58 protein-coding genes (2 of these 58 only partly in view) are annotated in these 57,671 nt (G+C 42.1%); 8 read left to right on the top strand and 50 right to left on the bottom strand.

The features are described 5' to 3' along the window. From ACZYRN_RS02165 to ACZYRN_RS02115, 11 genes are all read right to left on the bottom strand, one after another. Positions 1–1,166 carry the 5' portion of an ATP-binding protein gene (locus ACZYRN_RS02165; RefSeq protein WP_488909852.1) on the bottom strand. It extends 613 nt beyond the left edge of the window, so only the first 1,166 of its 1,779 coding nucleotides appear in the window; its start codon is at positions 1,164–1,166; its stop codon lies beyond the left edge, outside the window. Continuing rightward, entirely contained in the window at positions 1,163–1,879 is a 717-nt protein-coding gene (locus tag ACZYRN_RS02160; RefSeq protein ID WP_488909851.1) for a response regulator transcription factor, read from the bottom strand. The genes ACZYRN_RS02165 and ACZYRN_RS02160 overlap by 4 nt, the downstream gene beginning before the upstream one ends. Before the next feature lie 80 nt (positions 1,880–1,959). Continuing rightward, entirely contained in the window at positions 1,960–3,147 is a 1,188-nt protein-coding gene (ccsB, locus tag ACZYRN_RS02155; protein WP_488909850.1) for a c-type cytochrome biogenesis protein CcsB, read from the bottom strand. An 18-nt stretch (positions 3,148–3,165) separates the two neighbouring features. Continuing rightward, on the bottom strand, positions 3,166–4,782 hold the full coding sequence (locus ACZYRN_RS02150) for a cytochrome c biogenesis ResB family protein (RefSeq protein ID WP_488909849.1): 1,617 nt from the start codon (positions 4,780–4,782) through the stop codon (positions 3,166–3,168). A 13-nt stretch (positions 4,783–4,795) separates the two neighbouring features. Further along, a complete protein-coding gene (resA, locus tag ACZYRN_RS02145; RefSeq protein ID WP_488909848.1) occupies positions 4,796–5,332 on the bottom strand; it encodes a thiol-disulfide oxidoreductase ResA in 537 nt (178 codons plus the stop codon). A 126-nt stretch (positions 5,333–5,458) separates the two neighbouring features. Continuing rightward, positions 5,459–6,190 carry a pseudouridine synthase gene (locus ACZYRN_RS02140; RefSeq protein WP_488909847.1) on the bottom strand — a complete coding sequence of 244 codons (732 nt, stop codon included), beginning with the start codon at positions 6,188–6,190 and terminating at the stop codon, positions 5,459–5,461. Positions 6,191–6,282: 92 nt separating this feature from the next. Beyond that, entirely contained in the window at positions 6,283–6,792 is a 510-nt protein-coding gene (locus ACZYRN_RS02135; RefSeq protein ID WP_488909846.1) for a spore maturation protein, read from the bottom strand. Beyond that, positions 6,792–7,373, bottom strand: coding sequence for a nucleoside recognition domain-containing protein (locus ACZYRN_RS02130; protein WP_488910525.1), 582 nt, complete (start codon positions 7,371–7,373; stop codon positions 6,792–6,794). Before ACZYRN_RS02130 ends, ACZYRN_RS02135 begins: the two co-directional genes overlap by 1 nt. Next, the gene (locus ACZYRN_RS02125) at positions 7,373–8,431 is read right to left on the bottom strand and encodes a D-alanyl-D-alanine carboxypeptidase family protein (protein WP_488909845.1); all 1,059 of its coding nucleotides are present in this window, start codon (positions 8,429–8,431) and stop codon (positions 7,373–7,375) included. Before ACZYRN_RS02125 ends, ACZYRN_RS02130 begins: the two co-directional genes overlap by 1 nt. Before the next feature lie 54 nt (positions 8,432–8,485). Then, entirely contained in the window at positions 8,486–9,070 is a 585-nt protein-coding gene (scpB, locus tag ACZYRN_RS02120) for an SMC-Scp complex subunit ScpB (RefSeq protein ID WP_488909844.1), read from the bottom strand. Then, entirely contained in the window at positions 9,060–9,794 is a 735-nt protein-coding gene (locus tag ACZYRN_RS02115) for a segregation/condensation protein A (protein ID WP_488909843.1), read from the bottom strand. Before ACZYRN_RS02115 ends, scpB begins: the two co-directional genes overlap by 11 nt. Before the next feature lie 233 nt (positions 9,795–10,027). Here ACZYRN_RS02115 and ACZYRN_RS02110 point away from each other — a divergent pair, with 233 nt between their 5' ends. Beyond that, positions 10,028–10,543 (top strand): DUF309 domain-containing protein, encoded by a 516-nt coding sequence (locus ACZYRN_RS02110; RefSeq protein ID WP_488909842.1) that lies wholly within the window; start codon positions 10,028–10,030, stop codon positions 10,541–10,543. On the opposite strand, the gene ACZYRN_RS02105 is transcribed toward ACZYRN_RS02110, so the two are convergent. The 15 genes from ACZYRN_RS02105 to ACZYRN_RS02035 form a co-directional block, all read right to left on the bottom strand. Continuing rightward, positions 10,538–10,906 (bottom strand): GNAT family N-acetyltransferase, encoded by a 369-nt coding sequence (locus ACZYRN_RS02105; RefSeq protein ID WP_488909841.1) that lies wholly within the window; start codon positions 10,904–10,906, stop codon positions 10,538–10,540. The genes ACZYRN_RS02110 and ACZYRN_RS02105 overlap by 6 nt on opposite strands. A 197-nt stretch (positions 10,907–11,103) precedes the next feature. After that, positions 11,104–12,423 (bottom strand): diaminopimelate decarboxylase, encoded by a 1,320-nt coding sequence (lysA, locus tag ACZYRN_RS02100; protein ID WP_488910524.1) that lies wholly within the window; start codon positions 12,421–12,423, stop codon positions 11,104–11,106. A 105-nt stretch (positions 12,424–12,528) separates the two neighbouring features. After that, entirely contained in the window at positions 12,529–14,001 is a 1,473-nt protein-coding gene (locus ACZYRN_RS02095; RefSeq protein WP_488909840.1) for a spore germination protein, read from the bottom strand. Positions 14,002–14,015: 14 nt separating this feature from the next. Further along, positions 14,016–14,432 carry a stage V sporulation protein AB gene (locus ACZYRN_RS02090; RefSeq protein ID WP_488909839.1) on the bottom strand — a complete coding sequence of 139 codons (417 nt, stop codon included), beginning with the start codon at positions 14,430–14,432 and terminating at the stop codon, positions 14,016–14,018. 2 nt (positions 14,433–14,434) lie between these two features. Next, positions 14,435–15,031, bottom strand: coding sequence for a stage V sporulation protein AA (locus ACZYRN_RS02085; protein WP_488909838.1), 597 nt, complete (start codon positions 15,029–15,031; stop codon positions 14,435–14,437). A 40-nt stretch (positions 15,032–15,071) separates the two neighbouring features. After that, complete coding sequence (gene sigF, locus ACZYRN_RS02080) at positions 15,072–15,809, bottom strand: RNA polymerase sporulation sigma factor SigF (protein WP_488909837.1); 738 nt, start codon at positions 15,807–15,809, stop codon at positions 15,072–15,074. 15 nt (positions 15,810–15,824) lie between these two features. Continuing rightward, complete coding sequence (gene spoIIAB, locus ACZYRN_RS02075; protein ID WP_488909836.1) at positions 15,825–16,268, bottom strand: anti-sigma F factor; 444 nt, start codon at positions 16,266–16,268, stop codon at positions 15,825–15,827. Further along, on the bottom strand, positions 16,253–16,606 hold the full coding sequence (gene spoIIAA / locus ACZYRN_RS02070; protein WP_488910523.1) for an anti-sigma F factor antagonist: 354 nt from the start codon (positions 16,604–16,606) through the stop codon (positions 16,253–16,255). The genes spoIIAB and spoIIAA overlap by 16 nt, the downstream gene beginning before the upstream one ends. Before the next feature lie 132 nt (positions 16,607–16,738). Then, on the bottom strand, positions 16,739–18,043 hold the full coding sequence (locus ACZYRN_RS02065) for a pyrimidine-nucleoside phosphorylase (protein ID WP_488909835.1): 1,305 nt from the start codon (positions 18,041–18,043) through the stop codon (positions 16,739–16,741). A gap of 13 nt (positions 18,044–18,056) precedes the next feature. Beyond that, a complete protein-coding gene (locus tag ACZYRN_RS02060; RefSeq protein WP_488909834.1) occupies positions 18,057–18,872 on the bottom strand; it encodes a purine-nucleoside phosphorylase in 816 nt (271 codons plus the stop codon). Further along, positions 18,869–20,062, bottom strand: coding sequence for a phosphopentomutase (gene deoB / locus ACZYRN_RS02055; protein ID WP_488909833.1), 1,194 nt, complete (start codon positions 20,060–20,062; stop codon positions 18,869–18,871). The genes ACZYRN_RS02060 and deoB overlap by 4 nt, the downstream gene beginning before the upstream one ends. Positions 20,063–20,190: 128 nt before the next feature. After that, positions 20,191–21,081, bottom strand: a complete 891-nt coding sequence (gene xerD, locus ACZYRN_RS02050; protein WP_488909832.1) for a site-specific tyrosine recombinase XerD — start codon at positions 21,079–21,081, stop codon at positions 20,191–20,193. Between the two features lie 48 nt (positions 21,082–21,129). Continuing rightward, positions 21,130–21,612, bottom strand: coding sequence for a ferric iron uptake transcriptional regulator (gene fur, locus ACZYRN_RS02045; protein WP_488909831.1), 483 nt, complete (start codon positions 21,610–21,612; stop codon positions 21,130–21,132). A gap of 55 nt (positions 21,613–21,667) precedes the next feature. Beyond that, complete coding sequence (gene spoIIM / locus ACZYRN_RS02040; RefSeq protein ID WP_488909830.1) at positions 21,668–22,297, bottom strand: stage II sporulation protein M; 630 nt, start codon at positions 22,295–22,297, stop codon at positions 21,668–21,670. A 51-nt stretch (positions 22,298–22,348) separates the two neighbouring features. Continuing rightward, positions 22,349–22,894: an NUDIX hydrolase gene (locus ACZYRN_RS02035; protein ID WP_488909829.1), complete on the bottom strand. Its 546-nt coding sequence runs from the start codon at positions 22,892–22,894 to the stop codon at positions 22,349–22,351. 64 nt (positions 22,895–22,958) lie between these two features. Here ACZYRN_RS02035 and ACZYRN_RS02030 point away from each other — a divergent pair, with 64 nt between their 5' ends. Both ACZYRN_RS02030 and ACZYRN_RS02025 read left to right on the top strand, forming a co-directional pair. Beyond that, complete coding sequence (locus ACZYRN_RS02030) at positions 22,959–23,882, top strand: aldo/keto reductase (RefSeq protein ID WP_488909828.1); 924 nt, start codon at positions 22,959–22,961, stop codon at positions 23,880–23,882. Further along, positions 23,831–24,799, top strand: a complete 969-nt coding sequence (locus tag ACZYRN_RS02025; protein ID WP_488909827.1) for an alpha/beta hydrolase — start codon at positions 23,831–23,833, stop codon at positions 24,797–24,799. Before ACZYRN_RS02030 ends, ACZYRN_RS02025 begins: the two co-directional genes overlap by 52 nt. 30 nt (positions 24,800–24,829) lie before the next feature. Here ACZYRN_RS02025 and ACZYRN_RS02020 read toward each other — a convergent pair whose 3' ends face one another. Next, complete coding sequence (locus ACZYRN_RS02020) at positions 24,830–25,597, bottom strand: SDR family NAD(P)-dependent oxidoreductase (RefSeq protein WP_488909826.1); 768 nt, start codon at positions 25,595–25,597, stop codon at positions 24,830–24,832. Beyond that, a complete protein-coding gene (locus ACZYRN_RS02015; RefSeq protein WP_488909825.1) occupies positions 25,594–26,565 on the bottom strand; it encodes an MBL fold metallo-hydrolase in 972 nt (323 codons plus the stop codon). Before ACZYRN_RS02015 ends, ACZYRN_RS02020 begins: the two co-directional genes overlap by 4 nt. A gap of 163 nt (positions 26,566–26,728) precedes the next feature. Here ACZYRN_RS02015 and proC point away from each other — a divergent pair, with 163 nt between their 5' ends. Beyond that, a complete protein-coding gene (proC, locus tag ACZYRN_RS02010) occupies positions 26,729–27,550 on the top strand; it encodes a pyrroline-5-carboxylate reductase (RefSeq protein WP_488909824.1) in 822 nt (273 codons plus the stop codon). Here the strand turns inward: proC and rnz are convergent. Then, positions 27,547–28,464 (bottom strand): ribonuclease Z, encoded by a 918-nt coding sequence (gene rnz / locus ACZYRN_RS02005; RefSeq protein ID WP_488910522.1) that lies wholly within the window; start codon positions 28,462–28,464, stop codon positions 27,547–27,549. The genes proC and rnz overlap by 4 nt on opposite strands. A gap of 122 nt (positions 28,465–28,586) precedes the next feature. On the opposite strand from rnz, the gene zwf reads away from it, so the two are divergent. Beyond that, complete coding sequence (gene zwf, locus ACZYRN_RS02000; protein WP_488909823.1) at positions 28,587–30,089, top strand: glucose-6-phosphate dehydrogenase; 1,503 nt, start codon at positions 28,587–28,589, stop codon at positions 30,087–30,089. Between the two features lie 197 nt (positions 30,090–30,286). Here the strand turns inward: zwf and gndA are convergent, their stop codons facing one another. The 4 genes from gndA to mce all read right to left on the bottom strand — a co-directional run bounded on the left by gndA (position 30,287) and on the right by mce (position 34,901). Continuing rightward, entirely contained in the window at positions 30,287–31,699 is a 1,413-nt protein-coding gene (gndA, locus tag ACZYRN_RS01995; RefSeq protein ID WP_488909822.1) for an NADP-dependent phosphogluconate dehydrogenase, read from the bottom strand. Between the two features lie 31 nt (positions 31,700–31,730). Next, positions 31,731–32,849 (bottom strand): M20/M25/M40 family metallo-hydrolase, encoded by a 1,119-nt coding sequence (locus ACZYRN_RS01990; protein ID WP_488909821.1) that lies wholly within the window; start codon positions 32,847–32,849, stop codon positions 31,731–31,733. A 91-nt stretch (positions 32,850–32,940) separates the two neighbouring features. Next, positions 32,941–34,494: an acyl-CoA carboxylase subunit beta gene (locus ACZYRN_RS01985; RefSeq protein WP_488909820.1), complete on the bottom strand. Its 1,554-nt coding sequence runs from the start codon at positions 34,492–34,494 to the stop codon at positions 32,941–32,943. Further along, the gene (mce, locus tag ACZYRN_RS01980) at positions 34,494–34,901 is read right to left on the bottom strand and encodes a methylmalonyl-CoA epimerase (protein WP_488909819.1); all 408 of its coding nucleotides are present in this window, start codon (positions 34,899–34,901) and stop codon (positions 34,494–34,496) included. Before mce ends, ACZYRN_RS01985 begins: the two co-directional genes overlap by 1 nt. Positions 34,902–35,057: 156 nt before the next feature. Between mce and prli42 the strand changes: the two genes are divergently transcribed. Beyond that, a complete protein-coding gene (gene prli42 / locus ACZYRN_RS01975; protein WP_488909818.1) occupies positions 35,058–35,153 on the top strand; it encodes a stressosome-associated protein Prli42 in 96 nt (31 codons plus the stop codon). On the opposite strand, the gene ACZYRN_RS01970 is transcribed toward prli42, so the two are convergent. From ACZYRN_RS01970 to ACZYRN_RS01950, 5 genes are all read right to left on the bottom strand, one after another. After that, positions 35,146–36,132, bottom strand: a complete 987-nt coding sequence (locus tag ACZYRN_RS01970; RefSeq protein ID WP_488909817.1) for an aromatic acid exporter family protein — start codon at positions 36,130–36,132, stop codon at positions 35,146–35,148. The two genes, prli42 and ACZYRN_RS01970, sit on opposite strands and share 8 nt — an antisense overlap. Positions 36,133–36,189: 57 nt before the next feature. Then, entirely contained in the window at positions 36,190–36,627 is a 438-nt protein-coding gene (locus tag ACZYRN_RS01965; RefSeq protein ID WP_488909816.1) for a BrxA/BrxB family bacilliredoxin, read from the bottom strand. Positions 36,628–36,952: 325 nt separating this feature from the next. Further along, positions 36,953–37,978, bottom strand: a complete 1,026-nt coding sequence (gene meaB / locus ACZYRN_RS01960) for a methylmalonyl Co-A mutase-associated GTPase MeaB (RefSeq protein ID WP_488910521.1) — start codon at positions 37,976–37,978, stop codon at positions 36,953–36,955. Positions 37,979–38,028: 50 nt separating this feature from the next. Then, the gene (scpA, locus tag ACZYRN_RS01955; RefSeq protein WP_488909815.1) at positions 38,029–40,212 is read right to left on the bottom strand and encodes a methylmalonyl-CoA mutase; all 2,184 of its coding nucleotides are present in this window, start codon (positions 40,210–40,212) and stop codon (positions 38,029–38,031) included. Further along, the gene (locus ACZYRN_RS01950; protein ID WP_488909814.1) at positions 40,209–41,798 is read right to left on the bottom strand and encodes a methylmalonyl-CoA mutase family protein; all 1,590 of its coding nucleotides are present in this window, start codon (positions 41,796–41,798) and stop codon (positions 40,209–40,211) included. The genes scpA and ACZYRN_RS01950 overlap by 4 nt, the downstream gene beginning before the upstream one ends. Positions 41,799–41,939: 141 nt before the next feature. Between ACZYRN_RS01950 and ACZYRN_RS01945 the strand changes: the two genes are divergently transcribed. Next, positions 41,940–42,800 (top strand): DUF1002 domain-containing protein, encoded by an 861-nt coding sequence (locus tag ACZYRN_RS01945; protein WP_488909813.1) that lies wholly within the window; start codon positions 41,940–41,942, stop codon positions 42,798–42,800. Between the two features lie 40 nt (positions 42,801–42,840). Here ACZYRN_RS01945 and ACZYRN_RS01940 read toward each other — a convergent pair whose 3' ends face one another. The 4 genes from ACZYRN_RS01940 to lpdA are packed head-to-tail and all read right to left on the bottom strand — an operon-like array spanning position 42,841 to position 47,520. Continuing rightward, positions 42,841–44,061, bottom strand: coding sequence for a dihydrolipoamide acetyltransferase family protein (locus ACZYRN_RS01940; protein ID WP_488909812.1), 1,221 nt, complete (start codon positions 44,059–44,061; stop codon positions 42,841–42,843). 27 nt (positions 44,062–44,088) lie between these two features. Then, the gene (locus tag ACZYRN_RS01935) at positions 44,089–45,072 is read right to left on the bottom strand and encodes an alpha-ketoacid dehydrogenase subunit beta (protein ID WP_488909811.1); all 984 of its coding nucleotides are present in this window, start codon (positions 45,070–45,072) and stop codon (positions 44,089–44,091) included. Continuing rightward, positions 45,072–46,082: a thiamine pyrophosphate-dependent dehydrogenase E1 component subunit alpha gene (locus tag ACZYRN_RS01930; RefSeq protein ID WP_488909810.1), complete on the bottom strand. Its 1,011-nt coding sequence runs from the start codon at positions 46,080–46,082 to the stop codon at positions 45,072–45,074. The genes ACZYRN_RS01935 and ACZYRN_RS01930 overlap by 1 nt, the downstream gene beginning before the upstream one ends. Before the next feature lie 13 nt (positions 46,083–46,095). Beyond that, positions 46,096–47,520 carry a dihydrolipoyl dehydrogenase gene (gene lpdA / locus ACZYRN_RS01925; protein ID WP_488909809.1) on the bottom strand — a complete coding sequence of 475 codons (1,425 nt, stop codon included), beginning with the start codon at positions 47,518–47,520 and terminating at the stop codon, positions 46,096–46,098. A 167-nt stretch (positions 47,521–47,687) separates the two neighbouring features. On the opposite strand from lpdA, the gene ACZYRN_RS01920 reads away from it, so the two are divergent. Further along, positions 47,688–47,927, top strand: coding sequence for a DUF2627 domain-containing protein (locus ACZYRN_RS01920; RefSeq protein WP_488909808.1), 240 nt, complete (start codon positions 47,688–47,690; stop codon positions 47,925–47,927). A gap of 713 nt (positions 47,928–48,640) precedes the next feature. Here the strand turns inward: ACZYRN_RS01920 and ACZYRN_RS01915 are convergent. The 8 genes from ACZYRN_RS01915 to ACZYRN_RS01880 form a co-directional block, all read right to left on the bottom strand. After that, positions 48,641–49,081, bottom strand: coding sequence for a hypothetical protein (locus ACZYRN_RS01915; RefSeq protein ID WP_488909807.1), 441 nt, complete (start codon positions 49,079–49,081; stop codon positions 48,641–48,643). A gap of 746 nt (positions 49,082–49,827) precedes the next feature. Beyond that, entirely contained in the window at positions 49,828–50,607 is a 780-nt protein-coding gene (spo0A, locus tag ACZYRN_RS01910) for a sporulation transcription factor Spo0A (RefSeq protein WP_488909806.1), read from the bottom strand. A gap of 173 nt (positions 50,608–50,780) precedes the next feature. Next, entirely contained in the window at positions 50,781–51,872 is a 1,092-nt protein-coding gene (gene spoIVB / locus ACZYRN_RS01905; protein ID WP_488909805.1) for a SpoIVB peptidase, read from the bottom strand. A gap of 89 nt (positions 51,873–51,961) precedes the next feature. Then, a complete protein-coding gene (gene recN, locus ACZYRN_RS01900) occupies positions 51,962–53,653 on the bottom strand; it encodes a DNA repair protein RecN (protein WP_488909804.1) in 1,692 nt (563 codons plus the stop codon). 16 nt (positions 53,654–53,669) lie between these two features. After that, a complete protein-coding gene (gene ahrC / locus ACZYRN_RS01895; RefSeq protein ID WP_488909803.1) occupies positions 53,670–54,119 on the bottom strand; it encodes a transcriptional regulator AhrC/ArgR in 450 nt (149 codons plus the stop codon). Positions 54,120–54,254: 135 nt separating this feature from the next. Further along, the gene (locus ACZYRN_RS01890; protein WP_488909802.1) at positions 54,255–55,082 is read right to left on the bottom strand and encodes a TlyA family RNA methyltransferase; all 828 of its coding nucleotides are present in this window, start codon (positions 55,080–55,082) and stop codon (positions 54,255–54,257) included. Positions 55,083–55,084: 2 nt separating this feature from the next. Beyond that, positions 55,085–56,980 (bottom strand): 1-deoxy-D-xylulose-5-phosphate synthase, encoded by a 1,896-nt coding sequence (dxs, locus tag ACZYRN_RS01885; RefSeq protein WP_488909801.1) that lies wholly within the window; start codon positions 56,978–56,980, stop codon positions 55,085–55,087. A 93-nt stretch (positions 56,981–57,073) separates the two neighbouring features. Then, positions 57,074–57,671: the 3' portion of a polyprenyl synthetase family protein gene (locus tag ACZYRN_RS01880; protein WP_488909800.1), read on the bottom strand. The gene runs 284 nt beyond the window's last position; 598 of the gene's 882 nt are visible here — the last part of the coding sequence; its start codon lies off the right edge, out of view; the stop codon is at positions 57,074–57,076.

Below are 57,671 nucleotides of genomic sequence, written 5' to 3'. Positions count from 1 at the left end.
TAACCCTGCATCATCGAAATCGGCGTACGCAATTCATGGGATACATTGGCAATAAAGTCTTCACGTAATTTATCAAGACGCCGCTCTTCTGTCATATCTCGGACGACCGTGACAGCACCGCGCACAGTTTCGTCATTGTAAAGCGGGCTGACAATAATGACATACGTACGGCCTTGCATTGTCAATTCGCCTTCCTGCTCTGTTTCTGTTTTCACCGCTTCTTCAAATAATGATGTTAACAGCGTCGGTACTTTTTCTTCCGTTCCGCCCACTTTATTTTCATATTGCCAGTTATGCAAAAATTGATGTGCCGGCGGATTCGTAATTAGCACGTTCCCATTTTGATCAAGTGTAATAACCCCATCAGCCATTGAACTTAATATACTCGATAGCTGTTCTTTTTCTTGATTGAGCGCATGAATGTTCCCTTTTAACTGGTAGCCCATTTTGTTAAAAGATATGGCAAGTGCTCCAATTTCATCATGCGTTAAAATCGGTACTTTCATATCAAAATTTCCTTGCGTCAGCTCTGTTGCTACCTCCCGCATTTTTCGAAGCGGCGCTGTAATACGTGTAGATAAAAAGAACGCAAAAAAAGTGGTTAAAACAATTGCAATCCCCGCTGCAGCTAAAATAAGCTTTGTCGTCTGTTCGGTCGTTTCTTTCATTACCTGCAGCGACTGATAAATAAAGACCGCTCCATTTTCCCCTTTATTCATTTCAAATGGGACACCGACAATAAATGAACTTTCATAGCGGCTGTCTGCATTCGATCCTTCATCAATTGGCACTTCTGCCTGTACTTTTTGCCGACCATTAAAAACTGCTGACAGCTTTGGATTACCAATAATGGTTTCTTTACTTAATTTCGCTTCGTCTGTTTCAACAGGTGAATAATGATAAATATTTTCATTTTCAGCAATCATTACGTGCGCTGGATCATCTACAAGCTCCCACGCGACTTCCAAACCGGTCGCTTTATTTTCATGATCAGCAATGACCGCTGCAATCTTTTCCGCGGTATTTCCCAATTGCTGCTCCACTTGAGTAATGTGATAGTTTTGAAAAAACTCAAGCAGTAAAATCGTTAAAAAAGCGAGTACAAATGAAACGAGAAGCAGGATTGTAATCCACAGCTTCCCGACAACGCTTCGCCATATTTTCATTCATTCCCGACCTCAAACTTGTATCCAACACCCCAGACTGTGACAATCATCTTAGCTGCCTGTTCTGATACTTTATTTAACTTTTCACGAAGCCGCTTTACATGTGTATCGACTGTGCGCAAATCGCCAAAAAACTCATAATGCCATACCTCTTTTAATAGATGCTCACGGTCAAATACTTTATCCGGTGCTTTAGCAAGAAAATAAAGAAGTTCATATTCTTTCGGCGTTAAATTCACTTCTTCCCCATCTGCCGTTACGCGATGAGCATCGTTATCAATCGTTAAATGTTTATAGACAATTAAATCTTTTGTTTTCGTATCAGTCTGCAAGTATGTCGTTGGCGAAGAACGGCGTAAAAGTGCTTTTACCCGTAAAACGACTTCACGTGGGCTGAACGGCTTCACGATATAATCATCTGTGCCTACTTCAAAGCCTTGCACGCGATTTGCTTCTTCTCCTTTAGCTGTCAACATAATAACCGGCGTCGTTTTTGTTTCGCGAAGCTCACGGCATACTTCAATACCATCTTTACCCGGCATCATTAAATCGAGCAATATACAATCGTACTCACTAGCTGTCGCTTTCTCCAGTGCCTCTTCTCCATTCGCTGCCTCATCAATCACATAATCTTCTCGTTCCAAATACATACGAAGCAAACGGCGAATGCGATCTTCATCATCCACCACTAAAATTCTCATTTCTTTTTCCAAAATGATTTCCCTCCTAAATACACACGATACTTCCCATTATAGTACAAAAAAGAGCCTCCGCCAAAGACGGGGGCTCCATTTTATGCATAGGAGTGCAAACCAGCAATAACAAGGTTAACCGCAACAAGATTAAACATGATAATAGCAAATCCGATTACAGCAAGCCAAGCCGACTTTTCACCGTGCCATCCTTTTGATAGACGGAGGTGAAGAAACGCGGCGTAAAATAAAAACGTAATAAGCGCCCATACTTCTTTCGGGTCCCAGCCCCAAAAACGTGTCCACGCAATTTGCGCCCAGATCATGGCGAAAATAAGCGCCCCCAGTGTAAAAACGGGAAAGCCAATGAGGACAGATCGGTATCCAATTTCATCAAGCAAATCGGAACTCACATTGCGAACGAGCGGCTGCAAAAGGGCTGCAACTCGTTTACGTGATACAAGTCGAATGAGCAGATAAAGAATAATACCGGCACCTAGTGACCAGAGCACCGTGTTTAATTTATTTGCATTAATAAATGCCGGCATGTCGATGAGTGGATTCATTTTCCCCTCTGTCATAAGCACGCCTTCATTCGGTCCGACAATCGCCGGCAGGTTGAATTCCTGTTCGACTGTGACCTCTTCCTTATTCACATATTCGAATGTGGCACTGTAATCGGCGAGTGCAAAACCAGTTGACACGATAATAAAGCCGACAACGGTTACGATAAAGAACATAACCGTTTCAAGCCATTTTGTTTTTTTCGTGCTGATGGATTGATCAACATTTTTCACAAGGTAGATGATACCGGCAATGAAACTAATCGCTAATATCGCCTGGCCTGCTGCAGCTGTCGTCACGTGAATATGCAGCCAGTCACTTTGAAGCGCTGGAATCAGCGGGCTGATTTCACGGGGAAACATGCTTGCATAGGCAATAATAATGATAGCAATTGGCAAAGCGAAAAGGCCGAGTACAGCCGTTTTGTAAATAAAGAAAATCAAAATGAATGCCCCGACAATCATCATGCCGAAGAACGTCGTAAACTCAAATAAGTTACTGACCGGTGCATGTCCTGCTGCTGCCCAGCGTGTGAAAAAATAGCCTAACTGTGCAGCAAAACCAATAACTGTAATCGTAATGGCGAGCTTTCCCCACCGATTTAACCGATCGCCTTCCCGAAGTCCTTTTTGGCGGATTGATCCGGCAAAAAGGATCGTCGCGACTAAATATAAAAGAAAAGCTGCATATAGCAGCGTGCTGCTTATTCCTGCTAAATCTGACATTGAGCTTGTACCCCCCTCTTAATCCGTTTGTCTATCTTCCGGCTCTGGAATCGCTGTGTCTTCTAAAATCGTATGGATTTCTCTTTTTAGTCCGTGCCAGTTTTTATTTGTATGACCAGCTACATATATAGACCCTTCTTTTTCACGAATCCAGATTCGGCGATGATTCCAGTAAGCGCCTTGGATAACACCGATCATAAAGATGATACCGCCGATACTAAGAATAGGCAAAGTTAAGTCTTTACGGATAGTCAATGCCGATACATCACGCGTTTCCAAGTTTTTAAACGCCATTTTATAAGTCGTTTCACCAAGCGGTTCCATCGTATTTTGAATTTCAACAAAACTTACTTCGCCGTCCGGCTTCTCAGGTGAAATCATATTAAACAGAAAAGCTGGTTTATTTGGCAAAGGAGATTTCGATGTCGGCTCTCCTTCTTCTGTAAAACCGTCAAAATCAGGGTAATAACCGAGCAGCTCCACTTTATAGCCGTTACCAAGATCATACACTTCCTGCTGATCAAATAAATCAACGACGACCTCACCAAATTCTTTGCCTGTTTCTTTATTCGTCAGCGCAAAGTGCATCGCTTTCATCTCATCCTGGCGGTAACTTGTCTGATACACAGCAAAGTTATCAAACTTCATCGGCTCATTTACTTGTATATCATCTTGCTTAACTTCTGAAAGTTCAGGTTTTGCCCCTGGCAGACCATTGTTTTCATCGTGATAAAGAATGGCATCTGTTTGATAATTTTTTGCCACTGTACCTACCCGGTCAATCGCTTCGTTAAAGACGGCCGGATCTTCACCTTCTGCATAATTTTCAAGCGTGAATTGGTCATTTTCCACGTAGTATTCTCCGTCTGTACCCGGGATTTCCAGCGTTTCGCCTTCACGAATCCAAAGCAGCTCATCAACATACATACCTTGTACAGAGCGCAGCATGGCACCTAATAAAAAAAGAATAAGTCCAACGTGATTGACATAAGGACCCCATCTTGAGAATCGATTTTTCTCTGCCAAAAGAGACCCGTTTTTTTCTCGAATTTTATAATGTTTCTTTTTTAGTTCAGCACGTACTTTTTCCATGTCCGCTTCTTGCAGCGAACCTGTTTGCTCCGCAAAAAGACGCTGCTTCTTCATGAATGACTCGTGCCGGTCGACACGTTGCGTTTTCAAAGCGCGATACAGCGGAATAACCCGGTCAAGACTGCAAATAACGAGCGACACGCCAAGTGCCGCAATGAGTGCCGAAAACCATATTGAATTATATAGATCATGAAACCCGATCATATAATAGATTTTCCCGAACCAGCCGTATACATCTTCATAATAAACGTCAGGACCTACATTCGATGGAATGTAAAATTCCTGTGGCAGAATGGTCCCGAATGATGCAGCGACAAGGATCAAAACAATGATCCATATGCCCACTTTCACAGAGGAGAAAAAGTTCCATACTTTATCAATAATCGTCTTGTTGTACGTTTGTGAGCGGCGGGCACTTCCTTCATAGCGCATATCGACAAGATTCTCTTTTTTCGCATCCTCTGTCAGCGCACGGCCGCACGCTTCACACAAAATCGTGCCGTGCGGATTCACATGCCCGCATTCGCACTTTACTTTCCCCATGCTAAAACTCCCTTTACGATGATGGTTTCACCCGTTCAAACAGTGCCCGCACCTGATCTTCTACAATCAAACCGCCGACCACAATTTGATCGATCTTCCCGTCAGGTGTAATCATAAACGTTGTCGGAAGCGGATTAACCCCATATGTGTTCATCACTTCTTTACTTTTATCAATGGCAATCGGGAATGTCAGCCCGTACTGCTCGGCAAAGTTTTGCACTTGAAAATTTGACTCTCCAACATTGACAGCTAGAATTTCCACTTCACCCTCGTATTCCTGCGCCATTTTTTCCATGTGCGGCATTTCTTTTTTACATGGTTCACACCATGTACCCCAAAAGTTTAAAAAGACGCCTTTTCCTTCGTAATCCGATAGACGGTGCTGTTTACCATTCATATCGGTCAACACAAAATCAGGTGCTTTGTCTCCCGCTTCGAGAGTACCGCGCGAGTCTTTCGTCAAATTTGTGTAAAGCGTGTAAATGACGAGTCCCGCAAGCACACTCAGAATGGCCGTTCGCATGTACAGCCTTTTTTTCTTTTTATCCATTGACTGCCAACCTCCACTTATTTCTATCCCACTGCCGGCATGTTTGAAAACTACGTACATTATTATATCATCACTTGTCACATTTGCCGAAAATAGCGCTCTCCTGTTATGTGAACGTTTTATGAACTAGCGCAGACTGCCTGTTTCAGCAAGCGTACGCAGTTGTTTTACTTCATGTGCTGTTAACTCACGGTAGTCTCCTGCATTCAGTCCGTTCAGCGTTAAATGGGCAAATCGATCACGCCGAAGCTTTTGAACGGGATGACCAATTGCTTCAAACATGCGGCGTACTTGACGATTTCGTCCTTCATGAATGGTCACTTCAAGAAGCGAGCGGTTCTTCTTACGGTCAATAGCCAGTTCTTTCACTTTTGCTGGTGCTGTTTTTCCATCTTCAAGCTGCAATCCCGACATAATACGCTTTAGCAAATGCCGTTCTACAATGCCTTCCGTTTTTACAATATACGTTTTATCCATTTGATAGCGAGGATGGGTCATTAAATTGGCGAACTCACCGTCATTCGTCATAAGAAGTAAACCCGATGTATCATAATCAAGACGGCCGACTGGAAAGATACGCTCTTCCACATGCGGAAAATAATCAACGACTGTTTTTCTATTTTTATCGTCTGTTACGGCTGAAATAACCCCACGCGGTTTATAAAATAAATAGTAGACCTTTCTTTCACGCTCAATAGGCACCCCTTCTACCTTTACCTCATCGTTTAACCCAACTTTTGTACCAAGTTCTGTAATCTTTTTTCCGTTGACAGTTACTTTACCTTCTTCAATGAGCTGCTCCGCTTTTCTTCGCGATGCGATGCCTGCCTGAGCAATCACTTTTTGCAATCGTTCCATCTATTTCACCTCTTATTGTGTCTTCAATACCCTAGAGCATTATGGCACAAATAGAGAAAAAGAGAAAGAAAACAGAATAAAAAAAGACCTGGCTACAAAAGCCAGGTGACTGCAAAAACAGCCGAGATAAACGCAGCGGCATCTGCAAGCAGTCCAATTTTCAACGCATCGCCCGTTTTTTTTATACCGGCGGCACCAAAATAAATGGCCAGCACGTACAGCGTTGTATCGGTACTTCCCTGCATAACAGCAGCAAGTTTTGCAATATAAGAATCCGCACCGAATTCGCGCATAATCTGATCAAGCATAGCCAGTGTGGCAGATCCAGAAATCGGCCGAATAATAGCAAGCGGGATAACTTCAGATGGGATACCAAACAGTGATGTGATCGGCGCAAAAAGACCGGCTATCCAGGAGGCGGCACCGGACGCACGAAATACGGCAACTGCTGCCATCATAATGACTAATTGAGGGACAATTGCTACCCATGTATGCAATCCTTCTTTTGCACCATCTGTTAATGTGTCATAAATGTTTACTTTCCGGTACACCGCTGCCCCAATAACAAAAGCAATGATGCATGGAATAAGCCAGACTGCCATTATCCGCTCCTTTTACGAGCATAGTGGCGGTCGATTACGATTGCAAAGCAGGCAGAGATAACGGTCGCCAGAAAAGCGGGCAAAATGATATCAGCCGGATTCGTTGCACCATGCTTCAAACCAATAGCAATAACCGTCGTCGGAATAAGCGTAACACCCGCTGTATTTAATGCGAGAAACGTAATCATAGAACGGCTGGCCGAGTCTTTGTCTCCGTTTAATCGACGCAGCTCCCTCATCGCTCTGAGACCTATTGGCGTCGCCGCGTTGCCTAGCCCGAAAAAATTCGCTGCCATATTAGAAGCGATCAAACCAAATACAGGATCGCTATGTGGTATTTCCGGAAACAGACGGCGAAGGATGGGCTGGACAATAGCTGCAAGAGAGCGAACCAAGCCTGCCGCTTCGGCTGTTTTCATGACGCCTGTCCAAAATAAAATAACGCCAGCAAGCGATAAAGCAAGTTGAATCGATTGCTCCATTGATTGAAAAAGCGCTGTATTTACATCCGCCATCGTGCCATTAACTGCTGCAAAAACAAAGCCTGATAACAGTAGAAAAGCAAAAGCCGCACTAACCACTAGCGGATCGCCTCCTTTATTTTCGTCCATAATGATGCGTCCTGCTTAGGATTTTCAGAGCGGTAAATGGGTACTTCAAGCTGTTTCGCTTTGCCAATCCAAAGTTCCGCCCTGCCGTCTTTCATTTTCTGTTCCAGCACGATGCGTACATAAGCGTGCTTTTTCTCTTTATCGGTTAATGGAAAACGCACTGTCTTTTTGGCATAAAAAAAGTCACGTTCCCCTGGCACATCGAATCGTTCTTTTTCCACGACAGTGACCGGCCTATATTCTGTAAAACCTTCATCAAAAAGTGCTTGATGATCACGCCAGTCATCCGGTGCATTAAGTGTGACAGCGACAAGGTGAAGGCCATTTTGTTTCGCTGTTGTGACCAGTGTACGGCCTGTCTTTTTCGTATAGCCTGTTTTGCCTCCCGTGATCCTCCCGCCATCTCTGACAAGACGATGTTTATTTTCCCATACGCGCACCGGGCTGCTTTTCGTTTTATACACAGCGGTTCCGATAATTTTGCGGTATTCAGGACTTTCCATCGCTTTTGCCGTCAGCAATGCCATATCATAGGCAGTAGACTGATGACCCGGGTCATCGAGGCCGTGCGGATTCATGAAAACAGTATTTTTCATGCCAAGCTGCTTTGCTTTTTCATTCATCATCGCAACAAATTTAGGCGTGCTTCCTCCAACAAATTCACTGATGACAAGGGCAGCATCATTTCCAGAGCGCAGCATTAAACCATATACGAGTTCTTCAAGCGTAAGTGACTGCCCTTTTTCCAAATACAAGCTCGATCCTTCCACCTGCAGCACCCGGTCACTGAATTTCACTTTTTCATTCATACGGCCGGACTCAATTGCGAGAAGTGCGGTCATGATTTTCGTAATGCTTGCAATGGATCGCCGTTCATGCGCAGACTTCGACATGAGCACACGACCGCTTTCCATATCCATTAGTACAGCGTTACGCGCTGAAACAGATGGGTCCGCATCGGCTCTAGATGGGACAGCGGCGATGCAGAAAAGAATGGATACGAAGATCGCCAATAGCTTTTTTTTCATTTTTCCGCTCCTCCCTTTTTCCACTACTGTATGAAAAAAGAGGCGCGTTCATGATTATTCTTCTGCCGTTTCACCCATTGCTTCTTCAAATCTTCCGAAAAATAAATCGGCTTCCTGTTGAACCTGCACTTCTCCTTCTGACAATGGAGGGAGTTCATTGAGGCTTTTTAATTGAAAGGCATCAAGAAATTCATTCGTTGTCTTATATAAAATAGGCCTGCCAGCTCCTTCTGCACGACCTGCTTCTTCAATTAACCCGCGAGCAGCAAGAGTGGCAATCGGTCTTTCTGTTTTCACTCCGCGTATATCCTCTACTTCAATACGCGTTACTGGCTGATTGTACGCAATAATCGCCAGCGTTTCGAGTGCCGCCTGTGATAATGTTTTGGGTGACGGTTTTTCAGCCAGCGCCTGAATAAATGGAGCATTGTCCTTCTTTGTCATTAATCTGTATTCCTCACCGTACTTTGTGATCGTGACACCCCTCTTTTCATCATGTGAGAGCGTCTCGGCCATCCGCTTGATTGTATGCTGAACGGCTTGTACATCCACGTCTAGTACATCAGCCATTTGTTCTGCTGACAGTCCTTCATCTCCAGCAGCAAACAAAAGACTCTCAATGATGCTTTCATTTGTCATTTTTTTTTCCTCCAGGCGCTACATACAATTGAGCAAAACTTCCTTTCTGCATAACGGTAATTTCATTTTGCTTCATTAACTCAAGTATGGCTAAAAAACCGACAACCAGTTCCTCCTTTTCATGTGACTGAAACAGGTCTTCAAAAAGAACTGGTGCCTTTGCTTCGTGCAATGTTTCCATCAGCATCTTCATTCGAATCTCTACTGATAGTTCTTCCCGTCTGACGGTCGTCTGTCTCGGTACAGAAAGTTTCTTGCGACGCGTCATTTTTTGAAAAGCACCGAGCATGTCATAAATCGTCGCATTAAGCGGCCCTTCTTCCGCTGGGGCAAACAGCGCATCCGCCGGTGAACGCGAAAATAATTTTGTCCGTTCTTTCTCCAACTCCTGCAGTTTAATGGCGGCTTCTTTATACTTTTTGTATTCGATAAGGCGGCGCATCAATTCTTCACTCATGTCTTCTTCTTCGTCATATTCATCATCGATTGAAGAATGGTCCGGCAAAAGTGAACGGCTTTTCATCGCAATAAGTGTTGCTGCCATGACGAGATACTCACTCGCTATATCAAGTTCAAGCTCCTGCATCGTGTTGACATACAATAAATATTGATTTGTAATTTCTGCAGTTGGGATATCATATATATCAATTTCTAATTTGTTGATTAGATGAAGAAGCAGGTCAAGCGGTCCTTCAAAGGAATCAATCTTTACTTTATATTCCATTTTCTATCTCCTGTTTCCATTGCCTTTTTTGCATAAAGTGAAACTTCCATCAGTGGGGTGTTATTCATCCCTCACTGATGGTTAGTTGAACCATTCGGGCCTTTACGGGCAGTTAATCTGCGATAAACTAAAGTATAGTATATTTCACATTCACTTTCGACATTTTCTAGTTGTGAATAGGTAGGAACCGTGCTAAACTAAATTAATTCCGACTAATTGACTGGGGGAAAACAATGTACACATATCCTGTGCCGTATCTTGCTTTTTTGGCACATTTCCATATTGATCGTGATTACTTTGAATGCCATGAATTGCTCGAAGAACATTGGAAAGAAACAGATGGTGCACGCGATTCCGTCTGGGTAGGTTTAATCCAATTGGCCGTCCATCTTTACCATTACCGTCGCGGTAACGTAAATGGAGCTAAACGGATGGCGGAAAAATCAATCGATTGTTTTACAAAGAAACAGTCTGAACTTATCCGCCTCGGCATCGATGCCGACCGTTTTACAGCATTGCTTCAAAAATCGCTTAATCGGCTGCAAAACGGGGATTCTTTTGCCCCTTTGCTGATTCCGATTACAGATGAGCTGTTAGCTGATGAGCTTGATCAATTCACCCAATCCTTTCAACCGGAGCTAAATGAGCAGTTTCTATCTGAAAAACATAAGCTTCGCGACCGATCTGATGTCATCGAAGCACGTAAGCTTGCGATTCAATTAAAAAAAGCCGGGAAGGCGCCGTTATAAATGGCTGCCTTTACCGGCTTCTTTTGTGCACTTTTCATAAAAACGGCTTAGCATTTCGCTCGGTACTACGTTTAAATCTCGATACGCTTTTTTGACTTCAGCAATCATTTCCGTTCCAATTCCTTCATCACGGTAAGATGGATTTACCGCAATGTGTAAAATTTTCACTTCTTTTTGCTCTATTACGACGCCTACAACACCTACAATGTCTTCGTCTACTTTCCATAAATATAACTGCCAGTCATCGTTTGATTCGTAACACTCCATCGTTTCCTGAAGCGTCTTCAATTCTTTCTCCCGTGGCATATATGAAAGCAGCCCCATCGCAATCTTCTTAAACGACTTTTTATATCGAATCAGCATATAAAATCCCTCTTCAATTAGCAGGATTTACCTGCGTGATTTCGTCACTTCTACTATATTACTAAAAGGGCCTTGCATTCGCAAGGTAGTTCCTTTAATTCACAATAAAAACCCAATAATATACGCCCCAACCGAGCGCCATTAACATTAACAAAATAAGCAAAATGACATTACTTTTCATCACTGCACCGCCCCTTTCAATTCGTCTGCGGCAGTTGAAGTGGCAAGTCTAGTTTAACAAGATCCTCATATGTTTCACGGCGAATAACGACTTTCGCCTCACCATTTTCGACGAACACAACAGGCGGACGAGGGATACGATTATAGTTATTCGCCATTGAGTAGCCATATGCTCCTGTGCAGAACATAGCTAATAAGTCTCCTGCTTCTGCTTTTGGAAGCGGTAAATCCCAAATGAGCATATCACCAGACTCACAGCATTTTCCCGCAATAGATACAATTTCCTCTACCGAATCGTTTACTCGATTAGCAAGGACTGCTTCATATTTTGCCTCATACAAAGCCGGACGAATATTGTCGCTCATGCCTCCATCTACTGCTATATACTTGCGTATATTCGGCACATCTTTCACCGAACCTGTTTCATAAATCGTAATACCCGCATCCCCGACTAGGGAACGGCCCGGTTCAATCCAGATTTCTGGCATGTTGAGGCCAAATCGCTTCGTTTCGTCCTGAACTTTACGAATAATTTCTTCCACATATGCAGCAGGTTCAAGCGGGTCATCTTCTGCTATGTATCGAATACCAAAGCCGCCGCCCAGATTTAAAACAACCGATTCAAATGCAAGACGTTCTTTCCAATCTGCTAATTTCTCAATAATTTTTTCTGCTGCAAGTGTAAAACCTGTCGTTTCAAAAATTTGTGATCCGATATGACAATGCAAACCGAGCACATTGATAAACGGTTTCTCCACCGCCATCATAAGTGCTTCTTCTGCCTGCCCGTTATTTAAATCAAAACCGAACTTCGAATCTTCCTGCCCAGTTAAAATATAGTCATGTGTGTGTGCTTCAATCCCTGGCGTAATACGCAGCAAAATGTTCATTTTTTGACTGCGTAACTGACTAATTTCATCAATTAAGGCCAGTTCATGAAAGTTATCGACGACGATACAGCCAATATGGGCATCAAACGCCATTTCCAATTCTTCACGGCTTTTATTATTTCCGTGAAAATGAATACGCTCTACCGGAAATCCTGCTTTTTGAGCGGTATACAGTTCTCCTCCGGATACGACATCAAGCGACAGTCCTTCTTGCTCAGCAAGCTGCATCATTGCAACAGAAGCAAATGCTTTACTTGCATACGCTACTTGTGCTGTAATGCCCATTTTATCAAATGTTTCCTTAAATCCTCTTGCACGGTCACGAATGAGCGCCACATCGTATAAATAAAGCGGTGTCCCATATTGCGCCGCCAGTTCAACAACGTCGACGCCCCCAATTTCTAAATGGCCGCGCACGTTTACGGCCCCCGTCCCATATATATGCATAATTATATCGCCCCGATCTTTTAACGTCATGCTAAGACTCAGCATCAGAATAAAAGTACTATATCATACATTGACTGCCTACTCAATACACGAAGAAAACACCGGTCAATCAGAAGGTGTCCGGTTAATTTCCGGTATTCCTGATTGTTCCGGTGCCTGTTTGCGTATTAATATCGTTCCTAATGACTTAGCATCGAACGGGATAAGCGGCCATAAATAAGGCGCACCAAACGGCTTCAAACGGACGAGAAACAAAAATGTAAGTGTGCAGGCGATTACAAATCCAGCTGGTCCGAAAAAAACAATTGAGAGAATTAAAACGAGCCGTACCATTTTATTTGCAATTCCTAGTTCATAACTTGGCGTTGAAAATGTGCCAATGGCGGCAAGTGCCGTATACAAAATAACTTCTGGAACAAAAAGGCCCGTGTCGATCGCGATTTGACCAATCATGACGGCAGCAACAAGTCCCATTGCGGTCGAAAGCGGCTGAGGTGTATGAATAGCCGCAATGCGAAGCCACTCGATGCCTATATCAGCAATTAAAATTTGTACAGCAAGTGGAATATTTGTTTCTTCATTTGGACCAATAAAAGACAGTGCTTTCGGCAGCATATCTGGATGCTCCGCAAATAAGAACCACAGTGGCAATAAAAAAAGAGACATCCAAAGACCAACAAAACGCAGCATGCGAATAAAGGTACCAGCTGCCGGCAGCTCTCTATACTCTTCCGCATGCTGTAAATGCTGCAAGTAAGTGGCAGGCATGATCATAACAGCTGGCGATGTGTCAGTGAACAAAAGTACATGTCCTTCAAGCAAATGAGCCGCGCCTATATCGGGCCGTTCTGTGTAACGAACGAGTGGAAACGGATTATAGCGTTGTTTGACGAGAAACTCCTCAATCGTTTTGTCTGCCATCGGAACACCGTCAACATCAATTTTTTGAACCTCTGTTTTTATTTTTTTCACGAGATCTGGATTCGCCGTGCCTTCCATATAGCCAATAGCGACATCTATTTGAGACACGGTACCTGCTTTCATCATTTCAAAGCGCAGTTGGCCGTTTCGAATTCTTCGTCTTGTAAGTGCCGTGTTCACAATAATATTTTCCACATAACCGTCGCGCGAGCCTCGCACCACTTTTTCCGTATCCGGCTCTTCCGGCTGACGCCCTGGATAACTGCGGACATCTATCGCAAATAACCCGTCCGGTACGGCAATAATAATAAGACCGGACAATAAAAAAAGCGGCAGCTTTTTTCGATCCTCCACTTCTTCAACTGATTGATGAACCAGATGATTTTTTACAAGTTCTGCCGTTGTTTCTTTTTGCTTTTTCTCCATGCTTAAATGGTTTTTTACAAACTCCGCCGTTGTTTCTTTTTGCTTTTTCTCAATGGCTACAAGAGATTCGATCAGTTCAATAACAACTTGTGTGTCACATAATCCATTAACAAAATAAAGATGGAGCGGATCATCGGCAATGATCAGTTTTCTGACACCAACATCAAAGCTTTTGCCGAGTCCTGCTTCTTTTTCCAAATATGTATCGATCTCATTCGGATGAATGGTCATCATACAGTCTCCTTTCAAAGCGGCGAAAAAAAGATCCATTGAATAAGCGAACCGACTGTTTTCCCAATCGCCACAGCCATCATTAAGTGATTGACTTTCGCAAATACACCGATTCTACGGGCTAGTATTGGAAATACGTTTAATACTTCTGTTAATGCAGCGGCGGCCATCCCAATAAATAGACCGCTAAATATACCTATAAAAGCGGTTGTAACAGCAGGGAAGGCTAACTGTACAGAAAAAATGTGCAAACATGTTCCCACAAGAACGCCCAAAACAAGCGCCAGTTCATATACATGAATAAATGGTTTTGTTTTGGTTGCTGACATAAGACGTGGAATAACACCAAGCACTGTAATAAATGCGACATAGCCTGCACCAGTTGCGAGGCCTCCTGCCAGCCCTAAAAAAATAAGAAATGCGCTTTCCATTTTTAATCTGGTTCCTTTTCATTCGCTGCCAGATACCCATTAATATCTTCTTCATATTTAAACATTTCCAGATCAAGAGGCCCCGGCTCCTCATTTAACCGTTTTTGCCAAAGCCGGTTAAAGAAGAGGATCATGCCGAGACCGAGACCAATTGAATAGGGTATTTGCAGCATCAATGGTTTTTCGACTTTCGTTCCGGTAATGATTTCGTACAGCATAATATGCACTTTTTGCATGGACACATCTTCATGAAAATTCATGATCGTCAGAGCCGCACCAGTAAACAGTACAATCCAAACGAATATCACTTTCCAAATTGGAGAGGATACTTCGGCATTTTGCAGACTGACAATGGCTTCTGTATCACCTGCAATAACGGCTTTGGCTTCCGGCAACACTTCTTTTATCGCTTCAATGACATCTAGAATCGTCACAACGACAATGTTTCCCGCTAAAGGAGGCACCTTTTTCACAACAATCTTTTCAAGTACAGGAAGAATATATTCGTTTGCCTGCACGTCTGCCACATCAAAAAAAGAAATGCTTCGCTGGTTAAGGCGAATGTGGCGTTTTAAGCTAATATATATCGTTTCATCCACACCTAGCACCTCCGCTCTATACGGAGTTTCCCCGTGCTGCTTACTTTTTATTCATATCATTGCGCATACTGCGAATAATCTGTTTCTCCAGCCTCGACACTTGTACTTGTGAAATTCCTATGCGTGCGGCCGTTTCCGCCTGTGTACAGTCTTTATAGTAGCGCAAATAAATAATAAGCCGCTCTCGCTCATCTAATTTTTCTACTGCTTCTTTTAAAACAAGAGTATCAAACCACTCCACGTCGGGTGCAGCCAGCTGATCGAGCAGTGTAATCGGTTCTCCTTCATTTTCATACACCGTTTCATGAATCGACGCCGGCTTTCGGGCTGACTCTTGCGCCATTAATGCTTCCTCCACTGAAATATCAAGCCGTTCCGCCAGCTCTGAAATGGTCGGCGGACGTCCAAATTGGCCAGTAAACTTCTCACGTTCACGTCTCATTTTTCCTGCTGTTTCTTTTAAGCGTCTGCTTACTTTTACTTCTCCATCGTCACGTAAAAAACGCTGGATTTCTCCAATGATCATCGGTACCGCGTACGTGGAAAACTTTACATTGTAGGAAAGATCAAATTTATCAATGCACTTTAACAAACCGATGCAGCCTATTTGAAACAAGTCGTCCGCTTCATACCCCCTATTTAAAAAGCGCTGGACGACTGACCAAACGAGCCTTGTATTCCACTCAACGAGCTTGTTTCTCGCTTGCACGTCACCAGACTGACTTTTTGCAATAAGCGACTTTACTTCATCATCAGACAGCTTAACAGCTTGTTTCATACGGCATACGCTCCGTTATACATCACAGCGAACACGCTTTCCCGCAAGCCGTTTTTTAAATCGGACAACTGTACCTGTCGACATGCTCGATTCCACATCAAGCTTATCAGTAAAATGCTCCATAATGGTAAAGCCCATACCGGCACGTTCCATTTCCGGTTTTGTTGTAAACAATGGTTCCTTCGCTTCTTCTATATTACGAATGCCTCGCCCTTCATCGCGAACGATAACATCAATTTCACCATCATCGATCGTAGCCGTAATGTAGACGATACCTCCAGGATTACTGTCGTAACCATGAATAATCGCGTTCGTCACCGCTTCTGAGACTGCTGTTTTTAATTCTGCAAGATCATCCATTGTCGGATTTAATTTTGCTGCAAATGCCGCAACAGCTACACGGGCAAATCCTTCGTTTTCACCGAGTGCGTTAAAGGACAAATTCATGATGTTTTGCATGGTTCTTCCCCCAATCTGCGCAATGCATCTTGCTCGGTTGGCTCTACAAACATAATTTTAAATAAACCGGACAATTGAAAAAGCCGTTGTACTTGTGTGGACAATCCACATACCATTACAGTGCCGCCCATTTCGTTCACTTGACGATAACGGCCAAGAATGACACCTAGTCCAGAGCTGTCCATAAAATGAAGGCCTGCTAAATTCCAAATTAAGTGCTGCGTTTGATGTGTCTCCATTTCTGCCACAACAAATTCTTTTACTTGCTCTGCGTAATAGTGATCCAATTCTCCCCCAAGTCGAATACATAAGACTTTCCCCGTTGCTTCTGCCGTCATCGTTACCACGTTGCATTCCTCCTTTTCATGCTGATACGTTGCATTTCTATTTTTCTTTCCTTTTATCCTTCTCCTTTACAAAAGTAGGAAAAACACCTTAATTTTCGACATAAAAAAGGGGGCTGACAAATGTCAGTCCCGAATCACTTTATATATTAATGTTGGCCTTTCTACATGCTCTTTCTTAAAACTGTATGCTTCTTTTACTTTTCGGACGGACTCATCCGGTGCTGAGGTATCGGCATGCAGTGTAACGAGAATATCGCCTTTTTTCACGATATCACCGATCTTTTTGTTGAGTGTAATTCCAACCGCATGATTCACATCATCCTCTTTCTTCGCGCGTCCTGCTCCTAAATACATGGCTGCCATACCAATCGATTCAGCGTCAATTTCAGCTACATATCCTTCCTTATCCGATATAACTTCAATATGATGGGAGGCCTGTGGAAGCTTGTTCAAATCATCAATCATCTCAATATTACCGCCCTGTGCGATGACAAACTGACGGAAAACTTCAAATGCTTTGCCGTTTTCTAAATTTTTTTCCAATGCTGTATATGCCTCGTTATAATCGGTGTATGCCCCCGCGAGAACGGTCATATGTGTCGCAATTTCAAGTGACAAGGTACGCAGATCTTCTACTCTGGCTCCCTGTAAAATAGCGACTGCTTCTTTAATCTCATTCGCATTGCCCACTTCAAATCCAAGCGGCTGGTTCATATCACTAATGATCGCAACCGTTTTTCTTCCCAAGTTATTTCCAATGCCAACCATTTCTTTCGCTAATGCTTCTGAATCTTCAAGCGTTTTCATAAATGCGCCGGAACCCGTTTTTACATCGAGAACAATGCTGTCTGCACCTGACGCAAGTTTTTTACTCATAATCGAGCCGGCAATAAGCGGAATTGATTCGACGGTTGCCGTTACATCTCGCAGTGCATACAACTTTTTATCCGCAGGCGCCAGGTTTCCAGTCTGCCCGGTAATAGCTAATTTATGTTTATTCACATTGCCAATAAACTGTTCTTCTGTCATTTCAATGTTAAAGCCGCCAATCGACTCCAGTTTGTCGATTGTGCCCCCTGTATGGCCGAGTCCCCGCCCTGACATTTTTGCAACCGGTACACCAACTGATGCGACGAGCGGTCCGACGATGAATGTTACTTTATCTCCTACACCGCCAGTTGAATGCTTATCAACTTTATAGCCTTCAATTGCCGACAAATCGATCGACTCACCCGAATCCACCATCGCCTTCGTTAACAGAGCTGTTTCGCGTGGAAGCATTCCTTGAAAATAAATCGCCATCATGAGTGCAGATGCTTGATAATCAGGAATGTCTCCTTTTGTATAGCCTTCAATGAAAAATTGAATTTCTGCTTCTGTTAATTCACTGCCGTTTCTTTTCTTATAAATAATGTCGACCATTCTCATTGGATTCACGCCTTTATAAAGATTTGACGATTTCTTTTACATAATCTAAAAAGTCTATACGTACTTTCTCCGTCGTTTCGATCACTTCATTATGTGTAAGCGGTTGATCCAGAATACCAGACGCCATATTGGAAATGCATGAAATACCAAGAACCTTCATTCCACCATGACGGGCAGCGATCACTTCCGGTACCGTTGACATACCGACCGCATCTGCACCAAGAACACGTGCCATACGAACTTCTGCTGGTGTTTCATACGCTGGTCCTGTATTCCCGGCATATACACCTTCCCAAACAGGCAGGCCTATTTTTGCTGCCGCTTCTTTAGCGAGAGTGCGCAGTTCACGGCTGTAAGCTTCAGACATATCCGGGAATCGTGCACCGAGACGCGGATCATTTTTACCTATGAGTGGATTTCCGCCCATTAAATTCAAATGATCTGCAATAAGCATTAAGTCGCCTGGCTTAAATGATGCATTTACACCGCCTGCTGCATTTGTGACGATAATCGTTTCAATGCCAAGTGCTTTCATAACGCGTACAGGGAATGAGACCTGTTCAAATGAATAGCCTTCATAGTAATGAAAGCGGCCTTTCATCGCAGCTACCGTTTTATCGGAAAGTTTTCCAATGACAAGCTCTCCTTTATGTCCTTCCACTGTTGACATTGGAAAATGAGGAATTTCTTCGTACGGAATTGTTATAGCCTGTTCCACCTCATCTGCCAGTACACCAAGACCGGAACCTAAAATCAAGCCGATTTCCGGTTTTTCATCACATTGATCCGCCAAAAACTGCGCCGCTTCTTCAATGGCTGTATAGTTCATTTTAACTCCTCCATAAAACTTTTTCCATATTTAGGCATAACCACATTGAAATTATCCGCAATGGAGGCGCCAATATCTGCAAATGTTGTACGCAATGCTAATTCACTCCCCACCGAAAACTTCTTTGAATACACGAGCAGCGGCACGTACTCACGTGTGTGATCCGTTCCCGCATGTACAGGATCATTCCCATGATCCGCCGTTAAAATAAGCAAATCATTTTCATCCAGTACATTCAGCAATTCCGGCAAACGTGCATCAAATTCTTCGAGTGCTCTGCCATAGCCTTCCGGATCACGGCGATGGCCAAAAAGTGCATCAAAATCAACCAGATTTACAAACGATATACCCGTAAATTCTTTTTTTGCAACATTGATAAACGTATCCATTCCATCCATATTTGATTTTGTCCGAATTGCTTCTGTTACCCCTTCCCCATCATAAATATCCGCAATTTTTCCAACAGCGATGACATCAAAATTCGCATCTTTTAATTCATTCATGACAGTTCGTCCAAATGGTTTTAACGCATAGTCGTGGCGGTTGGCAGTCCGTTCAAATTTTCCCGGTTCACCGATAAATGGACGGGCAATTACGCGACCAACCATATAATCCCCCGTTTTCGTCATCTCACGGGCCGTTTCGCATATACGATACAATTCATCGATTGGCACGATATTTTCATGAGCAGCAATTTGCAGCACGGAATCCGCTGATGTATATACAATAAGTGCTCCTGTTTCTATATGTTCTTTTCCAAGTTCATCCAATATTTCTGTTCCGCTTGCTGGCTTGTTACCGATCACTTTTCTGCCTGTCCGTTGTTCGAGTTCTTCAATTAATGAATCTGGGAAACCGTCAGGAAATACTTGAAAAGGCGTCTGAATATTCAAACCCATTATTTCCCAATGGCCTGTCATCGTATCTTTACCTGTTGATGCTTCCTGCATTTTTGTATAAAAAGCAAGCGGCCGCGAAGCTTTCGCAATTCCGTTAATTTCCCTTATATTTGACAAGCCGAGTGCTCCCATATTCGGCATATTTAATCCGCCCATTCGTTCTGCAATATGACCAAGTGTATCAGCACCTTCATCACCAAATTGTGCTGCATCTGGCGCTTCTCCGATCCCGACTGAATCAAGCACAATTAAGTGAATCCGATTAAATGGATGCTTCTTCATTTTTATCATACCCCTTCGTTGTAGTTATTGTTATTCTTTACCCTTCTTCAGTTAAATTGCTCATCGTCAGAAGTCTGACTTCTCTTTTTTATTATAATCGATCTGTTTAGGAAATACAAAAAGCACCTGAAATAAATTCAGGCGCGCGGATGAAATTGCGAATAGACATCTTTTAACCTTGCTTTTGTCACATGTGTATAAATTTGTGTTGTGGAAATGTCAGCATGACCCAGCATTTCCTGCACAGCACGTAAATCTGCTCCATTCTCTAAAAGATGGGTAGCAAATGAATGTCTGAGTGTATGCGGTGTCATCTCTTTTTCAATCGTTGCTTTCTTCGCCAGGGCTTTAATAATTTTCCAGAATCCTTGCCTTGTCAGCCGCTTGCCATAATGATTTAAAAATAGCGCATCCTCCTTATATTTTTTCGACATAAGCTTCGGCCGTCCATGTTGCAAATATCGTTCGATTGCCTCAAGCGCATGGCGGCCTGCTGGAATGATCCGCTCTTTATCTCCTTTTCCCATACAGCGGACAAATCCCATCATCAAATGCACATCTTCTTTATTTAATGATGTTAATTCGCTGACGCGTAATCCTGATGCATACATAAGTTCCATCATCGCTTTATCCCGCATACCGAGCGGTGTGGATACGTCCGATGCTGAAAGAAGTGCTTCTGTTTCGTCCATGCTAAGCACTTTCGGAAGTGAGCGGCCTGATTTTGGCGTTTCAATGTGATGGGTTGGATCGTGATCGGTTACGCGGTCTTGTATTAAAAAGTGATGCCATGAGCGGATAGTAGATATGTGACGGGCAATCGTTTTTGTCGACTTCCCTTGCTCTTTTAATTGCTCCAGAAAGTGTAAAATATGTACTCGTTTCACCTTGTTTATCGTTAGCTGTTCAACTTTTTCCAAATAATCCGTGTAGTGAACAAGATCGCGCCGGTACGCGGCAATCGTATTGTCGGCCAGCCCTTTCTCAACAATTAAAAAATGAAGAAAGTCATTCATATGCTCTTTCATATCATCACCCCTAATTATAAAAAACCTTTCGATTGAATTCGAAAGGTTTTATTCCACATGCTGTTTTTCAAGGTCCTCTTTTTCATCTTCTTGTTTCGTATGGCATCTGCTGCAAATGCCATGAAACGTCAAACGATGATCTTTAATTTTAAAATTCCATCTGCTTTCAACAATTTCTTCTACATCATCGAGTAAGTCTTCTTGAATTTCATCCACTGCACCACATTCGATGCAAACGAGATGATGATGAAAATGTGCTGCGCCCTCTTGTCGGAGATCGTAGCGAGAGACCCCATCTCCAAAGTTTATTTTATCTACTACTTTAAGTTCGTTTAATAGTTCAAGCGTTCTGTAGACTGTTGCCAAGCCAATTTCAGGTGCTTTTTCTTTAACGAGGAGGTACACATCTTCTGCGCTTAAATGGTCCTCTTCATGTTCAAGAAGAACACGTACAGTAGCTTCGCGCTGCGGTGTTAATTTATAGCTTGCTGCATGCAATTGTTTTTTAATACGATCAATACGGCTTTCCATTGTTGTCCCCTCCCTCGCCTGTGTAATTTCCATTATAGCAAAATGATGCTATGAATCAAAAGAATTTATTTATAAGAACATTCATCAATTGACTGGATACAAATGCTTCAATGAAAGATGCCGCCAAAATCGCCATCGTAACGACGCCTGCATAACCTAAATATGTCATAACGCTTTTCGCTACAGGCAATGGAACTGTTTGACGCACGGTTAATTTTTGCAGAAGACGGATTGAGCAAGATGCCGACATGACAGCTGTAAATAAAAAAGCGGGAATAAGTATTATATTTTGCGGCAAAATGGTACAAAGGGCAAGCCAAAGCCCGTCCCATTTCATTTGCTGAATAAGAAAACCGACAGAAAAACCGGTCACAGCCCCTTTTAAAAAAAGTAAAATAAAGATAAGCGGCAAACCAATCACCGATATGCCCGCGATCCACATTGCACCCGTGAATTTTATGTTATGAATCACACTTTCCCAAAACAGATCAACAGGATTCGCAACACTGCCGGAGGATGCCTGTGTAAAAAATTCTTTTACGTAGGAATAAAGCTCTGATTTTTGAAGCGGCATCATGCTGTTCACCATCAGTGCGCCAAATACGGTTCCGGTCATGAGCAGTACCGCTGTAAAAAGATAAAGTGCTGCCCGTTTTTGAATGTGATGATTGATGGCAGTCCACATAAATAAAGGCCTCCCCTCTTCTTTGCCCACTATATGAGGGGAGGAAACCAATTATACCAGATCGTTTAACCGTACATATTGTAGCGCCCACATCGTTTTTGCATCATAAATACGGTCTTCTTTTAAGAGCTGCTCTGCTTCTTCTATCGTTACTTCCATTAATTCGACAAATTCATCATCGTCGACAGTGAGCCCGCCTTCTACTTTTACAAGATGTTCCGCGAGAAACACATGAACAATTTCATCTGCAAATCCTGGCGATGTGTAAAACGACTGTACATGTGTCATGCGGCCAGGGCGATAGCCCGTTTCTTCCTCGAGCTCTCGTTTGGCTGACAATTCCGGAGCTTCACCCGGCTCCAATTTCCCTGCTGGCACTTCAACAAGCGATCGTTCAAGTGCTTTACGATACTGTTCGACAAGAATGATTTTTTTGTCATCTGTCAAGGCAATCACACAGACAGCACCCGGATGTTTAATCAGTTCCCGTTTTGCTTCTTTCCCGTCTGGCAACAACACATCATCGACTTGCAGACTGATCACTTTTCCTTTGTAGATCGGTTTGGTTTTAATCGTTTTTTCTTCAAATTTATGCATAAGTATCCTCTTTTCTTTTTTCTTCTTCCTTATGTTACACTACAAAAAAAGGAAGGTGTTTGAAATGAATACACGTGAATTAGGCAAATCTGGTATTTTCGTTAGTGAACTCGGACTTGGCTGCATGTCAATTGGCACAGATGAACGCCGTGCAGAGGCCATTTTACATACAGCTCTTGATGAAGGGATTACCTATTTTGATACAGCTGACCTATATGATTTCGGCGTAAATGAGCAGCTGGTGGGGAAAACACTTCAATCAGTCCGTGATCAAGTAGTCATCGCTTCAAAAGCAGGAAACAGATGGACAAATTCAAAAGATAACTGGATATGGGATCCTTCTAAAGCACACATTAAAGAAGCGGCTAAACAAAGCTTAAAACGGCTTGGCACCGACTACATTGACTTGTATCAGTTACACGGCGGCACGCTCGATGATCCGATTGATGAAACGATCGAAGCCTTTGAAGAATTAAAGGAAGAAGGTTTCATCCGTGCATATGGCATTTCATCGATTCGTCCGACTGTTATTAATCAATATGTAAAACGATCTGCCATTTCAACTGTCATGATGCAGTACAGCATCTTAGACCGCCGGCCTGAAATTCAAGTGCTTCCTATTTTAGCAAAGAATGATGTCAGTGTCGTCGCTCGCGGTCCAATTGCTTTCGGTCTGTTAAGTTCAAAATGGCGAGAGAAGCTGTCAAAATCAGTAAAAAAAGGATTGAAGTGGTATGAAGAGACAGAGTTAACATCTGTTTTAACGACACTTGAACGCGATTATCCGTCTGAACGTACGTTAAACAGCCTTGCTTTTCACTACGTGCTGCATCAATCCGCGGTTAGTGCTGTCATCGCCGGTGCCAGCTCCATCGAACAGCTAAAAGAAAATGCTCGTGCGGTACGTGAAACCGCGCTGACGGAGGAAGAGTACAAATGGATTCAAGATACAGTAAAAATAGCCGATTACGACGCACATCGACTATAAAAAGGGCAATCATTTCCGGTAGTTCTGCAGCTGTATTATTAACAGCTAGTATAGGCATCTATATTTCTAACCGTATTTTATTTATGCAGAAAAAGGCGGATGCTTCGATCGTTGAACGAGAAGCAAAAGCCGGCCGTTTCAATCAGCGTGCATATGATCAGTTACCGAAAGAAGATGTGTGGATCACAGCCGCAGATGGCATTCAATTAAAAAGTGTCTTTATTACGCCCAACCCCGGGAACCCTTATGTAATTTTTTGTCATGGGGTCACCGAACATAAAATAAATTCAATTAAATATATGAACTTATTTTTAAAACGCGGATTTAATGCCATTTTGTATGATCATCGCCGGCATGGTGAGTCAGAAGGCACATTCACAAGCTACGGTCATTTTGAAAAAAGAGATTTAAAAGCGGTTGTGGATGAATTAATCCGTCGTGAAGGAGCTTATACACGCTTTGGTATTCACGGGGAATCAATGGGAGCTGTTACACTCCTTTTGTATGCCGGCACGGTAGAAGACCGCGCTGACTTTTATGTAGCCGACTGTCCATTTTCTGAATTCCGGAAACAAATACAGCATCAGATGAAAAGAGAAATCGGCCGGGCGCCGCGCTTATTGTTGACGATTGCCGAATGGTCCGTCTGGCTGCGCGCCCGTTATAAACTATCTGAGTTGTCGCCCCTTGAGGCAGTAAAAAATATTGAAAAACCAGTGCTGTTTATTCATAGCCAAGATGATCAATTTATTTTACCTGAGATGACTGAAGCACTGTTTGAAGCAAAAAATGGACCGAAGGAATTGTACATGGCCCCTAAAGGTGTTCACGCACAGTCTTTCAACGAAAACGCAGAACAATATGAAGAAGCTATCGATCGCTTTTTACTAAAATATGAATTGAGTCCTGAACGATAAAAGAGGAGCACTAGCATCAGCTCCTCCTTATTATTTTTGGAAAAATGCTTTTCGCCCCACCCTTTCAACGGTTCCAGGAAATAAAGAGTGAATAAAACTGCCCGCAGACATCCATTTCGGTATATTTACTTCCCGCACCGGCCGCCCGATAACCGCTATTGTTTTTTTTGACACTTCACCTGGGTCCAGCATAAGCTTTCCTGCATTTTTCACATATGTGCCTTCCGGGTCTGCATTGTCAAAAAATGGTGTTGCAATCGGCCCTGGATTTATAGCTGTTACATATACATTTGACCGGCCCAGTTCCATGCGAATGCTGTTCGTATAGCCCAGAACTGCATGTTTTGTTGCAGCATACACAGCGGATTTCGGTGTTGCCATCTTTCCTGCCTGTGAGGCAATATTAATAATGTGGCCGCTCTGGCGTTCAATCATTTGCGGCATAACAAGCTCTGAACAGTTAATTAAACCCGTAATATTCACATTAATCATTTGCTCTGTTTCTTCTAGTTTCATTTCGTGCGCCCAGGCAAAATAGCCCACCCCTGCATTGTTAATTAATACATCCACGCGTCCGATTTCCATAAATAGAGTAGATAAAGCGGTTCGGTCTGTCACATCTGCTTGGTAAATGCGCACACTGTCCGGCGATAACGCTTCAAGCTCTTTCTTGATTTGTTCCAAACGTTCCATCCGCCGTGCAAGCAGGACAACCGAGTAGCCAGATGTAACAGCTTCTTTCGCAAGTTCTGTCCCTAAACCGGAAGACGCACCTGTAATGACAACGATTTTGCTCAACTTCGTCCCCCCCGGTAATAAACGGCGCCATTTTTGATCGTCTCAACTTGAATATCTCCACGTTTGAACAGATAGTCAAACTGACCGGTGATTTCTGATAGCGTCAAACCTGTTTCTTTTTTATATACTTCCGGAAATACCCTTGTGCACACTTCAAAAATAGTCATCGGCTTTTCCTTTAACATGGTCAAAATAACCATTGCACGTTCATGCTGCCGTACAAATCGATGTTCAATTAACGAATGGATCGATTTTATATCATTTCCATGGCCTGTTAGCGCCTGCTTAACATCCAAATTCATGACTTTTTGCAGAGAGTTATTGTATTGTAGCAACGGCTTTGGCCGCTCTTCTCCACGTACAGAAGGCGGCTCTAAAAGTGGAGTAGACGCTACGGCTTTTAATACGTGATCGCCTGCTAATAGACAACCATCTTTTTCCCGATAAAAGACGAGGTGGCTTTGCGCATGACCAGGTGTTTCTAACACCCGCCATCCTGGCAATGCTGGCAGCTCGTCTCCTTCTTTCAACTCTCCCGTCAGCATGCTTTTTTTAGAGCCATACTTCAGCGTATTATCAAGATTATTCGCCAATCGAATCATCTCTTTCGGCATACCTAGTGTACGGAACAGATCCATAAAGAACTCACGCCGCCAGTTCATAAAGGGCTCATTATAGGAAAGCCAGTTTCTACAGTAGGAGTGACCGTAAACATCCACATCAAAATCATCCAACAGTCCGATATGATCAGGGTGATGGTGCGTTAAAATAACTTGCTCAATATCAGACACTTTGTAGCCTGCTTCCGCTAATCCTGATTGAAAAGCAGCACGGGCTTCCCTTGTATTTATGCCCGCATCAATTAAAGTAAGCCGGTCTCCTTTTACTACATACATGTTGACGTCGCCAATCGGAAAAAGAGTAGGTACAGTTATTTTAATAATCTTCTCGTATGTCTTGATTCCCATTATGCCCACCTGCCACTTTTGTAAAATAACATTTCAATTATACAGTGTACTCGTTCGGGTATGAATTGTCATTCATTACGTACTTCTCTCTTGACAAAAATGCTTCTTTTCCGAGATAATCACTTGGATAGTCATAATGTTTAGGCATCAAGGAGGAATAACGTTGAAAGCAGTTTTTATCGGAGCCGGATCTATGGCTGAAGCCATTATTGCCGGTGCATTGAAAAGCGGCGCCCTTCAAGCAGAAAATACGTATGTCACGAACCGGGCCAATCATGCACGTCTAAAAGAATTAACGACTCATTATGGCATTCAAGCAGGATACGACATAGAAACAGCATTGAAAGACGCTGATGCCATTGTCCTGGCCATGAAACCAAAAGACGCCGCATCAAGTCTTGAAACTATTCAGTCCTACATAAATAAAGATTCACTCGTCATTAGTTTGCTTGCTGGTGTTGGTATTGATTTTATAGAACAAGCCATCGGGGAAAGATGTGCTGTTATTCGCTCAATGCCAAATACATCCGCTGCTGTTGGGAAATCAGCAACTGCGATTGCACTAAATAAATACGTCACAACTGAACAGCATCAAGCAGCCATCGACCTTTTTTCGGCAATCGGACTTGCGATTACCGTTGAAGAATCTCAGATGGACGCCGTGACTGCTGTTTCTGGAAGCGGACCCGCCTATATTTACTATGTAGCGGAAGCGATGCAGATAGCAGGTGAAGAGCTGGGCCTAGATCATGACACAGCAAAATCGCTCTTAATTCAGACACTTCTCGGTGCCGCTGATATGCTTTCTGAGGCCGATGGCCAGGCAGTCGCTCTTCGAAAAGCAATTACAAGCGCTGGCGGAACGACCGAAGCAGCGATTCGGACATTTGATGAGCATCTTGTGAAAGAATCAATTGCAGCTGGTGTGAAGGAAGCAGCAGCCCAGTCAAAACGGCTTGGTGAAGCGTACAACCACAACCGTTAATCGACTGTCACTTCCATTAAATCTTGGGCAACCACAACAGGTTGAAAAAGACTTTCCGCTTCATTTAACAGCTGTCTCGCGTCCTCTACCGTGTAGCGGGAACTGATGTGGGTTAAGCACAGTTTTTTTACTTTGGCACGCCGTGCTGTTTCTGCAGCCTGCTTCGTTGTAGAATGATAATAGTCATAAGCCATCTTTTCATTTTCCGCATTAAAGGTCGCTTCATGGACGAGTAAATCAGCGTTCTCTGCCAGGTGTACAGCTGCATCACACTGTCTTGTATCTCCGAGAATCGTGACAACTTTCCCCTGTTGTGGTTCATTCGTGTAACGCCGTGGTTCAATTATTCGTCCATCTGGCAATGTAACCGACTGTCCTTCTTTTATTTGTTTATAAATAGGACCTGGGGGTATTTTGTCTTCCCGGAGACGGCTCACAAGCAGCTCACCTGCTTTTTCTTTTTCAGCAAACCGGTAACCGAGTGAATAAATGCCGTGATCCAATTTTGCTGACGTAACAGTCATTTTATCATCTTCAAAAATGATGCCCTCCTCTATCTCTTCAATAAAAAGGGGGTATTGCAGATGCGTTTTGCTGACATATAGTGCTGTTTCGATAAACGCGCGTATGCCAATCGGCCCATATACCGTCAACGGTGCTGTTCCACCTTGAAAGGAACGGCTTCCAAGCAAACCTGGCAAGCCATAAATATGATCGCCATGTAAATGAGTAATAAAGATCTTTTCAATACGACGCGGTTTCAATGTTGTATACAAAATCTGGTGCTGCGTTGCTTCGCCGCAATCAATAAGCCAGACAGCCCCGCGTTCATTTAACATTTTCAGTGCAATGGACGTAACATTGCGCATTTTACCAGGTACACCAGCACCGGTTCCAAGAAATAGTACTTCGATAATAATCACTCCTTCTATTTTCTTATTCTTATAATAAACAAAATACTTGTCACTTTCATTGTTTTGTGAAAAAATGCAGTAGTAATATATAAAATATCAATATCAAAAGCGGGGGTATTAACATGATTAAATCTGAAACGCCGTCTGCTCTGACGATCCTGTTCGGCGCAACAGGAGATCTGGCAAAACGAAAATTATATCCGTCTCTTTACCGTTTATATCGTAAAGGACACTTAGCATCCGGATTCGCTGTTATTGGAACAGCTCGCCGTGAATGGGACAATGACATTTTCCGTGAGCATGTAAAAAAATCAGTTATAGAATTGACAACGGATCAAGATCAAATAGATGAGTTCATTTCCCATTTTTATTATTTACCGCATGATGTATCCGATTCCAATTCGTATGTAGAATTGCGTACCCTTGCCAATGAACTTGATTACAAGTATTCACTTGGTGGCAACCGTCTATTTTACCTAGCAATGGCACCTGAATTTTTCGGTACGATTGCTGATCATTTGAAAAAAGACAATTTAACAGATACAGCAGGCTTCGGCCGTCTTATTATTGAAAAGCCTTTTGGCCATGATTTGCCATCAGCACAAGAATTAAATGCTCAAATTCGCCGATCTTTTGATGAAAAAGACATTTACCGGATTGACCATTATCTTGGAAAAGAAATGGTTCAAAATATTGAATCGATCCGCTTTGCAAACGCTTTGTTTGAACCCCTTTGGAATAATCGTTATATTTCCAATATTCAAATTACATCAAGTGAGACACTGGGTGTAGAAGAACGCGGAGGCTATTACGAAACGAGCGGTGCATTAAAAGATATGGTTCAAAACCATATGCTTCAAATGGTTTCTCTTCTTGCGATGGAACCGCCAATCAGCCTTCAAGATGATGATATTCGCAGTGAAAAAGTTCGTGCATTCCGCTCTATGCGTCCATTAACACTCGAAACCGTCAATGAATACTTCGTCCGCGGACAATACGGACCAAGTGAAAACGGTGATATGCTCGGCTACCGTGAAGAATATAATGTTAATCCAGAATCTAACACGGAAACGTACGTTGCCGGTAAAGTTATGTTTGATAATTTCCGCTGGGCAGGCGTGCCATTTTATATTCGTACTGGTAAAAGAATGCCGCTTAAATCAACAAAAATTGTCGTTCAATTTAAAGACATTCCAATGAATTTATATTATCGTCCCAATGAACAGGAATTGGAACCTAATTTACTTGTGATTCATATTCAACCGGAAGAAGGAATCACGCTTCATCTAAATGCAAAACGGGCTGGTTACCAGCTGGAAACAAATCCTGTAAAGCTTAACTACGCAAACAGTGGTACAGACATTATGAATACACCTGAAGCGTATGAAAAATTGATGCACGATGCTATGCGCGGTGATTCTACAAACTTTACACATTGGGATGAAGTTGCCCTTTCATGGAGCTTTGTTGATGTTATTGCCGAAGCATGGAGAAATGAAAAAGCGGCGTATCCGAACTATCCCGCGGGAACAAAAGGACCAAAAGCGGCAGATGAACTACTTGAGCAAGACGGCTTCTTCTGGTGGCCATTAGATATGCTTGATGTAAAAAATGATTGTAATTAATTTTCCAGCAGGTGCTCACTTACTGAGCACCTGCTTTTTGATCTTTTTATACTAAACAACTCATATATATCCAAATTTGAACTGTATTGTAAGCTGGCGAAAAGAAAAAAGCACCGTTTTACACGGTGCTTTTTTCTTTTACTTTTATAAAGTTTGCTATCTCTGTACAAGTCGATTTATTGAAAATAAATCCTCTCTTACTTCTGCATCCATTCAGTGTGGAACGTGCCTTCTTTGTCTAGTCGACGATATGTGTGAGCACCGAAGTAGTCACGCTGCGCTTGAATAAGGTTAGCAGGCAATACAGCACTGCGGTAACTATCATAGTAAGCCATTGCGGATGACAACGTTGGCACAGGAACGCCATTCAACACAGCATTTGAGATCGTTTCACGAAGTGCCACATGATATTCATTTGTGATAGCGCTGAAATATGGATCAAGAAGCAAGTTATCAAGTGCAGCATCGCGATCATATGCTTCTTTAATTTTTTGCAAAAATTGAGCCCGGATGATACAGCCTCCTCGGAAGATCATCGCAATGTCGCCATATTTTAAATCCCATCCGTACTCTTCAGAAGCTGCTTTCATTTGCGCAAATCCTTGTGCGTATGAACATATTTTACCCATGTAAAGGGCACGGCGCACAGATTCAATAAATGCATCTCGATCTCCATCAAACGCATGGTCTCTAGGTCCTTGTAAGACTTCTGCAGCTCTTACACGCTCTTCTTTTAACGCAGAGATAAAGCGGGCGAATACAGACTCCGTAACAAGCGGAAGTGGTACACCAAGGTCCAGAGCACTCTGACTTGTCCATTTCCCTGTTCCTTTTTGCGCTGCTTCATCTAAAATAAGATCAACAAGCGGTTTACCCGTATCATCATCTTTTTTCGTGAAAATGTCGGCCGTAATTTCGATTAAGTAGCTGTCTAGTTCGCCTTTATTCCATTCAGAGAATACAGAGTGGAGCTCTTCTGCAGATAATCCAAGCACATCTTTCAATAAAGAATACGCTTCTGCAATGAGTTGCATATCGCCATATTCGATACCGTTATGAACCATTTTTACATAATGACCCGCTCCGTCGCCGCCAATATATGTACAGCACGCTTCACCGTTAACTTTTGCTGAAATATCTTTCAAAATCGGTGCAACAAGCTCATACGCTTCTTTTTGACCTCCAGGCATGATAGATGGACCTGTTAAAGCGCCCTCTTCGCCTCCTGATACGCCCGTACCAATAAAATGAAAACCAAGTTCTGCAAGCTCTGTATTACGGCGCTGTGTGTCTTTATAGAAGGTATTACCGCCATCGATAATAATATCTCCTTTTTCAAGATGAGGCTTCAATTGATCGATCGTTTTATCTGTTGCTTCACCCGCTTTTACCATAAGTAAAATTTTACGCGGTACTTCAAGTGACGCAATAAATTCTTCGATTGAATAAGCCGGTACAATATTTTTGCCTTCGCTTTCTCTTAGCATCTCATCCGTTTTTTCAGAAGAACGGTTAAAAACAGATACTGTATAACCACGGCTTTCAATGTTCCACGCTAAGTTTTTGCCCATTACGGCAAGACCAATTACACCAATTTGCTGTTTAGTCATAAAAATAATCCTTCTTTCTCTAATAATTTTTTTATTCTGCTACAATTTCCACAATTGCCGTTACCATTTCAGTAAGCTTAACAAGTTCTTTTACCGGCATTTTTTCATTGACCGTATGAATATCTTCATATCCAACAGCTAAGTTTACAGTCGGGATGCCAAATCCGGCGATGACATTTGCATCGCTTCCGCCACCGCTTGTGAGCAGCTTGGACGAGCGATTAATTTTCGCTGCTGCCTTTTGTGCAACCTTTACTACATGGTCGTTAGCACCAAACTTATATCCCGGATACATCACGTCCACATCCACTTCGGCACGGCCGCCCATTTCAGCAGCTACTTCTTCAAATGCGGTTTTCATTTTAAGCGTCTGTGCATCCATTTTCGCCGGTTCAAGCGAACGGGCTTCCGCCAAAATCTGCACATAATCACAAACGATATTTGTCGCTTGACCGCCTTCAAAACGGCCGATATTCGCTGTCGTTTCCTCATCAATGCGGCCAAGCGGCATACGGGCAACAGATTTAGCCGCCATCGTAATCGCAGACACACCTTTTTCCGGTGCGACACCAGCATGTGCTGTTTTTCCATAAATGCGTGCCGTCACTTTCGCTTGTGTTGGTGCTCCCACAATAATATTGCCTACATCGCCGTCGCTGTCAAGTGCAAAGCCGTATTTTGCTTTTACAAGCGTAGGATTGAGTGCTTTTGCTCCAACAAGACCAGACTCTTCACCGACTGTAATGATAAATTGAATCAAGCCATGGGCAATATTTCGTTCTTTTAAGAGACGAATCATTTCAAACATTGCCGCTAAACCCGCCTTATCATCTGCACCAAGTATTGTCGTACCATCCGTTTTCACATATCCGTTCTCTACAATCGGTTTTACTTTTTTACCTGGCACAACGGTGTCCATATGGGACGTAAAATAAATCGGATCAATTCCTTCTTTCACAGCTGACAATGTGCAAATTAAATTACCTGCTCCATGACCCGTTTTGGATGCCGTATCATCTTCATATACATCGATGCCAAGTGCAGTAAATTTTGCTTTTAACGATTCGGCTATCCGCTGCTCGTGTTTCGTTTCAGAATCGATTTGAACGAGTTCTAGAAATTCATTCAATAAACGTTCTTCATTAACCACGCTGCACCTCCAAATTTTCTCTCATTTTAATTATAAACGTTTTTGTATAAAAAATCAGCATGAAGAAACTGTTCTTCCCGCTGATTCATGATTATAACGGAATATTTCCATGTTTTTTCTTCGGTCGTTCTTCTTTTTTTGTCCGCAGCATGTCTAATGCTTGTATAATTTTAATACGTGTTTCACGCGGGTCGATGACATCATCGACCATACCGCGTGCCGCTGCAACATACGGATTGGCAAATTTTTCACGGTACTCATTAATTTTCGCGGCCCGCGTTGCTTCCGGATTATCGCTTGCTTCTATTTCACGGGCAAAAATAATATTTGCGGCCCCCTGCGGCCCCATAACCGCAATCTCTGCATTTGGCCATGAATATACGAGGTCTGCACCGATTGATTTTGAATTAAGGGCTACATAAGCACCCCCATATGCTTTCCTTAAAATAACGGTAATTTTCGGCACTGTTGCTTCAGAATACGCATATAAAATTTTCGCCCCATGACGAATAATACCACCATGTTCTTGTTTTACACCCGGGAAAAATCCTGAAACGTCTTCAAATGTAATAATCGGTATATTAAATGAATCACAGAAACGAATAAATCGTGCGGCTTTATCTGATGAATCTATATCTAGTCCACCCGCCATGAATTTCGGCTGGTTACAGACAAGACCGATCGTTTCCCCTTTGACACGAGCAAAGCCAATCACCATATTTTTCGCAAATTCTTTTTGTACTTCTATAAATGATTTTTCGTCAACAACATGCTTAATTACTTTACGCACATCATATGGACGAAGCCCATCAAACGGCACGACATCTGTTAGTTCCTCGCGATAATCACTTTCATCTGACATTGCCTCAACAACCGGCGTCTTCTCTTCATTGTTCTGTGGCAAATAGGATAAAAGCGCACGCACCTTTTCCAAAACTTCTTCTTCCGTTTCCGCATGAAAATGTGCGTTGCCACTCACTGCATTATGTACTTTAGATCCGCCCAAATCCTCCGCGGAAATTTTTTCTCCGGTGACCGTTTCAATTACTTTCGGTCCCGTAATAAACATTTGACTCGTTTGATCCACCATAAACACAAAATCGGTAATCGCCGGCGAATAGACAGCCCCACCTGCACACGGTCCTAGAATAACCGAAATTTGCGGAATGACTCCAGAATAGATCGCATTCCGGTAAAAAACATGCCCATAGCCATCCAATGATAATACCCCTTCTTGAATACGGGCACCTCCAGAATCATTTAAACCGATAAAAGGTGTTCCATTTTTAGCAGCTAAATCCATGACGTTGACTATTTTTTGCGCATGCATTTCACCGAGTGCACCGCCAAAAACCGTAAAATCTTGCGAAAATAAGTAAATCGGACGGCCATTCACTTTTCCATAACCGGTAACAACGCCATCGCCAGGTCCTTTTACTTTTTCTAAACCGAAGTCTGTACTACGATGTTCGATAAATGGGTTTAATTCAATAAATGAGCCTTCATCTACTAATAATTCAATCCGTTCACGTGCGGTTAATTTGCCTTTTTCATGCTGTTTACTGATTCGTTCGTCACCGCCGCCAAGTTCAACTTCACGACGTCTATCCTGCAATTCATGAATACTGTCAAATATATCAGCCATTACGATTCCTCTCCTTTTTCGCAAAGCTCCATTAACACACCACCGGTTGATTTTGGGTGCATAAATGCGATTTGTGCGCCCCCTGCACCCGTTTTCGGTGTTTCATTAATCATTCGGATTCCCCGTTCTTTCATATCTGCAATACGATCTTCAATGCGCTCAACACTATATGCAATATGATGTATTCCCTGGCCGCGGCTTGCAATAAATTTCGCAATCGGACTGTCTTCAGTGATCGGTTCAAGCAGTTCAATCTTTATGTTGCCGGCATCAATAAATGCGACAACGACACCTTGTGATTCTACCGATTCTGTTTTCACATGTACCATGCCAAGCTGTTCTGTATATAACGAGATCGATTCTTCGAGTGATGTGACTGCAATCCCAATATGATCCACTTTTTTCATATCCATTGCTCCTTTGATATAAATACTAAAACGGCCTAATCTAATTCAACAAATAGTGAACAAAACCCTTTTTTTCAATCATTTTCTTCGGTTGCATGTCTATCGGTTTACCAGTACAATAGTTAGTAAGACCGGATGTAAAGGAGAAAAAATTACATGCGCAACAAAACGATTCGAAAAATTATTGTGTATTTAATGTTATTTGCTATGCTGGCATCAACCGTAATGTTCGGCTTAACAATGTTTATGTAAAAGACCGGGCGTGCTTTTTTAGCCGCTCTTTTTTCATGCCTCGAAAGCGGGCTTTAATAAGTAAATATTGCTCCATCTCACGCACAAATTGGTAAAGGGCTGCTCGCGCTTCAAATTCCTCACGTGTTGCAGGAAGCGGCATCTCTTCAAATTGCTTTTTCATTTCATCAAGCCTTGTCAATTGCAAGTAGGCTGTATTGCCTGGATGAATATGCGCTTTTAATTCTTCCATAAAATCCGCAATCATCACTGCCTGTTCTGGCCGATGCAAAATGGACGCAACAATGGATAAAATACGCTCTATAATATCAAATTGCTTTTCACGCATCGTGAAATATTGATAAAATAAGCTGTCATATCTGGAAATATGGTTTTGAACATCTTTAAAAGCAAGCGTTTTTGCTTGTTTGATCAGTTCAGCTGTTTCAGTCAATTCTTTCCCATTCCATGAATGATCATTCGTCCGCAAATAGAGAATAATTTCTTCAAAAATCCGTCCGAATAACCGCTCCGTTTCTTCTTGCATTTGAACCAATTTCCGCTCGACACTCGGCATATAAGAGTTTAATAAAAGTGCTATGCCAATACCGATTAAAATAATGCCAATTTCATTTATAATGAGCCCTGCTGTCAGCTGATCAGCAGCATATAAATGCAATATAATCACTGTGCTTGACACAATGCCTTCCTGTGATTTAAGGGCAACTGTTGTGGGAATAAACAAAATCATAATAACTCCAATTACAATGGCATGATGCGAAAACACTTCAAAAAACAGTACTGAATAAAATAGTGCTACTAGACAAGCAACGAGACGTGTCCTTGCTGCCTGAAGCGATCGATGCTTTGTATTTTGAATACACAATATTGTAATGATTCCTGCCGATACCGCATTATTAAGCCCAATCCATTCAGCCAAGAGAATGGAAACGACAATTCCAATTGCCGTTTTGGCGGTGCGGTAGCCGATTTTAATCATTGTTCCCACTCCTACTTAAGAAAGCCTTGCCACAATCGGCAAGGCTTTCATGCTTATTTAAACTTCTTCACAATATTCATCGAAAAGTTTTTGTAAATGTTCAACGACGGACATCGGGTGATGCCCTTCAATTTCATGACGTTCGACCATTGCTTTCACTTCACCATCTTTTATGATCGCAAAGGACGGTGAAGACGGCGGATAACCTGTAAAGAAACTACGCGCTTGTGCTGTGGCCTCCTTATCCTGTCCTGCAAAAACCGTCACAAGACGATCTGGGCGCTTATCGTAATGGATGGCATGCGCCGCTGCTGGACGTGCAATTCCCCCCGCACAGCCACAGACAGAGTTGACCATAACAAGTGTTGTCCCTTTTTCGTTCAGTGTCGCATCTACTTGTTCAGGTGTTGTTAATTCTGTATAACCAGCCGTTTTAATTTCATCACGCGCCTGACGGACGACATCATTCATAAAAAAGTTAAAATCCATTCCCATACTTATTCTCTCCTTTATTTAGTTAGTAGATCTATCATAAGTGAAAATATGGTTTATTACAATGAAATGGGCCAGGCATTCCTTGATTTATTCATCACATACATTTTAATCAAAGTTACGGAAGCTACTCTGAAAAATAACTAATTAAAAAATTAAAAATGCATGTTTAACTTTTTCATTCGCCGGGTAAAGTAATAAGGCAACTGAATCCATACCCTTAAACTCCCTGTATTTGACCATCCGGATTTATCCGGATGGCTTTTTTAATGCCGGGAATGCGGGAATAGAACATTTTACGTATAGCTTTTAACTATCACTGACTATCTCATTTTGGTCCATATACTTGTTTAAATAACTGTTCTGCAGCCTGCGACGGTGAAATATCCCCGTTCATTGCATCGTGCTCTAACTGGCCAATCTGTTCTTTAACATATGGATGACCATAAAATTGATTTTTAAGTTTTTCCATAATGAGTGTATGAAGCCAATCTTTCGTCTGATTGCGGCGGCGCTCGATCAAAACACCACTCTTTTCCGTCACATTTCTAAATTTTTTTATCATCATCCAGATCATATCGATTCCTTCATTTTTCAATGCCGAGCATGTATATGCTTTTGATTCCCATCCTTTCGTGGCCGGCTGCAAAACATGCAAAATTTGATTGTATTGCCGCTTCGTTTTCTCAGCAAGAGACTTATTTGCCCCATCCGCTTTATTAATCACAACAGCATCCACTAGTTCCATTATACCTTTTTTCATCCCTTGAAGTTCGTCTCCCGCTCCGGTCAATGCAAGCAGCATAAAAAAGTCGACCATGCTGCGGACAGCGAATTCACTTTGCCCAACGCCAACCGTCTCGATTAAAATTACGTCAAAGCCAGCCGCTTCACATAAAGCAAGCGTTTCTCTCGTTTTGCGGTGGACACCTCCAAGTGTACCGCTTGATGGAGATGGCCGTATAAAAGCATTTGGATGTTTAGCAAGCTGTTCCATTCTCGTTTTATCTCCTAAAATAGATCCACCTGAAATAGAAGAGCTCGGGTCAATGGTGAGCACAGCGACGCGATGTCCTGCATTGCATAGCATCATCCCAAATGATTCGATAAATGTACTCTTTCCTGCACCGGGCACACCTGTAATTCCGATCCGAAGTGTATTTCCTGTATGCGGCAAGAGCTTTTGCAGCAGGTCTTGTCCATATTTATAGTGATCGGCTGCATTGCTTTCAATAAACGTGATCGCTTTCGCTAATTCTTTGACTGAACCATTCACGATACCATTTACCATCTCATTTAAATCGGGAAGCACTAATTTTTTTTTGCGGAACGTTTTCCTCGGTAGTGCGATCATGTCGTCATGCGCTGCCGACACATCTTTTGTTCCATGATTGTGTTCTTCCGTCATTCTGTCACTTCCTCATAGCCTAGCCGCTCATACACTTTCTCTAAAACGACTTGTGCAGACACCGGAATAACAGTACCAGGTCCAAATATAGCGGCTGCTCCTTTTTCTTTTAAAAACTCGTAATCCTGTGCCGGAATAACACCGCCGACAAACACAACAATATCGTCACGGCCAAGTTTTTGCAGTTCTTCCACTAAAGCCGGCAGCAATGTTTTATGACCAGCTGCAAGTGAACTAAAACCAACTGCATGAACGTCATTTTCTACTGCTTGTTTCGCTGTTTCTTCTGGCGTCTGAAAAAGGGGGCCAATATCGACGTCAAAACCGAGATCAGCGTAGGCTGTCGCAATTACTTTTGCGCCGCGATCATGGCCGTCTTGTCCCATTTTGGCAACTAAAATACGCGGACGGCGCCCTTCCTGCTCTTCAAATTCTGCTGTTAGCTGCTGGACAAGGGCTATTTGTTCTGAATCAGAAAAATGGGCACTGTATACACCGCTCACAGATCTGATCACGGCTTTATGTCTTCCGCTTATCGCTTCAACAGCATTGGAAATTTCCCCAAGAGTTGCACGTAACCTTGCAGCTGCTACTGCAAGTTCAAGCAAGTTGCCCTCACCGGACTTTACAGAAGCGGTAATGGCCTCTAGCGCTGCCTTTACTTGTACTTCATCGCGGTTTTCTTTCATTTTTTCAATTCTCTCCACTTGCTTCAAACGGACTGCCGTATTGTTAATATCTAAAATATCAATTGAGTCTTCTTTTTTCAGGCGGTATTTATTCATCCCAATAATTATTTCTTCATTAGAATCAATTTTAGCTTGACGGCGTGCTGCTGCTTCTTCAATTTTCATTTTCGGAAGTCCCGTTTCGATTGCTTTCGTCATTCCGCCAAGTTCTTCAATTTCTTTAATATGAGCCCACGCTCGCTCCATCAATTCATTCGTCAGCGCTTCTACGTAATACGAGCCGCCCCACGGATCAATCACATTGGTGACCCCTGTTTCTTCCTGCAAAAATAATTGTGTATTGCGGGCAATACGCGCTGAAAAATCAGTTGGGAGCGCAATCGCTTCATCAAGAGCGTTTGTATGCAATGATTGTGTATGCCCCATCGCCGCCGCATGTGCTTCAATTAGCGTACGTGTAACATTGTTAAACGGATCTTGCTCTGTTAAACTCCATCCTGACGTCTGTGAGTGCGTACGAAGAGCCATTGATTTCATATTGGATGGATTGAACGGCTTCATCAGCTGCGCCCATATACGGCGGGCCGCACGCATTTTGGCCACTTCCATAAAGTAATTCATGCCGATCGCCCAAAAAAAGGACAGACGCGGGGCAAATAAATCAATATCAATGCCTGCAGCAAGCCCGGTCCGTACGTATTCAAGGCCATCCGCGAGTGTATATGCAAGTTCAATGTCCGCTGTTGCACCTGCTTCTTGCATATGATAGCCAGAAATAGAAATCGAATTAAACCTCGGCATTTCTTTTGATGTATAATCAAAAATATCAGCAATAATCCGCATTGATGTTTCCGGTGGATAAATATACGTATTACGTACCATATATTCTTTTAAAATATCATTTTGAATCGTACCGGACAATTTTTCGCGTGTCACACCCTGTTCTTCAGCCGTAACGATATAAAAAGCCATAATAGGTAAAACGGCTCCATTCATTGTCATCGACACGGACATTTGGTCCAGTGGAATACCATTAAATAAAATATTTGTATCTTCTACCGAATCAATGGCTACACCTGCTTTTCCAACATCACCAACGACACGGGGGTGATCCGAATCATAGCCTCTATGTGTCGGCAAATCAAACGCAACAGACAGTCCTTTTTGGCCCATCGCCAAATTGCGCCGGTAAAACGCATTGCTTTCTTCTGCAGTTGAAAAACCTGCATACTGACGAATAGTCCACGGACGGTTCACATACATCGTCGGATATGGACCTCGTGTATAAGGAACGATGCCTGGATAATCGTTTACATGGCCAAGTAATTTTATATCCTCTTCTGTATAAACAGCCTGCAGCCTAATCGATTCATTCGTTTCATATGACAAATCATCAAATGATTTTTTCACCCCCTGTTCCAGCGCCACTTTCCATTCATCAAGTGATTTTTTAGCTCTTTTTTTAAATGGATTATACTCTTTTAAATTCATTGCTCGGTTCCCCCTTCAAATAAGGAAAGCAGTGCCATTAATTTTTCCACAATATCATCCCCATCTGAAATAGAGCCATCTATCCCTGTCACTTGCCAATTTCCGGCCACATCAATAACTGCTGATTGAGATACTTTTCTTAACTCTTCTATCAGTTCTGGTCCGAATTGTTCATATGTTGAATTTGCCCCGCAAATGCAATAGTAGGGAAGCTTGTTCATCTCAACAAATTGAACAGCTTCTTTTATTGTTTCAATATTGTTAGACCTTACCGGCTGAATACCGCCAACACTGAGTACACCCATTATATAATCTGTACACGGTTTGTTTATTTTTAGCTTGCCAAGGCAAATAATCCCCGCCTGCACAGACTTTCCAGTTTGTTCAATCGCCGCTGCTTTTTGACGAAGCTGTTCAAACGGCTCTGTCAATCTTTTTGGCATAAGCGAAACGATTTTTTCACCTTCCACGTTTAATCTCTTTATTTCCTGCTGGTTGAATTCAAACTCTTCCGTCATATTTATATATATATTTGTGCCTATTAATAACTGTTTGCGGGTCGCTAGCTCTTTTTCCCGTTTCATCTGCACAGCTGCAATCTCTTTTTGAATTATTCCTGCTTTAAGTACGTGTTCAATCCCACCGGCTTCTTCTATCCGGGCAAATTCATCCCATGCCATACGGCCAATTTCATTCGTTAACGACTCGATGTAATAAGAACCGCCTGCTGGATCGGTTACTTTATCAAGATGTGCTTCATGTTTCAATATGAGTGGAATATTACGGGCAAGCCGCTTAGACAACTCTGTTACACTTTTAGTTGCTTGATTAAAAGGTAAGACATGCAGATAATCAATATTGCCTAGCACCGCGGAAAAAGCAGCACTGCCTGTTCGTAATATGTTAACGTGTGGATCAAGTGCTGATAACGTCCGTGCACTCGTTTCCACGCTGATCGCTGGCTTCGATTGTTCATCTAATTGGTAAACATCTATAATAGCTGACCAAAGTGTTCGGAATGCACGAATCTTTGCTATTTCTGTAAAGAACTCTGGCCCTGCCGCGAAATGAATAATCATTTTCGAAACCATTTCATTTTTATTAACGGCCATTTTCATATAAAAGACGGCTTCAGATAGAGCAGCAGCCAGTTCCTGCACAGCATTTGCACCTGCCATATGATAAGGTACAGTGTTGATCGTCATGAATGACTGATTATGTATGTGTTCAAGCACTTTTTTTGATGGAAAAACACCTGCTGCTGCACCTTCTGAAACAGGGTCAACGGCTAATTCTATTTCCGGTTTTGGAAATGTTCCTATACGGGAAAACCCTCTCGTGAACGGTTTTTCTCCTGGCAGAGAAGGATGTATCCCTTTTACATCAGCATCCGTGTAAAGCGGCTTTAATTCAATATTTTCCACCGTTTTTGTGAACAGTTCAGATAATGGTTTCCCCTTTAAAGACGACCGTGCAGCCTGCTCCCATTCTTCCAATGTACTAGCCGGAAAGGTTTGTTCTTTCATAATTTCCACCCCTTTTACTGAAATCGTTTTCAATTTGAAGCGTTCGCAAAAAAGAAACATATTTGTTTCTCCTTGATTGTATTATAAACGGGACAAAGCAGGCAATGTGTACGGGACAAAACGTGAAAATTTATGAGGAGCATGCTATTCTATTAATAACTCTTTTTTTAAAAGAGCAATTTTTTATTCAGGAGCGAAAAAATGAGAAAACTATTTAGCCTGCTTATTATTACCTTTTTTAGTTTAGGTACCATCGTCTCAGCAGATAGCGTACCTGGTGACATCATTGTGACACTTGGTGAAAACTTAACACCGGCTCAAAAAGAACAGCTGCTGACAGAAATGGAGGTACCTGCTGATGTGCAGACCATTACGGTTTCAAATGCTGAAGAACATCAATATTTAGGTGATTACATTCCAAAAGCACAAATTGGAACGAAAGCGATTTCTTCTAGTAAAATTATAACGGCTGAGTCTGGCGCTGGTTTAAACGTTGAAACGAAAAATATTACGTGGGTTTCAAAAGAAATGTATACCAATGCGCTGTCAACAGCGAGCGTAAAAGATGCAGACATTTATATTACCGCGCCGTTTAATGTGTCCGGTACAGCTGCGCTAACCGGGATTATTAAAGCCTATGAGTCTACGACCGGTGAAAAAATTCCGGAAGAGCAAAAGCAAGTCGCAAATGAAGAAATGGTCACAACCGCAAAACTAGGTGATGAAATTGGTCAGGAAGAAGCAACAAATCTAATCGAACGGATTAAAGAAGAAGTCGCCGCACAAAATCCACAGACTATTCAGGAAATTAAAGTAATCATTAATAATATTTCAAATGAATTGAACATTCAACTAAGCGATGCACAACGGGATCAGCTTGCCTCTTTATTTGATAAAATGAAGAACTTAGATATTAACTGGGATCAAGTCAATTCGCAAATCGATAAGGCGAAAGAGCAATGGGACAGCTTTAAAGGCTCTGAAGAAGGACAAGGCATTCTTCAGTCTATCCTTGACTTCCTCCAGTCAATTGTAGATGCCATCGCCGGATTATTTAAATAATGAAAAAAAGGTGTTTTCTCGCTTGAGAAAACACCTTTTTTCAATAAATCGGCATCGTTTCTTCTGATGCATTTTCGAGTAATTCTTTCACACGCTGCATAAAACGTCCGCAAATAAGGCCATCAAGCACACGATGATCAATGGATAAACAAAGGTTAACCATGTCCCGCACAGCAATCATGCCGTCAATGATAACCGGCCGCTTCACAATCGACTCAACTTGTAAAATCGCCGCTTGTGGATAATTAATAATACCCATTGACTGTACGGAACCAAATGAACCGGTGTTATTCACAGTAAATGTACCGCCATTGACATCTTCTGATGACAATATACCCGAGCGTGCTTTTTTCGCAAGATCAACTACATTTTTTGCAATGCCTTTCACCGACTTCTCATCAGCCTGCTTTACAACAGGAACATACAATTTATCATCAGCCGCTACAGCAATGGAAATATTAATGTCTTTTTTACGGACAATATGGTCGCCCGCCCACATAGCATTCATTTCTGGAAATTCCTTTAATGCTCGAGCCACTGCTTTCACAAAAAAGGCGAAATAAGTAATATTATAACCTTCATTTTCTTTAAATGACTTCTTAATAGAATCACGGTATCCAACGAGTTTTGTTACATCGACTTCAATCATCATCCACGCATGTGGTACTTCCTGTTTCGTTCGCACCATATTAGCTGCCACACTTTGTTTCACACTATCAAGCGGAATAACCGTGTCACCTTCAGCACTCCGTATGTGTGGCACAACAGCAGGTTGGGATTGGGGTTGCGGCTCCTTCCACACAGGAGGAAGTGCTTGAGGCTGACCACCGGCATCAATAAATTCCTGCACGTCTTTTCGTGTAATCCGTCCGCCTTTTCCTGACCCTTTCATTGCCTTTAAATCAATATCGTGCTGTTGCGCAAGCTTTAAGACAGCCGGTGAATAACGGGTACGGTTATCTGCCACCGCTTTTTTTTCCGGTTGAGTGAATTCTTCTTTCGTTTGAACAGCTTGTACTTCTTCTGTTTCAATCGTACAAATAACAGTTCCAACAGACAATACTTCATCTTCTTTTGCTACAATTTCTTGTATCGCTCCTGTAAAGGATGATGGGATCTCCGCGTTTACTTTGTCCGTTAATACTTCGGCAATTGGATCATATTTATTTACATGGTCGCCAGGTGTCACCAGCCATTTTGTAATCATTCCTTCTGTGACACTCTCCCCGAGTTTCGGCATTGTTATATGTTGTATGGCCATGTTGAAAAACCCCTTTCTGACAAACAGTTAAAATTCAGCCAGCTCTCGCATCGCTTTCTCGACTTTTTCAGGATTCATCATAAAGTATTTCTCCATCGTCGGCGCATATGGCATAGCTGGTATCTCAGGACCCGCAAGCCGCTGAATCGGTGCATCGAGATCAAATAGACAATTTTCTGCAATGATTGCCGATACCTCGCTTATAACACTTCCTTCTTTATTGTCTTCTGTCACGAGCAATACTTTTCCTGTTTTTGCGGCTGACTTAATGATTGTTTCTTGATCGAGTGGATACACTGTGCGTAAATCAACGACTTCCGTTTCGATCCCGTCTTTTGCTAACTTTTCAGCAGCCTGCAGAGCAAAGTGAACGCACAATCCGTACGTAATAACGGTTATATCGTCTCCTTTTCGCTTCACGTCCGCTTTTCCAATCGGCAGGATATAATCATCTTCTGGTACTTCTCCTTTTATCGATCGATACGCTTTTTTATGTTCAAAAAACAAGACCGGATCTTTATCACGAATCGCTGCTTTTAACAGCCCTTTCACATCATACGGTGTAGACGGCATGACGATTTTCAAACCGGGCTGATTGGCAAAAATGGCTTCAACAGACTGCGAATGATAAAGCGCTCCATGAATGCCTCCACCGTACGGGGCACGTATGACAACCGGGCAGTCCCAATCATTGTTTGAGCGGTAGCGAATGCGGGCGGCTTCTGAAATAATTTGATTGACGGCCGGCATAATAAAATCAGCAAATTGCATTTCGGCAACAGGTCGTTTCCCAACCATTGCTGCACCTATCGCTACACCTGCAATAGCAGATTCTGAAAGTGGCGTATCAAGTACACGCTCTTCCCCAAACTGTTCATACAATCCTTTTGTGGCTTTAAAAACACCGCCTTTTCTCCCTATGTCTTCTCCAAGCATAAACACATTTGAATCGCGCTCCATTTCTTCTCGGAGCGCCATTGTAACGGCCTCAATATAAGAAATAACAGGCATTACCTGGTCCCCTCCTGTTCTGTTTCGGCATAAACAAAGTCGAGTGCCTGTTCAGGTTTTGCAAATGGCGCTTGTTCAGCATAATCGGTCGCTTCGTCGATCAATTGCTGGATGTTACGCTCCATTTGCTGTTCCCTTTCATCTGTTAAAACACCCGTTTCTTTTACATATGTACGAAATGTAATCATTGGGTCTTCCAGTTTCGCTTTTTCCAATTCCTCTGCTGGACGGTACAAACGATCATCGTCATCGGATGTGTGCGGTGTCAATCGGTGCACCATCGTTTCAATCAATGTCGGTCCTTCGCCTCGCCGTGCGCGGTCGGCCGCTTCTTTTACATACTGGTACACTTCAAGAGGATCATTTCCGTCAATTGTATACCCAGGCATGCCGTAGCCAATAGCCCGATCTGACACTTTAGCAGAACCGAGCTGCTTGTCTGCCGGTACAGAAATCGCATATCGATTATTTTCACACATTAAAATAACCGGGAGCTTATGAACTCCTGCAAAATTGGCTCCTTCATGAAAGTCTCCCTGATTGGATGATCCTTCACCAAACGTAACAAATGAGATATAGTTCTTTTTCTCCATTTTTGCGACAAGCGCAATGCCTACTGCATGAGGTACCTGTGTCGTAACGGGCGAGGAATTTGTGACGATCCGATTTTTCTTTTGTCCGTAATGACCAGGCATTTGCCGTCCGCCAGAGTTTGGATCTTCTGCTTTGGCAAATACAAATAGCATTAATTCTTTAACCGTCATGCCAAATGCCAGCACAATACCAGTGTCCCGATAATATGGCAATATGTAATCTTGACTGCGGTCGAGTGCAAATGCAGCGCCGACCTGTGCAGCTTCCTGACCTTGTCCTGATACAACAAACGGGATTTTGCCTGATCGGTTTAATAACCACATGCGCTCATCTATCCGGCGCGCAAGCAGCATCATTTCATACATTTCAAGCACCGTTTCATCAGATAATCCCATTTTTTTATGTCTATTTTCCATACTTATCCTCCTTTTACATATGAATGGCTTTGCCATCGACTAACAGCGCCGCTTCGCCAATCGCTTCAGACAATGTTGGATGCGGATGGATCATTGTGCCCACTTCCCATGCTGCTGCATCGAGAACACGTGCTAGCGCTGCTTCTGAAATAAGTTCTGTCGCATTCGGACCAATGATATGAACACCGAGTAGATCATCCGTTTTTTCCTCCGCAACAATTTTCACAAATCCATCGCTTTCACCAAAAACAAGTGCTTTCCCAATTGCTTGAAATGGGAACTTACCTATTTTCACTTGGAATCCTTTTTGTCTAGCTTCCTGTTCAGTCATTCCCACACTGGCAGCTTCAGGGCTTGAATATATACATTTAGGGACGGTCGTATAATCAATTGGATACACATTTCTTCCTGCTATATGTTCCACTGCTGTAATTCCTTCATAAGATGCAACATGCGCTAACTGCAGCCCTCCGATCACATCCCCAATGGCATAAATGTGAGATTCATTCGTTTGCATTTTATCATTCACTTGAATACATCCATTTTCAAGGATAATCTCTGTATTTTCCAGTCCAATATGTTCAATATTTGCCACACGTCCGACAGAAATGAGCATTTTTTCTGCTTCAACTAATTGTGTACTATTTTTCATCTCAACTTCTACCCGAATCATACCTGGCTCTTTTTCGATTGAATCCGGACGCACTTTTGCACCTGTTATAATTCGTACGCCTCGCTTCATTAGCAAACGGGCCATCTCTGCCGAAATATCTTGATCTTCCGTCGGAATCACACGATCCGCATATTCAATAACCGTTACATTTGAACCAAAATCTGCAAGCATGGATGCCCATTCAATCCCTATTACACCTCCGCCAACAATTATGACAGACGATGGTACTTCTTTAAGTTGAAGTGCTTCATTCGAAGATAAAATCCATTCTCCATCCACATCAAAACCTGGCAATGCTTTTGGTCTGGAACCTGTCGCAATAATGACCTGCTTAGGTATGAGCATAATGTTATCTGTCCCATCATTCATTTCAACGGAAATCGTACCTGCCATAGGGGAAAATATAGAGGGACCAAGTAATCTGCCAACACCGCTGTATATGTCTATTTTACCTTTCCTCATTAATGATTGTACTCCGTTATGTAACGTATGAACAATTTTTTCTTTTCTTTCCTGCACGCGCGCAAATTGAAGCGTTGTATTGTCTGTCGCTATACCAAACGCAGCCGCTTCTTTAACCGTTCTAAAGACTTCGGCACTTCTAAGCAGTGCTTTTGTTGGAATGCAGCCATTATGAAGGCATGTACCGCCTAGCTTTTCTTTTTCGACGATGGCGGTTGTAAGCCCTGCTTGTGCAGCACGAATTGCTGATACATAGCCACCTGTTCCTCCACCTAAAATGACAAGATCGTATTCTTTTACCACATTTATTCGCCCCTTTATATATCCTATTATCATTGTATATAGTTTCAAAACTATGTCATATGATAATTGTATTTTTAATTGTTTTAACATTGACGAGGCTTTCTTGACAAATGATACGGGTGCGTTATGATTTGTGAATAAGACTTTTTGAAAGAGGGTTTCGATTAATGATCCGCATCATTGCTTTACTTATTCTCGTTATTCCAGGCTTTCTTGCCGGAGTAGGGATTAAATTAATGCGTGACATGCTATTTGGTATTTTGCAGTCTCCGTTTCCTTTTTTGTGGATGCAGTTTATGGCCGGTTTACTGCTGTTTATCGGCGGTCTCGGTTTTGTAGCCGGCTTTATTTTTAGACGTGACCGAAAGCAAAATAAAGTCCAACCAAAATTTCAGGATAAAGAATAGTGAAAAGCGGTCTCAATCAGATGTTTGGTTGAAACCGCTTTTTATCTTTCGCCTTTCCAATTGCATCTGCTTATCCATTTTAAAGATAGTAACGCCTGCTAATCTATTCTATTGTACCAGAAACACCCTTTCCAATTAAGTGATCTTTTTTAAAACATAATTTGATGTAGGTTAAGATTATGTTTTTCTCATAAAAAAACACTTTCAATTTCTTCGTTATGAATTAAACCAAGAAATTAAAAGTGGTGCGATGAAATTATCGACGTCCATTTTATTCTATGCTTTTATAATGCCATATAATTTGTCTGTGATTATCGCAGTACATTCCCTATTTGTCGGTTTTGCTTAATCTTCGGTCTATCAACTAGCTGCGTAATTAATCACAAAATCGATATTATACACCACTCTTTATCACTCTTACATCCGGCCGTTTATCATCAAGTACTCATTGTTTTGATTGTAACTAACTGGAAAACAGTTCGCAAGTTATTTTGAACAAGAAAATTCGATATTACAATACTATCGTCGGTTAACTTCTGTAATTAAGATGAACCAGAGATGCCGAAAAATATTATGCTGATTTTCACCCCTGGGCTGTATATATGATTTCTGTAAATCGCCGACAGCAGATGAGGTATTGGACGGCCTTGTTTGGGAAGACAAGCAAATTATACACTAAAAAGCCGCCGGTAAACCGTTCGGCTTCTTCTTCATTATGGACTAGCAGACAAACGCAAGTCAGGGAATGTATAGCCAAGATCTTTACCGTCACTTCCATAAATACGAACTTCATTCAAGTCAACGCGCTCTCGAAAGTTCGTGTAATAATGAGTCGCAGCCATCGAACCGAGTTTATTAACGGCCGCTTGGCGCACTTTATCCTCTTCTGTTGACGCGACTGTCGAATATATCTTCGCAAAATATTGGCCAGGTACGACTTCTGCTCGGTCGAACAGCGCTATGCCGTCGTAACTTGCGAACTCTGATCGGAATTTTTCAGTAAATTCACCCGACAACGCTTCGTCTATCTTATCGGTATGTTCTTGCGTTTCCTGCACCGGTTCTTCCGTAGGTACAAACAGTATTAACGCCATTATCAATCCGAATACAACAAGCAGCGCACCGATCCTTATAACTTTCGCTGATTTGATCACATTAACCGCCTCCCTTTTCTGTTCTGATAAGTGTAGACGATCTATATTGAATTCATACATATGCAGACAGTTAATATGAACAACAGAGGTTGGTAATATGAAGTTATGGAACTTTATTGCAAGGAGAAATGGCGGCTGAACCTGCTCGCCTGGAAAACTGAACGTAACGAAAACACAAATTGTTTCAAGGGCACTTTCATCCGATACTTGATGCCGGTAAATCGTCTGGCGTTTTCAAGCAGCAGATAGATATTCGCTTGGGTGATCATTACGTGCTTATTGATAGATGTTTTCTTATTCTTATCATTTTTGAATTTTGCACAATTTGATTTCTACATTTCACCAAAAATAATATTTATCATTGTAAGCGGTTTTTTTACAAAGTAGAGCAAGAAGCATAAAGTCTATATAGTAAGAGGGAATTTAACAAACTTTGATATTACGAAGGGAATTTTCCGAGCTTGTATCACTAATCGGCACATGCCTCCGCATTATTTTTGGCTCATCGGATGATGGTCACAGAAGAGCCGAAGCGATTGCTTATAGCTTATTTTCATTTTACACGTGAGGTTTTTTGAATTGCAGCAAAACATGAACTTATCGACAAACAAAAAAACGCCTCCCTTTATAATACTGGGAAACGCATAATTAACGGGGAACCCGCTGATTATTTATCGGGTCGTTCCGTCAGTTTATCGGTTATGATTATCTGCTGTCTTAACGGTTAAACTCACGTCACGACTGCCTTATGATGCCATATATTCAATTCGGAGCTTGTCCGCCACCATGGCGATGAATTCTGAATTTGTCGGTTTTGCTTTTGTGACAGATACAGTATAACCAAACATTTTGGCGATTGACTCCATATTTCCCCGACTCCATGCTACTTCAATTGCATGACGGATTGCACGTTCAACACGGCTCGGTGTTGTGTTATATTTACGGGCAACTTCTGGGTATAGAACTTTCGTAATCGATCCGAGCAGTTCAATATCATTAAATACCATTGTGATTGCTTCACGTAAATATAAATAGCCTTTAATATGAGCTGGCACGCCTATTTCATGGATAACAGCTGTAATGCTTGCATCAATATTTTTCTTTGATTTTTTCGGACTCTCTCGATATTCCATATGTTGAACGGGGTTTTCATTTCCGCTTACCTGCCGGATCTGGCTGATTAGACTATCCATATCAAATGGTTTTAACATAAAATAAGATGCGCCTAATTCAACGGCTTTTTTTGTTACATCTTCTTGTCCAAAGGCTGTCAGCATAATAACATGTGGCAATTTTTCCTGCTCACTAACACTTAGACGTTCCAGAACAGCAAGCCCATCCATATGGGGCATAATGATATCAAGTATTAATATATCCGCCTCTATTTCTGATAGCATTGTTAAACATTCTTGTCCATTGTATGCTGTACCTACAATCGTCATATCATCCTGACTTGAAATAACTTCTTCAAGCAACTGAACAAGTTGCCTATTATCATCTACAATCGCTACTTTAATTTGATCCATACTTATTTCCTCCTCATCCACTTTAACCTTCATAAACCATTCTAAAGGATTTTTCGACAAAGAGGAATGAAAACCTTCAAAAAATTGAATATATATATTTTTCTTAATTTTATGTCATTTTTCGACCTTTTTCTCTTCTTTATTCGTCAAAAAGAGGGCAAATGCCCCCTTATTTAAATAACTCCTGCATCTTTTAACATCCAGTCAATATGAACACCATAACCTGAAAGTGGATCATTAACAAATACATGAGTGACTGCTCCAATGATTCGACCATTTTGAATAATTGGACTTCCGCTCATTCCTTGCACAATTCCGCCCGTTTTGCCAATTAAACGAGTGTCGGTCATTTTAATAATCATTCCTTTTATTTCTGGTTTTGTTTGTTGAATAGTACGTGTAATTGACACTTTATATCGTTCGACAGTTTCATTTTCGGTTACTGTTAAAATTTCAGCTGGCCCCTCTACAACCTCATCTGGATGAGCAGCTGGATAAAGTCTTCCGCCATCAATATCTGCATAAAGACGGCCAAAAATACCAAATGGCGTATTTGAAGATACAGTTCCCCATTTTTTACCTTCCGGAATAACAGCTGTTTTTTCACCTGGAATTCCTTCTGTTGCTTTTTGAATGCCTGTAATTTGAGCGGGATGAATGGTTCCTTTTATTGGTGAAAATGGCTGTCCAGATTGTACATCGCTAATTACATGACCAAGTGCTCCATATTTTTTTGATTTTGGTTCATAAAATGTCAATGTACCAATACCTGCTGTTCGATTTTTAATGTATACACCTAGCTTATACGTATTTGTTTCTACATCCTTTATCGGTGTGACTGCCATTTGAATATCCTTTTTTCCACGTAGCACTGATAATTGAAGTGGCTTATTTTGTTCACCTGCTGACTGAACAAGCGGTCGAATTGATTGTGGTTCGGTTACTTTTTTTCCGTTTACCTTCACAATAACATCACCTGGCAGCAATCCAGCTGATTCTCCTGCTGACTGCTTATCACCTGATGTACCGACGAAATGGAATCCGACAATATACAATCCTTTTGTTTGTAATTGAAGGCCGACTGACTGACCACCAGGTACAACAAAAATACGTTCACGTTCTTCCTTTACTGCTGGAAAGCCCGCTGATTGTAGTAATTCATGATCCGTCTGCTCTGCTTGAATGACTGTTCCTTCGCCCGCCCATACTGATAACATCAGTAAAAATGAAAAAAGATATTGATACGATGCTTTTCTTACTGTCATACCACTCCCTCCTTTTTGTCTTGCCTTGTTACTTTGTCCGGAGAGGACCGTGATTATAACGGTAATATGGGGTGAAGATGGATGTCATTTCAAACAGCTGATTTTTTTAATTTCGCGGATAATGTAAGCAATTCTTTTGCATGTTCTTTTGTCAAATCCGTCATTTCTACACCGGAAATCATCCTTCCAATTTCCACCACTTTTTCATCCTCGCTAAGCGGTGTCACGACTGTACTTGTCCGCTTTTTATCATGGCTTTTTTGAATATACAAATGTATATCAGCCATGGCAGCAACTTGTGGCAAATGAGAAATACAGAGCACTTGTGAATGAACAGCAATTTTATAAATTTTTTCACCAATCGATTGCGCAACACGACCGCTTACTCCTGTATCCACTTCGTCAAAAATAATCGATGTAACACCTTGATGTTTTGAAAAGATTGTTTTCATTGCTAGCATAACGCGTGACATTTCACCGCCAGAAGCAATTTTCACAAGCGGTTTAAGCGGTTCACCAGGATTAGTCGTCATGTAAAATTCAATTTGATCTATACCATCTTTTTTAAATTGCCCATTTTCTGACTGAAAATGCACACTGAATACCGTTTTTTCCATATATAACTCTTTTAGCTCACGATGAATCGCATCTTCCAGCTTTTTCGAATATGAACGGCGCAGGTCAGATAACTTTTCCCCTTTTTTTGTAAGGGTTACTTCTATTTCCTTCAATTCTTTTTGCAAACGATTTACATGTGTTTCACGGTGAATCAACTGATCCATTTCTTCGGCAATTTTATTGCCATATTGTAAAATATCCTCAATTGTCGCTCCATATTTTCGTTTCAATTGATTAATCTCATTTAACCGGCTTTCAATTTCATTTAACCTTGCCGGATTAAATTCAAGGGTATCAAGAATAGAGCTTACATCACGTACAGTATCTTCAAGAACGTAAAAACTATTGGCGGCGGCATCATGAATCGATTTATATTCATCATTAATGCCGGCTGCAGATTCAAGTCCATTTACACTTAGACCAAGCCAATCAAGTGCTTTTCCATCACCTGAGAGCGCGCTGTAAGCTTCCGACAATGCAGCATACAACTTTTCATAGTTGGCTAACTGCCGTCTTTCTGACTCCAATTTTTCTTCTTCGCCTATAATCAATTCCGCTTTTTCAATTTCATTAAATTGGAACTGTATTAAATCCAGACGATGCGCTAAATTTTGTTCATTTTCACTGAGACGGCGTATTTCTGTCTGTAAATGATCGTAACGATTGTAAATATTTATATATTTCTCTTTTGCATGCTGAATCGCTGTGCCGCCAAAGTCATCAAGTAAACGAAGATGACTGCCCGCATTCATTAATTCCTGATATTCATGTTGGCCGTGAATGTCCATTAAACGAGAACCAATTTCACGTAAAATTGACAGCGTAACCATTTTACCATTTACACGGCAAACGCTTTTGCCAGCGGCGGAAATTTCACGGCGTAAAATGACTGATTCCTCTTCCAGCTCAATACCAAATTCAAGGCAGACTTGAAAACAAGGATGGTTTTCATGTAAGGTAAATAATCCTTCAATCTCTGCCCGTTTCTCACCATGCCGAACAAACTCCCCAGAGCCTCTTCCACCGGTTAATAATTGCAATGCATCAATAATAATTGATTTTCCTGCACCTGTTTCCCCTGTCAATACGGTTAACCCTCGTTCAAATGATAATTCAAGCGCATCAATAATTGCAAAATGGCGAATCGATAATTCTTGAAGCACGATCGTCACATCCTTATTAAAGCATTTCTAAAAAACGAGAAGATACGATTTCCGTCTGCTCCGGTGCACGGCAAATAAGTAAACAAGTGTCATCCCCGCAAATCGTACCCATAATTTCTTCCCAATCCAGATTATCAATTAACGCACCGACCGCCTGAGCGTTACCAGGCAATGTTTTCATGACGACAAAATGGCCGGCTGAATCAATACTAACAAAACAGTCAACAAGTGACCGCTTTAATTTTTGCAGCGGATTAAAACGCTGATCAGCAGGTAGACTATATTTATAACGCCCATCCATTAATGGCACTTTTACCAGATGAAGTTCTTTAATATCGCGTGAAATCGTAGCTTGTGTTACGTTATAACCAGCTTTTTTCAACAAATCAACGAGTTCATCTTGTGTCTCAATTTCATTGTTCGCAATCATTTCTCGAATTTTAATATGTCGTTGTCCTTTATTCATGATACCCACCCCATAATGTATAATTATACTCATTTATACATTATCATACTGTATATGTCTTGAAAAGTATACAAAAAGAAGCCGGCTTCTAATTCACTGAGAGAGCCGGCTTCTTGAAGCTGAATATCCTTTTGTTCAGCTTTTTTCTTTAAATTCATTATGCGCTGCATCTACAGCCTGTTCAGCTGTAATCGGCAAACTGATAATGCCATTATTGTCTTCACCTGGCCAGCGAATATGTAGTAAAAATTCAATATTACCGTCACCGCCGGTAATCGGTGAATGCGAAAGGTTCATGACCACATAGCCGAGCTGCGAAGACAAATTAACTATTTTTTCAATCACAGCTTTATGAACGGCTTTATCACGTACAATTCCTTTTTTGCCGACTTGGTCACGGCCGGCTTCAAATTGGGGTTTAACAAGCGCGACAACATCGCTTCCCGGCACGAGGAGTGTTTTTAATACCGGCAAAATAAGGGACAGCGAAATAAACGAGACATCAATCACGGCAAATTGCGGCATTCCTTTTAACAAATCAGCCGGTTTCACGTAGCGAAAATTCGTCCGTTCCATGACGACAACCCGTTCATCCTGTCTCATCTTCCATGCCAACTGATTATAGCCAACATCAAGTGCATATGAAAGTGCTGCACCGTTTTGCAATGCACAGTCGGTAAATCCGCCTGTTGATGCGCCAATATCAATTATAATTTTATCCTGTACGGTCACATCAAATACCCGTAATGCTTTCTCAAGCTTTAAGCCTCCACGGCTAACATACGGCATTGTTTTTCCTTTTATTTCAAGAGGTGCATCAACTGGAATTTTTTCACCTGGTTTATCGATTCGTTCTTCATTGGAATACACGATGCCAGCCATAACCGCTCGTTTCGCTTTTTCTCTCGTTTCAATTAATCCTTTTTCAACGAGCAATACATCAATTCGTTCTTTTTTTGCCATCGTTATGCTCTTTCCTCTTGTTTTTCGGGCACAAGTGCGGCTATTTTACGCACTGCTTCTTCCGCCGTTAAATCAACTTCTTCAAGTAATTTACTAACGCTTCCGTGTTCAATAAACCGATCCGGGATACCCATCCGGTCAATGACGGCACCATGGAAGCCCGATTCATGCGCATATTCAAGTACCGCACTGCCAAATCCCCCTTCGAGAATAGCTTCTTCGATCGTCAAAATAGGGATATGTTGACTAAGCAGGTCGTCCATCATTAATTTGTCAAACGGTTTAATGAAGCGGGCATTTACTACTTTGACATCAACACCGCGTTCCTCAAGCAACAAAGCAGCCTCCATCGCCATCGGAATCGTTGTCCCGAATGTTAAAATAGCAGCAGATGTTCCTCCTTTTAACACTTCCCATGAACCAATCGGGATTGTCGTCATCTCAGCATCCATCTCAACACCAAGACCATTTCCCCGCGGGAAACGCATTGCAATAGGCCCATCATCGTATTGAATGGCTGTATTAACCATATGACGACCTTCATTTTCATCTTTCGGCATCATCAGCACCATATTGGGCAAATGACGCAGGAAAGCAATGTCAAAGACGCCTTGATGAGTTTCTCCATCTGCACCAACAAGTCCAGACCGGTCAATGCCAATGAATACATTTAAATTAGGTCGGCATATATCGTGGACCACTTGATCATAGGCACGCTGAAGGAATGTCGAGTAGATAGCCAGAAATGGCTTCATTCCTTGCGTAGCTAGTCCCGCTGCAACCGTTGCTGCATGTTGTTCTGCAATCCCGACATCAAACATTCGATCAGGGAACTCTTCTGCAAAACCGAGCAATTTGGACCCGACAGGCATTGCCGGTGTAATCGCGACAATACGCTCATCTGTACGGGCAATTTCACGCACTGTTTCACTGACAAGTGTGCTCCACGCCGGCGGTTCATTTTTGGCTTTAATTATCGCACCCGTTTCCCTTTTATATGGACCCGTTCCGTGCCATGAACCAATTTTGTCTGTTTCGGCTGGCTTATAGCCTTTTCCTTTTTTCGTAATAACATGAACAAGTACCGGTCCTTCTGTCCGTTTCGCCTGTTCTAAACTTTTAATTAGATCGTCAAAACTATGACCATCTGTTGGACCAAGATACGTAAATCCTAGTTCTTCAAAAAACATGCCTGGAACGAGTAAGTACTTTAAACTGTCTTTTAAACGTTCTGCTGTATTTGCGACTTTGCCGCCAACCGCTGGAATACGTTTTAAAATTAATTCAAATTCATCTTTAAGTTTGTTGTACTTACCGCCTGTCCGCATACGCCCAAGTATGCCGTGCAGCGCACCGACATTTGGTGCAATGGACATTTCGTTATCATTTAATATAACAATCATATTCGTTTTTTCATGGCCGATATGGTTTAATGCTTCAAGCGCCATGCCGCCTGTTAACGCACCATCGCCGATGATAGGTACAATGTGCGAATCCGTTTTTTTCAAATCACGGGCAATCGCCATCCCCATTGCAGCAGAAAGCGATGTTGAACTATGACCTGTTTCCCATACATCATGTTCACTTTCCACCATTTTTGGAAAACCACATAATCCTTTATACTGGCGTAACGTATCAAATTTATTTGCACGGCCCGTTAAAATTTTATGAACATACGATTGATGGCCGACATCCCATAAAAATTTATCATTGGGACTTGTAAAGCAGTAATGGAGCGCAACTGTCAACTCAACTACACCAAGATTCGGACCAATATGACCGCCTGTTACAGACAGTTTTTCAATTAAAAATTTTCGGATTGCTGCACTTAACTGTTCCATTTCATGTACGTTCATTTTTTTCACAAAAGATGGGTCTGCAATCGATAAAAGATCCAAATGGATCAACTCACTTTCATATCTGTTTCAGATCATAGTTGAAATGTACCGCTATTATAGCATACGTTTGCAGGTACTAACCATTTTCCGATACTACGTAGTACGCTCAACAATTAAACTTGCAAATGATTCAAGCAACGGCGCAGGACGATCAAGTGAAGCAAGTGCATCATGAGCTCCTTTTAATTCTTCTGACAACTTTTCTTTCGCTCCAGCTAATGAAAGGAGGGATGGATATGTACTTTTCCCACTGGACTCATCGCTTCCGACTGGCTTTCCAATTTCTTCTTCCGTTCCTTCCACATCAAGAATGTCATCGCGAATTTGGAATGCAAGGCCGATATGGCGGGCATATTTTTCAAGCATTGCTGTTTCATGTTCATTCGCACCGCCGATTAAGGCACCGGCCATTACGCTAAAAGCAAGAAGACGGCCCGTTTTATGAAGATGTATGTACTCAAGTTGGGATAGCGACAACATTCTTCGCTCGCCTTCCATATCAGCCATTTGTCCGCCAACCATCCCTTCAGGTCCCGCAGCAAAGGCTAACATTTGAATAAGTTTAATCGATTTTTCTGGAGATTGAACAGTAGACGACGCAATTAATTCAAATGCATACGTTAACAATGCATCTCCTGCAAGAATCGCTGTCGCTTCACCAAATACTTTATGATTTGTCGGCTGTCCCCGG

It is taken from the genome of Domibacillus sp. F004 (assembly GCF_057814295.1).
This window is presented reverse-complemented; position numbering and strand designations above follow the sequence as displayed.

What these genes read in the sequence shown, in the direction of transcription:
- ccsB (WP_488909850.1), bottom strand. Translation starts at nt 3,147, where the DNA reads ATGTCAGATTTAGCAGGAATAAGCAGCACGCTGCTATATGCAGCTTTT.
- ACZYRN_RS02150 (WP_488909849.1), bottom strand. Translation starts at nt 4,782, where the DNA reads ATGGGGAAAGTAAAGTGCGAATGCGGGCATGTGAATCCGCACGGCACG.
- resA (WP_488909848.1), bottom strand. Translation starts at nt 5,332, where the DNA reads ATGGATAAAAAGAAAAAAAGGCTGTACATGCGAACGGCCATTCTGAGT.
- ACZYRN_RS02140 (WP_488909847.1), bottom strand. Translation starts at nt 6,190, where the DNA reads ATGGAACGATTGCAAAAAGTGATTGCTCAGGCAGGCATCGCATCGCGA.
- ACZYRN_RS02135 (WP_488909846.1), bottom strand. Translation starts at nt 6,792, where the DNA reads ATGGCAGTCTGGCTTATTCCATGCATCATTGCTTTTGTTATTGGGGCA.
- ACZYRN_RS02125 (WP_488909845.1), bottom strand. Translation starts at nt 8,431, where the DNA reads ATGAAAAAAAAGCTATTGGCGATCTTCGTATCCATTCTTTTCTGCATC.
- scpB (WP_488909844.1), bottom strand. Translation starts at nt 9,070, where the DNA reads ATGACAAATGAAAGCATCATTGAGAGTCTTTTGTTTGCTGCTGGAGAT.
- ACZYRN_RS02115 (WP_488909843.1), bottom strand. Translation starts at nt 9,794, where the DNA reads ATGGAATATAAAGTAAAGATTGATTCCTTTGAAGGACCGCTTGACCTG.
- ACZYRN_RS02110 (WP_488909842.1), top strand. Translation starts at nt 10,028, where the DNA reads ATGTACACATATCCTGTGCCGTATCTTGCTTTTTTGGCACATTTCCAT.
- ACZYRN_RS02105 (WP_488909841.1), bottom strand. Translation starts at nt 10,906, where the DNA reads ATGCTGATTCGATATAAAAAGTCGTTTAAGAAGATTGCGATGGGGCTG.
- lysA (WP_488910524.1), bottom strand. Translation starts at nt 12,423, where the DNA reads ATGCATATATATGGGACGGGGGCCGTAAACGTGCGCGGCCATTTAGAA.
- ACZYRN_RS02095 (WP_488909840.1), bottom strand. Translation starts at nt 14,001, where the DNA reads ATGACCATTCATCCGAATGAGATCGATACATATTTGGAAAAAGAAGCA.
- ACZYRN_RS02090 (WP_488909839.1), bottom strand. Translation starts at nt 14,432, where the DNA reads ATGGAAAGCGCATTTCTTATTTTTTTAGGGCTGGCAGGAGGCCTCGCA.
- sigF (WP_488909837.1), bottom strand. Translation starts at nt 15,809, where the DNA reads ATGAAACAAGCTGTTAAGCTGTCTGATGATGAAGTAAAGTCGCTTATT.
- spoIIAB (WP_488909836.1), bottom strand. Translation starts at nt 16,268, where the DNA reads ATGCAAAACATCATGAATTTGTCCTTTAACGCACTCGGTGAAAACGAA.
- spoIIAA (WP_488910523.1), bottom strand. Translation starts at nt 16,606, where the DNA reads ATGACGGCAGAAGCAACGGGGAAAGTCTTATGTATTCGACTTGGGGGA.
- ACZYRN_RS02065 (WP_488909835.1), bottom strand. Translation starts at nt 18,043, where the DNA reads ATGAGAATGGTCGACATTATTTATAAGAAAAGAAACGGCAGTGAATTA.
- ACZYRN_RS02060 (WP_488909834.1), bottom strand. Translation starts at nt 18,872, where the DNA reads ATGAACTATACAGCCATTGAAGAAGCGGCGCAGTTTTTGGCGGATCAA.
- deoB (WP_488909833.1), bottom strand. Translation starts at nt 20,062, where the DNA reads ATGATAAAAATGAAGAAGCATCCATTTAATCGGATTCACTTAATTGTG.
- xerD (WP_488909832.1), bottom strand. Translation starts at nt 21,081, where the DNA reads ATGAAAGAGCATATGAATGACTTTCTTCATTTTTTAATTGTTGAGAAA.
- fur (WP_488909831.1), bottom strand. Translation starts at nt 21,612, where the DNA reads ATGGAAAGCCGTATTGATCGTATTAAAAAACAATTGCATGCAGCAAGC.
- spoIIM (WP_488909830.1), bottom strand. Translation starts at nt 22,297, where the DNA reads ATGTGGACTGCCATCAATCATCACATTCAAAAACGGGCAGCACTTTAT.
- ACZYRN_RS02035 (WP_488909829.1), bottom strand. Translation starts at nt 22,894, where the DNA reads ATGCATAAATTTGAAGAAAAAACGATTAAAACCAAACCGATCTACAAA.
- ACZYRN_RS02030 (WP_488909828.1), top strand. Translation starts at nt 22,959, where the DNA reads ATGAATACACGTGAATTAGGCAAATCTGGTATTTTCGTTAGTGAACTC.
- ACZYRN_RS02025 (WP_488909827.1), top strand. Translation starts at nt 23,831, where the DNA reads ATGGATTCAAGATACAGTAAAAATAGCCGATTACGACGCACATCGACT.
- ACZYRN_RS02015 (WP_488909825.1), bottom strand. Translation starts at nt 26,565, where the DNA reads ATGGGAATCAAGACATACGAGAAGATTATTAAAATAACTGTACCTACT.
- zwf (WP_488909823.1), top strand. Translation starts at nt 28,587, where the DNA reads ATGATTAAATCTGAAACGCCGTCTGCTCTGACGATCCTGTTCGGCGCA.
- gndA (WP_488909822.1), bottom strand. Translation starts at nt 31,699, where the DNA reads ATGACTAAACAGCAAATTGGTGTAATTGGTCTTGCCGTAATGGGCAAA.
- ACZYRN_RS01985 (WP_488909820.1), bottom strand. Translation starts at nt 34,494, where the DNA reads ATGGCTGATATATTTGACAGTATTCATGAATTGCAGGATAGACGTCGT.
- mce (WP_488909819.1), bottom strand. Translation starts at nt 34,901, where the DNA reads ATGAAAAAAGTGGATCATATTGGGATTGCAGTCACATCACTCGAAGAA.
- prli42 (WP_488909818.1), top strand. Translation starts at nt 35,058, where the DNA reads ATGCGCAACAAAACGATTCGAAAAATTATTGTGTATTTAATGTTATTT.
- ACZYRN_RS01970 (WP_488909817.1), bottom strand. Translation starts at nt 36,132, where the DNA reads ATGATTAAAATCGGCTACCGCACCGCCAAAACGGCAATTGGAATTGTC.
- ACZYRN_RS01965 (WP_488909816.1), bottom strand. Translation starts at nt 36,627, where the DNA reads ATGGGAATGGATTTTAACTTTTTTATGAATGATGTCGTCCGTCAGGCG.
- meaB (WP_488910521.1), bottom strand. Translation starts at nt 37,978, where the DNA reads ATGATCGCACTACCGAGGAAAACGTTCCGCAAAAAAAAATTAGTGCTT.
- scpA (WP_488909815.1), bottom strand. Translation starts at nt 40,212, where the DNA reads ATGAATTTAAAAGAGTATAATCCATTTAAAAAAAGAGCTAAAAAATCA.
- ACZYRN_RS01950 (WP_488909814.1), bottom strand. Translation starts at nt 41,798, where the DNA reads ATGTTTCTTTTTTGCGAACGCTTCAAATTGAAAACGATTTCAGTAAAA.
- ACZYRN_RS01945 (WP_488909813.1), top strand. Translation starts at nt 41,940, where the DNA reads ATGAGAAAACTATTTAGCCTGCTTATTATTACCTTTTTTAGTTTAGGT.
- ACZYRN_RS01940 (WP_488909812.1), bottom strand. Translation starts at nt 44,061, where the DNA reads ATGGCCATACAACATATAACAATGCCGAAACTCGGGGAGAGTGTCACA.
- ACZYRN_RS01935 (WP_488909811.1), bottom strand. Translation starts at nt 45,072, where the DNA reads ATGCCTGTTATTTCTTATATTGAGGCCGTTACAATGGCGCTCCGAGAA.
- ACZYRN_RS01930 (WP_488909810.1), bottom strand. Translation starts at nt 46,082, where the DNA reads ATGGAAAATAGACATAAAAAAATGGGATTATCTGATGAAACGGTGCTT.
- ACZYRN_RS01920 (WP_488909808.1), top strand. Translation starts at nt 47,688, where the DNA reads ATGATCCGCATCATTGCTTTACTTATTCTCGTTATTCCAGGCTTTCTT.
- spo0A (WP_488909806.1), bottom strand. Translation starts at nt 50,607, where the DNA reads ATGGATCAAATTAAAGTAGCGATTGTAGATGATAATAGGCAACTTGTT.
- spoIVB (WP_488909805.1), bottom strand. Translation starts at nt 51,872, where the DNA reads ATGACAGTAAGAAAAGCATCGTATCAATATCTTTTTTCATTTTTACTG.
- ahrC (WP_488909803.1), bottom strand. Translation starts at nt 54,119, where the DNA reads ATGAATAAAGGACAACGACATATTAAAATTCGAGAAATGATTGCGAAC.
- ACZYRN_RS01890 (WP_488909802.1), bottom strand. Translation starts at nt 55,082, where the DNA reads ATGGCAAAAAAAGAACGAATTGATGTATTGCTCGTTGAAAAAGGATTA.